Below are 40,626 nucleotides of genomic sequence, written 5' to 3' on the forward strand. Positions count from 1 at the left end.
CCGCCGGGCAGATTCCAGCCCTTTAGGGACGGTATGGGGAAGGGATCGCCTGTCGGCGCACCCGGGGCGGGTCGCGGTAACCGCCGCACAACCGCGGCGGATCCGGCGGTAGGCGGGGGACGCCGCGGCGGCGATCGCCAGGTGTGTGGCGAGCTCCGGGATTTCGCCATCGTGCAGGGCGGCCACGGTGAGCCGCAGATGGTCGTTGTGCGGGTGGTCGGTGACCTCGAACGGGCCGCCGGGAGCGGCCTTGATACCGGCGGCGGCCAGGGAGATCATGGCGGCGTTCTCGTCGGCGACCGGCAGCCAGAGGTTGATGCCGTCGCCGCGGGCGATCCGGATGTCGTGCCGGGACAGGGCCTTTCGCAGTGCCTCGGCGCGGGTGCGATAGACGGTGCGGGCCCGGGCGACCGTCGCGCGGGCCGCATCATCGGTGAGCATGTGCAGCAGGACGCGCTGCAGCAGGCGGCTGGACCAGCCGGGGCCGAGCATGCGGCGTTCGATGACCGGGTCCAGCAGGTCGGGCGGACCGCCCGCCACTGCCAGGCGCAGGTCCGCGCCATGGGATTTGGAGTATGAGCGAATGTGCACGGTGCGGGCGGGCAGGCGCGCGCCCAGCGATCGGGCGGGGGAGTGCGCGATGCCGGCCGAGTGATCGTCCTCGATGATGAGCGGCCGGACCGCCGACACACCGGCGGCGTCGGCCAGCACATCGGTCAGCTCGCGGACGCGCTGGGCGGTGAGGGACGCGCCCGTGGGGTTCTGGGCCCGGGGTTGCAGCAGTAGGGCGGTGGGCGCGTGGGCGGCCACCGCGGCGGCGAGTTCGCTCGGGAGCAGCCCGGATTCGTCCATGCCGACCGGGACCGGGCGGGTGCCGAGGCGGGACAGCAGATCCAGGAACGGTGGGAAACAGGGGTTTTCGACGATCACCGCATCGCCCAGGCGGACGTGCACGGCCAGCAGGCGGTCCACCGCGTCCAGGGCCCCGTCGAGCACGGTGAAGCGGCCGGCGCGGGCGGGCCAGTCGGCGCGGACCGCCGCCTCCAGCTCGGGCAGCATGGCGTCGCCGAGGTAGGTGGCCGAGAGGTCGTCGATGGCCCCGTCGGCGCTGAGCACGCGCAACGCCGTGGTGAGGTCGGGCAGCAGGGCCGGATCGGGGACGCCACGCGACAGATCGATGCGGAAGTTGTTGTCGGAGTGCGAGTGCAGGCGCTGATAGCGCCCGGCCGGGGTCACCGTGACCGGCTGCCGGGGCGTTCCGACGAAGGTGCCCGCGCGACCGCGCGCCATGATGGCGCCCGCGGCGGCCAGGGCGCGCCAAGCCTGGTTGACGGTGGCGGGGGAGACCTTCAACTCGCGCGCGAGGTCGCGCACGGTGGGCAGCCGGGAGCCGGGCGGCAGCGCGCCGGAGCGAATGCGGCGGCTCACGGCCGCGGCGATACCGGCGGCGGTGCGGTCGTGGACGTGGTCGATCAGGTCCCCGGCGGGCACCGTCGGCACTGCCGCGGCCGATGCGGCGGCGGGGGCGTCCGGCGGGTCGAGTTCCGTTGTCACAAGCGCCATTCTGCGATGGACGCGACGGGGTGAACGAAGCCGCCCCGAGGATTTACGGTCACGAAACTGTTTCCGCGAAGTTGTAACACAACGGAAGTGGTTCAGGGTGGAGTATCACAAAGTATGGCAATCGTTCGAGCTGCACTGGTCCAGACGAACTGGACCGGCGACAAAGAGTCCATGATCAAGGCGCACGAGGAATACGCGCGCCAGGCGGCCGCGGCGGGCGCGCAGGTGATCTGCTTCCAGGAGCTGTTCTACGGGCCGTACTTCTGCCAAGTGCAGGACGCCAAGTTCTACGAGTACGCGGAGGCGGTGCCCGGGCCGACGGTGGAGCGGTTCCAGGCGCTGGCCCGCGAACTCGGCCTGGTGATGGTGCTGCCGGTGTACGAGCAGGAGCAGCCGGGGGTCCTGTACAACACCGCCGCGGTGCTCGACGCCGACGGCAGCTACCTCGGCAAGTACCGCAAACACCACATCCCGCAGGTGAAGGGGTTCTGGGAGAAGTTCTACTTCCGGCCCGGGAATCTCGGGTGGCCGGTGTTCGACACCGCGGTCGGCAAGGTCGGGGTGTACATCTGCTACGACCGGCATTTCCCGGAGGGCTGGCGGGCGCTGGGCCTGGCGGGGGCGGAGATCGTGTTCAATCCCTCGGCCACCTCGCGCGGGCTGTCGAGCTACCTGTGGAAGCTGGAGCAACCGGCCTCCGCGGTCGCCAACGAGTACTTCGTGGGCGCCATCAACCGGGTCGGCGTGGAGGACCTGGGCGACAACGACTTCTACGGCACCAGTTACTTCGCCGACCCCGAGGGCAAGTTCGTGGGCGAGGTCGCCTCCGACCAGAACCCGGAACTCGTTGTGCGCGACCTGGATATGGATCTGCTCAAGGTGGTGCGCGACCGCTGGGCCTTCTACCGTGATCGCCGGCCGGACGCCTACGGAGAGCTGGTGCAGCCGTGAGTCGCGTCTTTGTTCACGGCGGAACGGTGGTCTCGGCCACCGGTTCGCAATTGCTCGATGTGCTCATCGACGGTGAAACCATCGCCGCCGTCGTGCAACCGGGCTCCACGGCGCTCGGGGCGGACCTGGCGGCAAACGCCGACGTGGTCATCGATGCCACCGGCAAATACGTGATTCCCGGTGGCGTGGACGCGCATACGCACATGCAGCTGCCCTTCGGCGGCACCGAGGCGTCCGACACCTTCGAGACCGGAACGCGGGCGGCGGCCTGGGGCGGCACGACGACGATCGTGGACTTCGCCGTGCAGAAGCCGGGGGAGCGGGTGCAGGACAGCCTGGCGGCCTGGCATGCCAAGGCCGCGGGCAAGTGCGCGATCGACTACGGGTTCCATCAGATCGTCGGCGACGTCAATGCCGAATCCCTGAAGGGCATGGCGGAATTGGTGTCCGAGGGCGTCACCAGCTTCAAGCTGTTCATGGCCTACCCGGGCGTGTTCTACTCCGATGACGGGCAGATCCTGCGCGCCATGCAGACCGCCGGCGACCTGGGCGCGGTGCTCATGATGCACGCCGAGAACGGCATCGCCATCGATGTGCTCATCGAGCAGACCCTGCAGCGCGGCGACACCGCACCGTACTTCCACGGCACCTCTCGCCCTTGGCAATTGGAGGAGGAGGCCACCCACCGCGCCATTATGCTGGCGCAGGTCACCGGGGCCCCGCTGTACGTCGTGCACGTCTCCGCCAAACAGGCTCTCGAACAGATCGCGCAGGCACGCGGCAACGGCCAGAACGTCTTCGGTGAGACCTGCCCGCAATACCTGTACCTGTCGCTCGAAGAACAGCTGGGCGCACCGGGATTCGAGGGCGCCAAGTGGGTCTGCTCGACACCGCTGCGCGCGCGGTCGGAGGGTCACCAGGACGAGCTGTGGCGCTACATCCGCACCGGTGATGTCACCAGTGTCGCCACCGATCACTGCCCGTTCTGCATGAAGGATCAGAAAGAGCTGGGCATAGGGGATTTCAGCAAGATCCCCAATGGCATCGGCGGCGTCGAGCATCGCATGGACCTCATGTTCCAGGGCGTGAAGGACGGGCGCATCTCGCTGGAGAAGTGGGTGGAGGTCTGCTGCACCACGCCCGCGCGCATGTTCGGCATGTATCCGCGCAAGGGCGTCATCAGCCCGGGCGCGGACGCCGATGTGGTGATCTACGACCCCAACGGGCACACCAGCATCGGGCTGGGCAAGACCCACCACATGAACATGGACCACTCCGCCTACGAGGGCTTCGAGATCGACGGGCACGTGGACACGGTGCTCTCGCGCGGCCGCGTGATCGTCGACGCCGGGGCCTACCTGGGCAGCGCCGGTCACGGCGGTTTCGTCAAACGCGGACTGGCGCAGAACCTCATCTGATTCGACCCGACCAACGATCGGAGCGTGCCGCATGGACCTCGGTGTGGTGCTGCAATGCACGCCGCCCGCCTCGCGGGTGGTGGAACTGGCGAGAATCGCCGAGACGCACGGCTTCTCGCACGTGTGGACGTTCGACTCGCACCTGCTGTGGCAGGAGCCCTACGTCATCTACAGCCAAATCCTGGCCTCGACCCGGAAAGTCGTGGTCGGGCCCATGGTCACCAACCCGTCCACCCGCGACTGGACGGTGACCGCGTCGACCTTCGCCACGCTGAACGACATGTTCGGCAACCGCACCATCTGCGGTATCGGGCGCGGTGATTCGGCGGTCCGCACGCTGGGCGGCCGACCGGCCGATCTGGCCACCCTGCGCGAATCCATCGCAGTGATCCGCGAACTCGGCAACGGCCGCAGCGCGCACATCGGGGACACCACCATCCGGTTCCCGTGGGCACAGCACTCGCGGCTGCCGGTGTGGGTGGCCGGATACGGGCCGCGCGCACTGGATCTCACCGGCGAAGTAGCCGACGGGTTCATCCTGCAGCTCGCCGATCCCGATATCGCCGCCTGGACCATCGCGCGGGTGCGGTCCGCCGCCGAACGAGCCGGGCGCGACCCGCGGTCGGTGAGCATCTGCGTCGCCGCGCCCGCCTACATCACCGACGGCACGGTCGCGGGCCTGAAACACGCTCGCGAGCAGTGCCGCTGGTTCGGCGGCATGGTCGGCAACCACGTCGCCGATATCGTCGCCAAATACGGTGGCGACAGCGAGGTTCCGGCCGCGTTGACCGAATACATCGCGGGCCGCCAGGGTTACGACTACAACCAGCACGGGCGCGCCGGGAATACGCACGCCGACTTCGTGCCGGACGCCATCGTGGACCGGTTCTGCGTGATCGGCACCCCCGACGACCACCTGACCCGGCTGCGCGAACTCGAGGAACTGGGCGTCGACCAATTCGCCGTCTATCTCCAGCACGATGCCAAGACCTCCACCCTGGAGGCCTACGGCGAATCGGTGCTGCCGCGGCTGGCCCACCCCGTGACCGCGACGGAGACCAGCACGTGACGGGAATGCTCGATGAACTCGCACCCGATCCGGATGTAGCCGCCCCGTCATTCCGGCGTGCTTTTGGCCGGAATCCACGAATGGCGGGGCAAGATCCCGGCCAAAAGCGCGCCGGGATGACGATCGGGGCGAGTGGTTGGCGATTCGCGTTTCCGCTGCTCGCCTTCGTGTTGCTGATCGTGCTGTGGGAACTGGTGAAGGCGCTGGTACCGGCCAATGGCGTGAGCATCGGCGAGCAGCGCGTGCTGCCGCGCACCTCCGATGGCGCCATGCCGCACGCGTGGGCGGTGCTCACCGTGCTCGGGGAGGCCGACGGTAAGACCACGGTCGGGGCGACGCTGCTGCGCACCGGGGGATTCACCCTCGGGCTGTCTTTGCTCGCCCTCGCCGTGGGCACCGTCGTCGGCATTCTGCTCGCCATCGTCATGCAGCGCTTCGCGTGGGTCGAGCGCGGCCTGCTGCCGTATGTGATCGTCTCCCAGACGGTTCCGCTCATTGCGCTCGCGCCCCTGGTGGCGGGCTGGGGCGGCAAGTTCGTGATCGCCGGGCAGCCGTGGCGGCCGTGGATGAGCATTGTCGTCATCGCCGCGTACCTGGTGTTCTTCCCGGTCGCCATCGGCACGCTGCGCGGGCTGCAAGCACCGGCCAAGGCCTCGGTCGAACTGCTGCACAGCTGCGCGGCCGGATGGTGGGCGACGCTGCGGTTTCTGCGGTTGCCCGCCGCGGTGCCGCATATTCTGCCCGCGCTGCGGCTCGGGGCGGCGGCCGCGGTCATCGGCGCGGTGGTCGCCGAGATCTCCACCGGCACCGCGGGCGGGATCGGCCGGCAGATCATCGTGTTCTCGCAACAATCCACCGGCAATGCCGCACGGCTGTACGCGGCCGTGCTGGCCGCCGCACTGCTCGGGGTCGTGCTGACCGCGCTGGTGAGCGTGGCGGAACTGGCATTGCGCCGCTACAGCCGGCCCGGTCATACCTCAGGAGGTTCCCGTTGACCGTCGAGACATCCCTCGCGAAAGACACGGCGGCCGGGCCGGATTCGGTGCCCGCCGTCGAACTGCGCGACGTCGGCAAGATCTACGCCGCCGGTGCGGTCACCGCGCTCGAGGATGTGACGCTGTCGGTCGCGGCCGGTGAGTTCGTCTCCCTCATCGGCCCGTCCGGCTGCGGCAAATCCACGCTGCTGCGCATCATCGCCGACCTGGAGCAGACCACCTCGGGAACCGTTGTGGTGCACGGCAAGACAGCGCGACAGGCGCGGCTGGACCAGGACTACGGCATCGCCTTCCAGCAGGCCGGGCTGCTGGATTGGCGCACGGTGCGCGAGAATGTGGAGCTGCCACTGCAATTGCACGGCGTCGGCAAACGCGAGCGCCGCGCGCGCAGCGCCGAACTGCTCGAGATCACCGGGCTCACCGACTTCGCCCAGCGCTATCCGGCCGAGCTCTCCGGCGGGATGCAGCAGCGCGTGGCCATCGCCCGCGCGCTGGCCCGCAAACCACCGCTGCTACTGATGGACGAGCCGTTCGGCGCGCTCGACGAGATGACTCGTGAACGCATGCAGGGCGAACTGCTGCGGGTGGCCGAGGAGACCGGCGCCGCAGTGGTTTTCGTGACGCACTCCATTCCGGAGGCGGTGTTCCTCTCCGATCGCGTGGTGGTCATGTCCCCACGGCCCGGACGCATTACCGCCGTCCTGGGCACCGGCGGCTGGGATCGCGCCGCCGAAGAAGACGTGCGCTCCACCGAGGCATTCTTCTCCTCGGTCGCCGCCGTGCGCGCCGCCCTGCACGAGGGCCACGGCACCGCGGCGGATGCGGTGGCGGGACGGGACATCCGGTGACGACCATGCGCGCGAATGGGTTCAGCATGCTCAAAACCGCCGGGCCGCCGGTGCTTTTCGGGGTGACCATCCTGATGCTGTGGCAGGTGCTCACCGTCGCCGCCGGAGTGCCGTCCTTCCTGCTGCCCGCGCCGACCGCCATTGCCGACGCCTTCAGCGCCAACTTCGACGCGATCCTGAAGGCCGCCACCGCAACCGGGGCCAACGCCCTCATCGGTCTGCTCGCCGGAGCGGTTCTCGGCATCGCCGCCGCCATCCTGGCCGTGCGCTTCGCCGTGGTCGACGGCCTGCTCGGCGCGCTCGCCGCGGGCGCCGCCGCCGTCCCTATCGTCGCGCTCGCCCCGCTGCTCAACTCCATGTACTCGACCACCACCGATCTGCCGCGCCGCCTGGTCGCCGCGATCGTGGTGTTCTTCCCCGTATTCGTCAGCACCGCAAAGGGATTGCGGCAGGTCCCGCGCGTGCACGCCGACCTCATGACCGCCTACGCCGCCGGCGGCTGGCAGATCACCCGCACCGTCCGGCTGCCCGCCGCGCTGCCGCACTTGTTCACCGGCCTGCGCATCGCCGCGCCCGGTGCGGTCATCGCGGCCATCATCGCCGAATACTTCGGCGGCCTCCAGCACGGCCTGGGCAGCCGGATCACCTCCGCCGCAGCCAATACCGCCTATCCCCGCGCCTGGGCCTATGTCGTCGCCGCCATGGTGCTCGGCCTGGCTTTCCTCGCCGCCGTGTTGCTGCTCGAGCAGCTCACCCGCAGACCCCGCACCACCCTCTGGAGATCGAAATGAGAAGTACCACCCGCAGACAACGCATCCAGGCCTGGGCGCTCGCCGCCGCTCTGGGCCTGGCCGCGCTCACCGGCTGCAGCACCACCGAATCGAGCACCACCACCGACGGGCTCACCAAGGTCAAGCTGCAGTTGCAGTGGTTCAAACAAGGCCAGTTCGCCGGGTATCTGGCCGCAGTCGACCAGGGCTTCTACAAGAAGCACGGTCTCGACGTCGAAATCATCGACGGCGGAACCGATATCGTTCCGCAGACCGTGCTCGCCCAGGGGCAGGCCGATTACGCCATCGCCTGGGTGCCCAAGGCGCTCGCCTCCCGGGAAGCCGGTGCGGGCATCACCAATGTGGCCCAGATCTTCCAGCGTTCGGGCACCAAACAGGTGTCGTTCAAGGCGGCCGGCATCAACGGACCGGCCGACCTGCGCGGCAAGAAGGTCGGAAACTGGGGCTACGGCAATGAATTCGAGCTCTTCGCCGGAATGACCCGCGCCGGACTCGATCCCGCCAAGGATGTCACGCTGGTGCAGCAGCAGTTCGATATGAACGCCTTCCTCGCCCGCGATATCGACGCCGCCCAGGCCATGTCCTACAACGAGTACGCGCAACTGCTGGAAACCAAGAACCCGGCCACCGGAAAGCTGTACACGCCGGCGGATTTCACCACCATCGACTGGAACGACCAGGGCGTCGCCATGCTGCAGGACGCCATCTGGGCCAATAGCGAGAAGCTGAACGACAGCGGGTACGCCGATCAAACCGTCAAGTTCATCGCCGCCTCGCTCGAGGGCTGGGCGTTCTGCCGCGACAATGTGGAGAAGTGCCGCGATATCACCGTCGCCGCCGGATCCACGCTCGGCAACAGCCACCAGCAGTGGCAGATCACCGAGGTGAACAAGCTGATCTGGCCCTCGCCCAAGGGAATCGGGCTGATGGACGAGGCCGCGTGGGATCGGACCGTGTCCATTGCGAAGAACACCAAGAACCAAGAGGGCGCGACCGTGCTCACCAAGGATCCCGATGCGGCCGCCTACACCGTCGAATACGCCACCAAGGCCATCGACCTGCTGAAGTCCCAGGGTGTCGACGTCACCGGCAGTTCCTACACGGCGCAGCCGGTCACCCTCACCGAGGGCGGCAAATAGGCCCGATCGATCGTCGCTCGCGCCCGCTGCCCCGCACACCGATGTGGGGGCAGCGGGCGCCGCTGTTTCCGGGGTCTCGCGGTGCATTGACCGTATGTTCTAGAATTTGGCCATGCGGTCAGAAAGTGAGCCGGGCGGTCAGCAGCGCTCGTTCATCGAAGAGGCCCGCCGCCGCCAGATCATCGCGTCGGCCGTGGAGGTGATCTCCGAGGTCGGGTACGCCAATGCGTCCCTGGCCCGGATCGCCGAGCACGCGGGCATCTCCAAGGGGGTCATCTCCTACCACTTCCAGGGCAAGGACGATCTGATGACGCAGCTGGTGATCCAGCTGTACGTCTCCGCCGCCGAGGTGGTGGCGCCGGAGGTCATCGCCGCGGTGGGCGCGCGCAACCGCGTGCTGGCCTATATCGAATCGAACCTGGCGTTCATCGATGCGAACCGGCGGTATGTGGCCGCCCTCACCGAGGTGGTGCGCAATCTGCGCGACGCCGACGGACAGCTGCACTTCGCCTCGTCGGACGAGAGCGAGATCCTGGAGCCGCTCGTCGCGCTGCTGCGGGAAGGGCAGCTCGAGGGGGAGTTCGGCGAGTTCGATCCGGTGTTCATGGGCAAATCGATTCGCGACGCCATCGACGGGGCCGGCGCGCGCGTGGTCAGGGAAACGGATTTCGACCTGCGCGGCTATACCGCGCACACTGCCCGACTGTTCGATCTCGCCACCAGGAAGGCGGAAGAGTGATGACGACGTCCCTGAAAACCATTGCGGCACGGCGGGAAACTCCCGCGGGCCTGCCGCCCTTCGCGCTCGGTCCGGTGGCCGCCATCGCGGGCGTCGCCGCGGTGGCTCTGGCCGCGTCGCTCGGACGCTACGGCTTCTACGGTGACGAGCTCTACTTCCTCTCGGCCGGACGCCGGTTGTCCTTCGGGTATGCCGATCAGGGACCGCTGGTGCCCGCCATCGCGCGGCTCATGGACATCCTCGCACCGGGATCGCTGGTGGCCCTGCGTATTCCGGCGCTGCTGGTCACCGTCGCGGCCATTGTCATCAGCGCTCAGATCGCCCGGGAATTCGGTGGTTCGCGCGGCGCTCAGACCCTCAGCGCGGCCGCCTACGCCACCTCGACGTTCCTGCTGATCCAGGGAACGCAGTTGTCCACCAACACCATCGACACCGCGCTGTGGGTGCTGATCAGCTGGCTGCTCGTGCGCTGGGTGCGCACCCGTCGCGACGGTCTGCTGTTCTGGGCGGCCTTGGTGACCGCGCTCGATATGCAGGTGAAGTGGCTGATCCCGTTCTTCTGGATCGCCGTCGGCATTGCCGCGCTGATCTACGGACCGCGTGAGCTGCTGCGCCGCCCGCTGCTGTGGGCCGGTGCCGCAGTGGTTTTCGTGTGCACGCTGCCGACGCTGCTGTGGCAGGCGGCGCACGGCTGGCCGCAACTGGGCATGGGGGCGCAGGTGTCGGCCGAACAGGACACCATGGGCGGGCGGCTCACCTTCCTGCCGCTCGCGTTGCTCATGGCCGGAATCCTGGGCGGAGTGCTGCTGCTGTACGGCATCTGGGCGCTGCTGCGGTCGGACAGCCTGCGGCCGTATCGCTTTCTGGGCCTGGTGCCGCTGCTGCTCACCGTGGTGTTCCTGGTCGAGAACGGCCGCCCGTACTACCTCATCGGCTGCTTCCCGATGGTGATGGCCGCCGGGGCGGTGCAGTGGACCACCCGGGCGGCGCGGTGGCGCGGCTGGGTGGCGGGCGTGCTCGCCGTGTCCTCGGCGGTGCTGGTGGCGTATGTGCTGCCCTGGCAGCCCGAAAGCGATATCCCGCCCGCCCGCGAATCGGATTCGGCCATCAGCGTGTACGCCAAGTTCGGCTGGCCCGAACTGCGTGACGCGACGGCGGCCGCGTATCGGGCGCTACCGGAGCCGGAACGGTCGCGGGCCGTCGTCATCACCGATTCCTATTGGCAGGCATCCGCGTTGGACGGCGATCGTGTGAAGTACGGTCTGCCCGCGATCTACAGCCCCAACCGCGGCTTCGGCTACTTCGGCACCCCGCCCGATACCGCCACCACGGTGCTCTGGGTCGGCGGCGACGGCAGTGAACCGCGCGCGCACTGCGCGACCGTCACCGAGGTGGGCCGCGTCGACGCTCGACTGGGCTTGCCCGGTGTGACCCGGGGCGTCACCATCTGGCGCTGCGACCACCCGCGCGACCCCTGGTCGCACGAGTGGCCATCCATGCTGCGCCTGGGCTGAGCTCGCTCAGCTCCGCACGGCGACAACGGAATCGAGCACCACGCCGGCGGCGGGCTGACCGTCGCCGGAGCCGTCGACGGTGCCGCCCGCGGCAATGTTCTGCAGCACGCTCATGCCCTGGGTGACCTTGCCGAACGGGGTGTAGTTCGGCGGCAGCTGCGAATCGCCGTACACCAGGAAGAACTGGCTGCCATTGCTGTTCGGCCCGGAATTGGCCATGGCGACCGTGCCCGCGGGATAGGTTGCGCCTTCCAGGTTCTCGTCGTTGAACCGGTAGCCCGGGCCGCCGGTTCCGGTGCCGGTCGGGTCACCGCACTGCAGGACGCGAATGCCCTCGGTGGTCAGCCGGTGGCAGCGGGTCTGGTTGAAATACCGCTGCTCGGACAGGAATACGAAGGAATTGACGGTGCGCGGGGCCTTCGCCGCATCGAGCTGGATGGTGATGGTGCCGCAGTTGGTGGCCAGATCGGCGGTGTACCCGGCCGACTGGTCGATGGTCATGGCCGGCTCGAACAGCCAGGTCCCGCCGGTCGGCTGGGCCTCGGCCGGATCGCTGCAGCCCGGTACATGATTGGCCGGCAGCGGCGCGGGGGCGGCGTCGGCGCGCCCGGAGATCACCAGCACCAGAGTGGCCGCGGCGGCGATGACCCCGATGCGTCGTAGCGTGCTGCGGCCGATCCGAATTCGGCGGGGCCGCCGGGCCTGGTCGCTGTCGGGATGCCGCTGCTGCGGTTCGATGCTCACCGGATGGTCTCCTTCGAGTGGATTGGGTGCCGGTCTGTGCGGACCGGACGCCGGACAATGCCGCGCGCGGAATCATTCCATCTCCGCCGCGCGCATGGGGCCGGATGGGTGGTTCCGGGCGAAGAGTCCGGATTGCGCGGCACGCCGGGATCACTCCCACCACCTGGGAATTCACTGCTAACGTCGGCGGATATGAAGGTAGAACTGCGGCACAATCCGTCGTCGACCGTCGCCCGCTGCTTTCTGGCCGGGGGCGAGCCCATGCGGGTGGAGCACGGGGCCATGATCGCGCACTCCGCGGGAGTCTCACTGGCGGCCAAGGCCGAAGGCGGCATCATCGCCGGTTTGAAAAGGTCGGTGCTGGCGGGGGAGTCGTTCTTCGTGTCCACGTTCACCGCGCCCCCGCAGGGCGGCTGGGTCGACGTCGCGCCGGCCCTGCCCGGCGACATGCTCGCCCTCACCGTGGCCCCGGACCGCCCGTACTTCATCAGCCGCGGCGGCTGGATCGCCAACTCGCACGGCGTCGCCGTCGAAGCCAAATGGGGCGGCTTCGCCAACCTCTTCGGCGGCGAGGGCGGTTTCGGCCTGCGCGCCGACGGCCAAGGCGAGGTGGTCCTCGGCGTCTTCGGCGCCATCGACGTCATCGACCTGCAACCCGGCGAACCGGTCACCATCGACACCGGCCACGTCGTCGCCTACGACCTCGCCATGAACTTCACCATCCGCCGCGCCGTCTCCGGCCGCTCACTCCAATCCCTCAAATCAGGCGAAGGTTTCGTCTTCGACTTCGTAGGCCCCGGCCGCGTCCTCCTGCAAACCCGCAACCCCGGCGCCTTCTCCGCCTGGGTCGGCCGTGCCACCTCGGCCAGCTAGCACTGTGACCCACGCCACAGTCCCACTCATCGAACATAACCGCAGCTGAACCCGGCCCTACTGTGAAATCTTGATCCGGCCGGGGAACTTTCCTCGCGAAAACCCCGGAGTTGGACATGTGAATAGATCATGCTTCACATGTTCGACATGCCGTTTCACAGATGAGGAGTCAAACGTGTCCGGATCCGCAGCGGATTTCCTTGCCGATGTCCTGACCAAACTGGTCCAGAACCTCTTCTCGGGAAGCTCCAAGTAACCCACCCCACCGGCGGCCCAACGAATCGCGCGGGTTTCGTTGGGCCGCTTGCATTTTCCTGGACGAGTCCAGCCGTGCTGGTTCGGGGATCAGCGGAGGAGGTCGGGGATGAGGAGGCGGGTGTCGGGGACGAAGGGCCAGGTGGGGTCTTCGAGGTGGGTGAGGAGTTGCTTGTCGGTCCACCACCAGCCGGCGGCGATCTCTTCGGGTTGGTGATGGATGGGGCCGTCGTAGCGGACCTCGTAGGCGAAGAGGTGGCAGCGCATGGGGCGGTCTTGCCAGGTGCCGTCCCAGGAGGCGGTGACGAGGGGGACGGGGTGGTCGTCGGGGGCGATGCCGAGTTCTTCGGAGAGTTCGCGGAGGGCGGCTGCGGCGGGGTCCTCGCCGGGGGAGAGGACGCCGCCGGCCAGGCAGTCGTGCATGCCGGCGAAGACGGCCTTGGTGTCGGTGCGTTTGTGGACGTAGATGCGGGAGCCGTCGCGGGAGCGGACCAGGACGCCGGCGCTGGCGTGCCAGAGGCCCTCGGCGTAGACGACGGCGCGGTCCTGCGCGCCGATCTCGCGGCCCTCGGCGTCGTAGAGCGCGATCATCTCGGCCATGCGGGCTCCCTTCTGCGGCACGGCTGCCGGGTGGTTCCTCAGCACCTTATCGATCACGCGCGAGGGGGTCGGCGACGGGCGTAGCCTCTTCATGCACAACCGTTTTCGGCGGACGCGTGATCTCCGCGCCGGCGGGGGACGGGAGAACCGTCGGAGAGGACGAAGACGTGCCGCTGCCGCAGACGTTGGCCAGGTTCAACAGGGTCGTCACCAATCCCGTGCTGGGTGTGATGGCCCGGGTCGCGCCGGGATTCGGCATTGTGGTCCATCGGGGGCGCAAGTCGGGGCGGGTATATCGGTCGCCGGTGCTGGTGTTCGCGCGCGACGACGGGTACCGGGTGGCGCTGACCTACGGGCCGGAGGTGGACTGGCTGAAGAACATTCGGGCGGCGGGGGCCTTCGAGTTCGAGACGCGCGGGCGCACGCTGATGCTGGTGGATCCGGTGGTGCGGCGGGACGCGTCGGCGTCCTGGGCGCCGCCGCTGGTGCGGCAGGCGCTGGTGGCGATCTCGGCGGAGTACTACGTGCAGGCGCGGCCCGCGTAGGACCTCAGCGCGGCTTCAGGCGGATGACCACGCCGCCCTGCTGCCAGGTCTGATAGATATCGGCCTTGTTGGGGCTGCCGTCGGGATTGAAGCCGATGCCGTTGAACTTGGCATTGGTGGCATTGTCGCGGGCGATGACCTCGTAGAGCCGCATGACCGATTCATTGTCGGTGGCCACCTCGCCGTCGGCGGTGCGGCGCGGACCGCCCATGGACAGCTGCACCGGATTGTCCTTGCGGATATTGCGCACCCACGGCAGCGACCGGGTGCCGACCAGGATCTCGTCGCCGTGCCGGGTGTAGGCGACCGGGACGTCGTAGACCTTGCCGGACTTGCGGCCGGTGACGTGAATGACGAGCAGCCGCTTGCCGACCACGCTGGAGATGCCCGGCACGCGCAGCAGGGTGCGCATGGTGGCATTGACGTAGCGCTGATACTGCGGAATCGGCTGCGGGCCGCTGGTGGACGGCGTGCCGTACGGATTGGCGTCGGGGGTTTGCTCGGACATGCCGGTCTCCTTCACGGAAAGCGTTGTACGGCAGGGGCATACCGGACCGAGTATAGGCTGGTGACCAGGGCCGGGCGGCGACCACGGGAGGGTCGGCCACGGTTCCGGAGGCGTGTGGTCGCGCGGGTGCGGCAGTGTTTCGCAGACCGGTCGGTTCTGGCGGGCGCTGTAGATTCGCTGGTGACCGCACGAAGCCCCGTCGTTCAGGAGCATGCTGGTGACCGATGTCGAGGATCGCCCGGCGCAGCCGAACCCGTCCGGGCGACATGCAGCAGCGGAAGAGCGCCCACCCATGGCGTGGTGGAGCGTGGCAGCCATCGCGTCCCCGGCTGCCGCGGTGTTGCTGTACTCGGCGACCCGCTACGGGTACTTCGGCGATGAACTGTATTTCCTCGCGGCCGGCCGGCGGCTCGCCTTCGGGTACGCCGATCAGGGACCGGTGCTGCCGCTGCTCGCACGGCTGATGGACACCCTCGCGCCCGGATCCTATTTCGCGATAAGGCTGCCCGCGGTCATCCTTACAGTGCTCGCAATCGTCTTGTGCGCCATGCTCGTCCGCGAATTCGGCGGCGGCCGCTGGGCGCAAGCGCTGGCGGCGCTGGCATACGCCACCTCACCGTTCCTGCTGTTGCAGGGCACCATGCTCACCACCAATTCGGTCGACACCGCGCTGTGGGTGATCATCACCTGGCTCGTGGTGCGCTGGGTGCACACCCGCGACGACCGCCTCCTCCTGCTCGCCGCCCTCGTCACCGCGGTGGACATGCAGGTGAAATGGCTGATCCCGTTCTTCTGGCTCGCGGTCGCGGCGAGCAGCCTGGCCTTCGGCCCGCGCGAGCTGGTGCGCCGGCCGCTGTTGTGGATCGGCGGTGCGATCGTGGTGGTGACCATGGTGCCCGCCCTCGTCTGGCAGGCGAACAATGGCTGGCCGCAACTGGAAATGGGCCGGGTGATCGGCGAACAGCAAGGGGTGCTGGGCGGAAGGTTGCTGTTCATACCCATGTCGATCAGCCTGGCCGGACTGCTGGGCGCGCTGCTGCTGCTGTGGGGTCTGTGGGCCCTGCTCATGTGGGAATCCTTGCGGCCCTATCGATTTCTCGGTGTGACCCTGATCCTGCTGTACGCGGCGTTCCTCATTACCGGCGGACGCATCTACTACACCACCGGCATGTACGCGGTCATGATCGCCGCCGGCGCGGTCGCCCTCGTGACGACCGCCGAGCGCACCGCCGCCATCGGACGGGCGGCGCTGATCTCGGTGACGGCCCTACTGGGCGCGATCTCGACCATCTTCGTGCTGTACGCCATGCCGTGGAAGTCGCCCGAGGACATCGAGCCCCCTGCGGATCTCGGCCAGGCCGCCATCAATATCGGCACCTACGGCTCCTTCGGCTGGCCCGAACTCACCGCCGCGGTCGAGCAGGCGTACCGGGCGCTGCCGCCGGACCAGCAGGCGCACACGGTGATCATCACCGACACCTATTGGCAGTCCGCCGCTCTGGACCAGCTCGGCCGTGACGAGCTGCCGCCGATCTACAGCCCCAGCCGCGGCTTCGGCTACTTCGGGACCCCGCCCGACGACGCCACGACCGTGCTCTACGTGGGCGAGGACGACGAGCCCGAGCTGGCCACCCAGTTCGAGCGCGTCGAGCCGATCGGCGAGGTCGACACCCGCCTAGGCTTCCCCGGCAACACCCAGGACGTCACCATCTGGAAGTGCACGGGCCGGAAACAGCCGTGGTCGCAGGTATGGCCGCAGTGGATGCACCTGTAGTCGCCAAGGGAGTGGCACGGCCGCGGCGACCGGCCGTGCCACCCTTCCCGTTCCCCCGGGTCAGTGGGCGAACGATCCCGCGGGCGCCAGTGGAACCACCAGGCTCGACGGCCACACCGAGTTTCGCTGAATCTGCTGCGACGTGCCCAGCAAACGGGGCAGATCCGTCGGAATGGGCATGGTGGACGGGAATGTCCCGCTGGTGATCCGCAGCCGCAGCGAATGTCCGGGCTGCAGGGTGTAGAAGGTCGGGCGCAGCTTGATATCCATCTGCACCACCTCACCCGGGGTCAGCAGCCGCTCGTTCTCCTTCACCACGATGTGCTCGGGCCCGTAGACGGTCCCGTCTCCCGTGCGCCAGGTCTTGTCCTCGTTCAGCGTGCGCTGGCTCGCCAATTGCGAACCGCCCGTAATGTTCACGGCCGTGCCGTCGGGCGCCACATCGTCGAGCCACACCTGGAAGGCGGCGTCGGTGCCCGTGGAGGAGGCGTACAGGCTGACATTGGCCGGACCCGCCACCACGGTCGGCTCGCTCACCGGATCCATCGTGTACCGCAGCCCGGCGGTCGGGTCCTGCACCCATTCGGTGCACGGGTTGTAGGCATTGAACACGCGGAAGACGAAGTCCGGCAGGCCCGCCGTGTACTGGCCCAGGCTCTGCCGGTTGCACAGGTTGTCGATTCCGGTGTAGTCGAGACGATCCGACGCGTCGGCCACCGCCGGCTCGTCCGCGACCAGGCGATCGCCGTCGAACCAGCGCTGCGTGACGCTCGCCTGCTCGAACGGGTAGCGGGCGGTATCGGCCGCGATATTGTTGGCGTCGATGACATGCAGCGGGGTGTCGGTCTCGTCGATGCCGTTGGGAATGTCCTTGAGCCAGCGGTCGAACCACGCCACGATGATCTGATCGGTATCCAGGCGCGAACCCGGTCCGACACCCAGGCCCACGTGATACCAAGGGCCCATGAGCAATTGGTAGCGGCCGTCGGCCCGCTGATCGGCGGCCATCGGCGCGAACTGGTCACGGCCCGCGGCCAGATTCTGCAATTGCGAGTAATTGCGCAGCGGCCCTTCCTGATACAGATCCCAGAACCCGCCGACCTGGTACATGGCAATGCCCTTGTCGACCAGATTGCTCAGATCGGTTTCGAAACGCCGCTCCTGCCACCAGTCGCCGTCATAGGCGAGCGGCCCGCCCGCATAGGCCTCCAGCAGCAGTTTGATCGTACTGTCCTGGGAGACAATCGCCTTCAGATGGTCGATCAGAGCAGCCAGGAACGTCTGCGGTGACACCACCGCGGTCATGAACGGCCCGATCAGGCTCAGATACGGCACCATCACCGAGATCGCGGTGAGCAGAATAGGGCTCATCAGCCCGTCGTGGCCGAGCACCTCGTTGAAGATATTGTTCGGCATCGCCATGGGCACAATGGCTTTGAGCGGCGAATCCGGCCCGACGGCCTGCGCGGTGCGGAAGGCGCTCAAGGCCGGGAACGAATACCCGTACATGCCGACCTTGCCATTGGATCCGGGCAGCTTCGCCGCCCAATCCACCAGCTGCACACCGTCCTGGCCGTCCTGCCGCGACGCCGGATTCCACGCGCCGGTGGACCCGCCGGTGCCGCGCACATCCGCGATCACCTCGATATAGCCGCGCCGCACCAGCATGTCCTGCGCACTGGTGGCCTGGTTGATCACGCGTCGCACATCGCGCAACTGATCGGGCAGCGGAATGCGGAAGGTGTCGATGACGCTGGTGATGGCCGCCGTGAGCGCGCTGGTGACCGCGCCGTAGGTGGTGAAGTTGACGACCACCGGAAACTCCCCGGCCGCGCGCTGCCCGGTCGCCGGATCGGTCGGATAGCGCACCTCGGCCTGCAACTGGGTGCCATCCGAGAGCGGAACCACATGTCCCAGTTCATAACCCACGCCGTACTGCTCGGGCGTGGGCTGATACCCGGCGGGCAATCCGAAATTCGCGGGCGCCGTCGGCACCGGTCCGGCGGCGGGCACGGCGGCGACCGGCGTGGTGCTCGAGACGGTCACCGCCAGCGCGGACAGTCCCGCCACGGTGAGGGCGGCGAGCCGGGCGCGGCGCGGCCTGGTCTTGCTAGTCAACGAAATAACCTCTGCGGATGCTCGGGAGGCCGCGCGGACGGACACCCGTCGCCGACCTCATCGTCGGAATTCAGCACACCGCACAGCCGGTATGCCGCGCTACCGGCAGTAACCAAGACTGCGCGGTTTCGGATTGTGCAGTGGACCAATGCGGCGCCGGATGTGAAACACCGCCGACCGGGCACTGGTGGCGGTGGCTACTCGCGGAATGCCGCCACCAGTTCCCGGTCGAGGAAAATGGGCGAATTACGGGGCGAAGGAGGCCGATTCGAGGCGGCGGGCGATGCGGGCCGCCGAGAGCGTCATGGCGTCGGTGGGGCGGTGCGGGTCCAGGCCGGTGAGCTCGTGGACGCGGGCCAGCCGGTAGGTGACCGTATTGCGGTGGATGTTCAGCAGGCGGGCCGTCGCCAGCTGGTTGAAGCCGGTGTCCACGAAGACCTCCAGGGTCTCGGCCAGCAGCGGCTGCGGGTCCAGGGGCGCGAGGACGGCGGCGAGACCGGCGCGGGCGGAACCGCCCGCGGCGACGGTGTACTCGAACATGAGGTCGCTGCGGCGGCACACCATGTGCGGGCGGTCCAGGCAGCGGCCCAGCTCGGCCAAGATGCGGGCCTCGGTGAAGACCCCCGGAACCAGGGTGCGGGTCGGGGCCACGGTGACGCCGACCCAGAACGGGGCGGGTTGTGCAGACTGCCCAGCGGGTTGCGCGGGCAGGCGGGTGGCGAGGGCGGCCGCGGTGGCGGTGCCGTCGTCGCCGGGCTGCAGGGGGAGCAGGGCCGTCCAGCCGCCGCTGTCCAGGCGCAGGAAGACGCCGGGAATGGCCTCGATGCGGTGCCGCAGCTCGCTGGTCTCCGCACCGCGGGCCGCGCCGAAACGGAAGACCGCGACCAGGAAGGCATCGGGGACCGCGATGGCCGGTTCATCGGCCCATTCGATCGGGTCGCGGCCGGTGAGCAGGGCGTCGGCAATGGCGCGGCGGCGTTCCAGCAGCTCCCAGCGCGGATCGTGCACGCGCCGCACCACCGCGGTGGCGATGCGGGTCTGCATCATCGTGATGTAGTGCAGCATCTGCAGCGCGGAATCGCTGAGCAGTTCGCGTTCGTCGCCGGTGGCGACGGCGCGGATCTCGTTCCAGATGAATTCCGCGCCGATGCTGTAGCGGCCGAGCACCTCTTCCAGGGGTTCGCCGTCGCGGACCCGGCCGAGCGCGATCTCCACCACCTCGCGGGTGTCCTCCTCGGCGGGCAGGACGCCGCTGCGCAGATAGTCGAAGAACAGGTCGATATTGAGCTTCACGCCGCGCTCGAAACCGCCCGCCACCAGCGTGTGCGGCAGGTTGCGGTACGGCGGCACCGCGGCCGGTATCTCGTCCCGGACCGCGACCGCGCGCCGATACAGCTCCTCGAGCACTCGGTCCCGGATTCGCGCTTGCATGACTCTCCTACTACCCGTACAGCGAATCGATAGTAGCCGCGTAGGCGGTAGCTATTGGTTTGCGCCTCAGTTTTCCGGTGGCCGTGAGGCAGTCGCTGCCCGGGGTCCACACCTCCGGCAGCACCGCGAACTTCTTGATCTGTTCCACCCGGGAGAGCTTGGAATTCGCGGCATCGACGCCCTCTTGCAGGGCCTTCAGCACAATCGGGTCCGCGGCCAGGGCGGCAATGCTCCGGTCCGATAGCTGATGGCGCTCGGCGAAGGCGGCGACCAGATCCGGATCGAGCAGGATGAGCGCGGTGTTGTACGGGCGGTTGTCGCCGATGGCCACCACCGTGCCCGCCAGCGGCGTGTTCTCGGTGACGGTGTTCTCGATATTGGTGGGCGACATGTTCTTGCCGGCCGCGTTGATGATGAGTTCCTTCTTGCGATCCACGATCTTCAGGAACCCGTCGGCGTCGATCTCGCCGATATCGCCGGTGTGCAGCCAGCCGTCGGCGTCGATGGTCTCGGCGGTCTTCTCCGGGGCATTGCGGTAGCCGCGCATGACCATCTTGCCGCGTACCAGGACCTCGCCGTCGTCGGCAATGCTGATCTCGGAACCGGGCAGCGGCTTGCCGACCGTGCCGATCTTGATGCGCGGGTGGCGGGACAGGGTCGCGCCGGCCGTGCACTCGGTCATGCCGTAGCCCTCGCACAGCGGCAGGCCCAGGCCGAGGAAGAACTCGTGGGTGTCGTGCGGGATGGGTGCCGAGCCGGTGACGGCAACGCGGACCTTGTCCAGGCCCAGGCGTTCGCGGATGGTGGCCAGCACCAGGCGGTCGGCCAGCTTGAACCGGGCCTGTTCCAGCAAGTTCGGGGTGCGCCCGTCGGATTCGGCGCGGGCGCGGGCGCGGCCGGTGCGAATGGCCCAATCCATCAGGCGGCGCTTGACCGGGCTGGGTTCGGCGGCGAAGCGCTCCTCCAGGGCGGCCTTGACCTTCACCCAGACCCGCGGGACGCCCAGGAAGACCGAGGGATGGACCTCGGTGAGCGCCTCGGCGACCTGCTTGAGATCGGGGACCGTGGTGATCTGGCCGCCGGTCAGCATGGACAGGTAGTGCGCGAACCAGCGGTTGGCGGCGTGCGCGTCGGGCAGGTAGGAGACGACCTTGTCCTCGGGTCCGCCACCGCCGAATTCCTCGATGACCTGGGCGTTTTCGAGGAAGTTGGTGTGGGTGAGCTCGACGCCCTTGGGCGGGCCGGTGGTGCCGGAGGTGTAGACGATGGTGAGCAGGTTCCCGGGATCGACCGCGCGCCAGGCGCTCTCGAAATCGAAATCACCGGCGGGCAGGGCCTCGACGTCGGCGAGGGGAACGGTGCCCTCGGGGGCGTCGTCCACGCAGATCACGTGTTCGACCGTATTGCCCTGGGCGGCGGCCTTTTCCACGGCCTCGAGAATCTGCGGCGCGAACTGGCGTTCGCAGATCACCGCCTTGTTGCCCGCATTGCCGAACTGGTAGGCCAGCAGATCCACCGGATTGGTGTTGTACACCGAGAACGGGGTGGCGCCGGTGTGCAGGACGGCGGTGTCGCAGAGGTGGAATTCGGGCCGATTGGTCATCATGAGCGCGACGGTGTCGCCCGGGCCGATGCCCAGCGCCGCCAGGCCGGAGGCGATCGAGCGCACGCGCTCGCCGTATTCGCGCCAGGTGATCGCCACCGCGCCACCGAGGGTGCGCAGCGCCACCTGGTCGGGATAGCGCGCGACATTCGATTGGAATGCCTCGATCAGCGTGCGCGGGCCGGCCCCCGCGGGATTCGATGAACTCACGACCTACCTCTGTGATCAAACGTTCGAGGGCGTGGCGGCCCTCACAGTGCCATCCAGCACACCGCACAAAGGCTTGTCCGGTCCAGAGGCAATGGACAAGATCTACGCTGATCGACTTGTGCTCATTGCACAAACCGCTGGTGCGCGGCCCCGGTTGGCGGCGGGAGCGGCGTGCGCTGGTCGGGTGAACGGTCCCCGGCGGCGTGGCGGCGGCTCGCTGACGCGCGTGTGTCGCGAATGATCTTGTTGCACAATCTGATTCGGGTCCCGCGGCCGATCATTCCGTCGTATCGTGTTAGCACACGAACAGGACCGCCGGAGCCCGACCGGGCCGTCCGATCGGGTGGTGTGCGGCTGTGTGAGGAGCCAGCGGTGATCACCCCTACTACCAACGGAGTTCTGGACTACATCAACGCCGAGGAAGTCGAATACGTCGACATCCGCTTCTGCGATGTCCCCGGCGTCCAGCAGCACTTCTCGATTCCCGCCAAGATGTTCGGCGAAGACCTGGTCGAGAACGGTATCGCGTTCGACGGCTCGTCCGTGCGCGGCTTCCAGGCCATCCACGAATCCGACATGCTGCTGCTGCCGGACCTGCGCACCGCGCAACTGGATTCGTTCCGCGCCGCCAAGACGCTCAATATCAACTGCTTCGTGGCCGACCCGCACACCCGCGTCGCCTACAGTCGCGACCCCCGCAATGTGGCCCGCAAGGCCGAAGAGTATCTCCGCTCCACCGGCATCGCCGACACCGCCTACTTCGGCCCCGAAGCCGAGTTCTACATTTTCGACAGCGTCCGCTACGACACCGCCATGAACGGCGCCTTCTACGAGGTCGACTCCTCCTCCGCCGACTGGAACACCGGCGCCAAGACCAATGCCGACGGCACCCCCAACCGCGGCTACAAGGTCCGCCCCAAAGGCGGCTACTTCCCCGTCGCCCCCTACGACGCCGACGTCGACCTGCGCGACCAAATGTGCACCAACCTCCAGCACGCCGGCTTCGAACTGGAAAAAGGCCACCACGAGGTGGGCACCGCGGGCCAAGCCGAAATCAACTACCGCTACAACACCCTGCTGGCCGCCGCCGACGACCTCCAGCTCTACAAATACATCATCAAGAACACCGCCTGGGCCGCCGGCAAAACCGTCACCTTCATGCCCAAACCCCTCTTCGGCGACAACGGCTCCGGCATGCACGTCCACCAATCCCTCTGGAAGGACGGCTCCCCGCTGTTCTACGACGAGGCCGGCTACGCGGGCTTATCCGACCTGGCCCGCCACTACATAGGCGGCCTACTCCACCACGCCCCCTCCCTCCTCGCCTTCACCAACCCCACGGTGAACTCCTACAAACGCCTGGTCCCCGGCTTCGAAGCCCCCGTGAATCTCGTCTATTCCCAACGCAATCGCTCCGCAGCCGTACGCATCCCCGTAACCGGCACCAGCGCGAGCGCTAAGCGCCTCGAATTCCGCTGCCCCGATTCCTCCGGCAACCCCTACCTCTCCTTCGCCGCCATGATGATGGCCGGCCTCGACGGCATCACCAACAAAATCGAACCCGCCCTCCCGATCGACAAAGACCTCTACGAACTGACCCCCGAGGAATCCGCCGAAGTAATCCAAACCCCACCCAGCCTCGACGCCGTAATCGACCGCCTGGAATCCGACCACGAATACCTCACGGCCGGCGGCGTCTTCACCGAAGACCTCATCGAAACCTGGATCCGCCTCAAGCGCTACACCGAAATAGCAGAAATCAACGTCCGCCCCCACCCCTACGAATTCGACCTCTACTTCGACGTCTGACCAACCGCGGTCGACTCAGAAGATCGCGACCGGGGCGACCGGGGTTCCGGTCGCGCCGACGAAGGGTTCGGGCATGGCGGAGAGGAGGAATTCGTAGCGGGACTGTTCGGCGCAGGCGGTGGACAGGGGTTCGAGGTTCCAGTTCTGGCCTTGGAGCATGCCCATTTCGACGAGGTGGAGGGCGTGGACGGCGAGCCAGGCGTTGGGGATTTCGGGTGGGAAGATTTCGAAGGTGAGGGTGTCGGTGGCCACGGCGGCGGTGTCGCGGGCGTGGAACCATTCGGGGGTGCGGATGGACAGGCCGGGGGAGGGCATGGCGTAGGCGGTGCGGTCGCCGGACAGGTACAGCCGCATGTGGCCGGTGCGGATGAGGACTATGTCGCCGGCGCGGACTCGGGTGCCGGCCAGTTCCTCGGCGGCTTCCAGGTCTTCGGGGACGACGGCGTGATCGACGGGGAGGCGGTCGACGCCGCGGGCGCGGGCCACATCCAGGAGTACGCCGCGGGAGACGATGTGCGGGATTGCGGAGATGGCGCTGAAGGCCGCGCCGCCGTGTGCGGTGATGCTGTCGGCGGGACGGCCGTTGTAGATGTGGCCGGAGTGCGAGACGTGCGGCAGGGCATCCCAGTGCGTGGCGGCCTGCAAGGCCATGGTCACCACGTCATCGCTGGTGGCGACCGTGTCCGGGCCGAACAGCTGCCAGTTGATCGCGACCATGCTGTGCAGGGGATTCACGCGCCCGGGAATCAAGCCTGTCTGCACGCCCTGCTGAGTCAGCGGCAAGGCCAGCGGAACCCGGCGTCCGGTGCGCACGGTGGCCGCCGCGGCCCGCGCCACCTCATCGGTGATCAGGTTCAATGTCCCGAGCTCGTCCTCCGAACCCCAACGCCCCCAGTTGTTCACACGCTTCGCGATCGCCAGGAATTCCGCGGGAAAACTCATGGCTTCTCTTTACCTGACGCGTAATCGACTTGCAGCACGACAGCGAAGAACCTTGAGGCATGACGGATTACACGAACACCGCGCAGCGCTACATCGACAGCTGGAACGAGCAGGACGCGGACAAGCGCAAAGCCCTGATCGACGAGTTGTACACCGCGGACGCGGCATTCACCGATCCGCTGGCGGAGATCCGCGGCACCGAGGCCATCGACGCCATGGTCGCCGGCGCCCAGCAGCAGTTCGCGGGTCTGGAATTCAGCCTCGGACCGGTGGACGGTCATCACGACACCGCGCGCTTCACTTGGTATCTCGGCGCCCCCGGCGCAACCGAACCCCTGGTGATCGGATTTGACGTGATCACCCTCACCGGCGGCCGGATCGCCCAGGTGCTCGGCTTCCTCGACAAGGTGCCCGCCTGACCCGAGCCGCGACAGTGGCGCCGGCACGATCCGTGCCGGCGCCATTTCGCGTTCCCGCCGGACGGAATTCATCCGCCACACCTGGCGTTGGCGCATACGCGCAATCCACCACGCGGAGGCCGGTGGCGGATGCGCCCGCGCGCGTGTGATGGAATCCTGTTGCGGGGAGAGACTATTGAGTAGCGAGAGGATGAGTGGACGACGGTGGCTCGGTTCGGGGGGTCGAACGGTCATGCCGCGCCGCGCCAAACTATGACGTTGCCCTCACTACCCGCGCGTAAAACCCGGTGCGCCATACGATCCGGGCCTGAAATCTGCGGGAAGGCGAAGTAGCCATGGACCGAAACGCGTTCGTCGAAGTGATGAACGAGGCGAGCGGGATGCTGGAAGCGGGACTCGCCACCGAGGCGCTGGCCCGGCTCACGGCCTTCGACAATGCGCTGCTCACACCGCCGGATCCCAAGGACTACGGCTGGATCATCTCCTACCGCTTCCGATCCGCCTTCGCGGCAGGCGATTACGAACAGGCCCTGCACCTGGCCGAACACGGTCCGGCCCGCTATCCCGCCGACATCCCGCCCGGCACCCTCGCCACCATGTACTCCATGGCCGTCGAGGCCGCCACCCAACTCGGCCGCGCCGAAACCGCCGTCATCATGGCCGACCGCTGCATCGAATTGCGCCGCAGCCACGGCGAACCCGGTGAAGTGCTGATGGCCGCCATGACCGCCTGCACTCTGCTCGGCGATATCGAACGGCACGATCTGGCGAGCCGGTACGCGGAACTGCTGGTGGCCGAGGGAGCGGGATTCGACGAGTACCGCTCCTACGGTTACTACGCCGTCTGCGCGGCCATCGAACACGGCGTCGGCGGACACCTCATCGACACCCTGCGCGCCGGCCGCGAATGGCTCAGCCGCCAGGAGAACGAATTCGCCCGCGAGGCACTCGATTACCTGCAGAAATCACCGGCCATGAGCGACCCGCTCGCGGGCCACGGCCCGCTGGGAGGGCCCGGGCCGCTGGCAGGGTCGGGACCGCTCGAAGGCTCCGGACCGTTCGCGGGGTCGGGACCGCTGGCAGGGTCGGGACCGCTCGAAGGCTCGGGACCGTTCGCGGGGTCGGGACCGTTCGCGGGATCGGGTCGGCTCGGTGGACCGGGTCCGCTCGCGGGAACTGGTCCGGTGGGAGGTCCAGAGTCGCTAGCCGGAACAGGTCCGGTCGGACGACCGGGTCCGCTGGCAGGAAGTGGTCCGGCCGGAGGGTCGGGACCGCTGGCAGGTCAGGGTCCGCTGGCAGGTCAGGGTCCGGTCGGGGGACCGGGCCCGTTGCCGGGTCGCGATCCGCTATCGGCGCCCGGCCCATTCGGCGGACCGACCCCGCACCCGACGCCCGATCCGCTGCTCTCGCCCGGACCGCCACCGGCGCCAGGCCCGCTCTCCGCGCCCGAACCGCTACCGGGCCTGGGCCCGCTCGCCGACCTCGGCGCCGGTGCGCCCGCCGGCGCCGCGACCCAGTACCTGCCGATTCCCGGCGCCGCGCCGCACACCGGCCCGAAGCAGCCCCCCGCTGAACAATGCTCGGGCGGCGAAGCCGCCGACGCCCTCCTGGAAGCCCAGCGCCCCGCCCTGGCCGCCTCCGCCTACCGCGCCCTCATCGCCGCGGCCATGGAAACCGGCAAGCCCGACCCGCTGATCATGGGCAAATCCGTTCTCGGCCTGCTCATGTCGCTCATCTTCGACAACCGCGTCAGCGAGGCGCACGCCGTCTGGGTCGACGAACAGGCCCCCACCTACCTGGGCGTCTGGTCCCTGGAAAACGGCCAGACCTCCGTCCACGACGGCATCGCCTACAACTTGGTCGCCGCTTTCCTGCACTCGCTGTCCACCGGCGACCGCAATGCCAGCAATCACGCCGTCGACACCCTCATGGGCCGCAGCGTCGACTGGGCCTTCACCAACAACCCCCAGGTCGTCCCCGCCATGCTCAACACCTGGCGCCGGCACCTGCACGAAATCCACGAGGGCGAACCGGCTCCCGAATACCGCTGGCAGCTCGGCCAGGCCGAGGAACGCTGGGGCGCGCCCCTCCCCGAATCCGGCCTCTACTGGATGCGCCCCTACCGCTGGGTCGTCGACTGGGTCTGATCGCTAGGCTTCGGGTTATGGCAACGGAGATCTGGCATAACCCGAAGTGCTCCAAGAGTCGCACTGCCAAGACGGTTCTCGACGAATCCGGCACCGACTACATCGAACGCCGCTACCTCGACAACCCGCCCACCGCCGCCGAAATCCGCGACGTACTGGCCAAACTGGCCCTGGAACCCTGGGACATCACCCGCACGGCCGAACCCGAGGCCAAAGAACTGGGCATCGCCGAGTGGGGAAAGACCGCCGCCGACCGTGACCGCTGGATCGAAGCCCTGGCCGCCCACCCGCGCCTGATCCAACGCCCCATCATCATCACCGCCGACGGCCGAGCCATGGTGGCGCGCGACGCCGAAACCCTCGACACCCTGCGCTGATCCGAGTTCTCGCACTGCGCTCACCGATTCAAACGCGTATCCCGAGACCTGGTGGTATTTGCTCACGCAATTCGAAACACCGGGAATCCCGGTGCGATCTCGGCCAATTCGGCGTCACTCGCATTCTTGGTGACGCCCTCGAAGAACTTGCCGACCTCCCACCCCCAGCGCTCCAGGTAGGCGCGCAGCACCGGGATCTTGTCCGCATCCGCCAGCTCGGCCGCGGTGAAGGATTCGGCCCTCCGGCCCAGTCGCAGCTCGCCGGACCCGGCCACCCGAAGATTCCGCACCCACTGCGTGTGACCGCGCGGCGCGACCAGGTACCGCGCGCCGTCCGCGGTGGTGAGCACATTGACCATGGTGGTCCGCCATTCGCCACTCTTGCGTCCGCGCACCGCCAGCAGCCGGGACCCGGCCACGCTGATCCCGAGCTTGGGCAGCAGATTGAAGATGCGGTTCATGACCGGATCCAGACCGGAGGGGCCGATGTAGCGGTCGGCGGCGGAGTTGGCGTTCATGGTGGCGTCCTTTGCAAGCTCTTCGAGAGCGGTGCTCTCTGATGTGATCAGTGTGCATGGCCGCTGCACTCACTGTCAAGAGCAGTGCTCTCGAAAAGTTTCACCGCTCCAAAACGTGGCATACTGTCTCCATGAACGCCCCTCGCACCGCCCGCGAACGAGCCCGAGCCGAGATCACCCGCGAAATCACCGATGCGGCCCGCCGTCAGCTCGCGGATTCGGGCGCGCCCGCGCTCTCCCTGCGCGCCATCGCGCGCGAACTGGGCATGGTCTCGTCCGCGCTGTACCGCTATTTCCCCAGCCGCGACGATCTGCTCACGGCGCTGATCATCGAGGCCTATAACGCCATCGGCGACGAGGTCACCGTTGCCGTGGGCACCGCGGACAACCCGCGCGCCCAATGGCGAGCCGCCGCGGCTGCGGTGCGGCACTGGGCGATCGTGCACCCCCACGAATACGCACTGCTCTATGGTTCACCCGTTCCCGGCTACCAGGCCCCGCAAACGACCATCGAACCGGCGTCCCGAGTCCCGCTCGGCTTGCTCGGTATCGTGCACCGCGCCTGGGAGAGCGGCGCTCTCGCCGAAGCGCAGGGTTCCGTGCACCCCGACCTGGCGGCCCAATCCGCCGATATCGCACGGCAATTCGCCCCCGGCCTGCCCGACGCCGTGGTGGTCCGCATGGTCGTCGCCTGGACCCAGCTCTTCGGCGCGGTGAGCTTCGAGGTCTTCGGTCAGCTCAACGGCACCATGGATCCGGCCGGCCCGTTCTTCGACTTCGCCGTGGACGCCATGGCCGACCTCATGGGCCTGCCGGCCTGATCTCCTCGGCCAGGTCGAGAAACATCGACACGACGGGATTCTCCTCGCCGCTGCGGAATACGAGATGCTGAGCCTCGGCGAGCACCGTGCGGGCGCGCGCCACCAGCGCCGGCCCCGCGGGAGTGGGCGCCCACCCCCGACGCCACCGTCAACGCCTTCTTCGCCGCCTTCGGCGCGCGGGACCTGGATGCTCTGCTGGCGCTGATCGCCGAGCACGCCACCTGGACCATCCCCGGCGATCCGGCCATCGTCCCGTGGGCCGGGCAGCGTGACCGGAATGCGCTGGCGGACGGCTTCTTCCGCCCGCTCTTCGAGGCCGCCTCGTACCGCATCTTCGAGGATTCGCTGATCCTCGCCCGCGTCTACACCGGCGACCCGTCCCTGGGCCTGGCTGCCTGACCTGCGGAGTTCACACCGGAAACGGCGGCGTCCCGACTCCGGTGATCCGCAGATTCCCCCAGGGGTCGCGCTCCTGCAAGGCCCCCGAGGCCGGAGCGCCGCCGGGGAGGGTGAGGAACACCTGTCCGCGACCCGGACCGGGCAGGTCCACGCCATCCGCCGCGGCCACCCGGCCGTACCAATGGAATTTGCCGTCGATGGGGTCGAGGTGACCGTTCAAGGTGACGGTCACCGGCACCTCGGCGCCGGGGGCGTCCAGCACCGCCGGGCCCGAATACTCGTGCGCTGGTTCGGGTTCGGGGAAGTCGATCCATTCGTCATAGCCCCGGCGCCGACGCCCCCGCTGCCACCTCACAGCAGCCCCCGGCGCTTCCAGATGCGTTTGCCGATCGGCCCGATGAGACCCTGCTTGTCCAGGAACGCACCGAGATTCGCGGCCCCGAGCCCCAAAGCGCGTTTGGCGTGCGGATTCTCGTGCGCCATCCGGCGGGCGGCCCGGCCGTCGGCGATTCCGGCGCGCGCGTACATGTGCCAATTGGTGAGCAGATGCACGAACAGGGGAGCGGCGACCGCGACACACAGCCGCGTATAGGCGATCTCGGTCCTCGACATGGTCGGCACCCGCCGCGCCAGCGCATCCCGTGCGAAGCCGATGTGCCGCGCCTCCTCGGTGACATGAATCCGCATGGCGCGCGCCACCAGCGGCTGCAGTTCCGGATCGTCGAGGGTGCGCCGCTGAAGTGCGTCGAAGATCTCCTCGCCCACCAGCGCGCCCACCCACACCATGGAGCCGCGCAGGAACAGCTGCAAGGCGCTGATCGTCAGGCGCTCATAGCGATTCGGCCAATACGGCTTGGCCTCGATGCGGTCGATGAGCTTGCCGAACATCATCATGTGCCGGCATTCGTCGCCCATCTCGGTGAGCGTGTAGTGCGAATACCCGGAGCGCGGATCATTGGCCATGAGCTCGCGCAGCAACAGCCGGTTGAGCAGGTTCTCGAACCAGATGCCCACCGACAGCACATTCGCGAGCTCCTGCCGGGACAGCTCCCGCCGCTGCTCGTGGGTCATCGCTTCCCACAGCGGGGTCCCGTACAGCGAGACCACCTCCGGCGGCAGGAAGAATTTGTCCGGATCCAGCGGTGCGTCCCAGTCCAGATCGACCACCGGGTCGTAGGACTTCTTCACCGATCCGATCAGCAAACGCCGCGCGAAGACGTCCGATGCGGCCCGCTCGCCCATGACAACGCCCTTGTCGGCCATGGCAGCTCCTGACTCAAGTTACTGATACAAGCTGTTACACTCAGATTAGTGGTACATGATGTATCGGTCAATGGGCGGGTGAGTATCGTGAGGCGAATGACCGCATCCAGCGCACGCAAGCCGACCGCGACCGCCGACGGTCGCAGCACCCGCTGGAGCGGTCACAAGGCCCGCCGCCGCGCCGAAATGCTCGACGCCGCCCTGGCCGTCATCGAGGAGAACGGCACCGAGATCTCGGTGCAGCAGATCGCCGACCGCCTGCGGGTCCCGCGCCCGGTGGTCTACCGCCACTTCGACGGCCGCGCCGATCTGGATCAGGCCATCCGCCGCCACATCCTGGATTCCCTGCTGGCCGAACTGCTTCCGGCCCTGCGGCCGGACGGCACCGTCCGCGATGCGGTGCGCGGCGCCGTCGGCACCTATGTCGGCTGGGTGGAACGCCACCCCAACCTGCACCGCTTCCTGGCCGCCGGGGAACCGCAGGGCGAGTCCGCCGCGGTCCTGGCCGGAGCCCGCGATCGGATCGGCGGTCAGCTCGCCGACCTGTTCGCCGACACCCTGGCCCGCTTCGGCCTGGACCGGAATCGCGCCCGCCCCATGGCCTTCGGCATGGTCGGGTTCGTCGACGGCGTGGTCAACAACTGGCGTGCCGAATCCGCGCTCACCAGTGAGCAAGTCGAAGGCATTCTCACCGAATCCGTGCTGGCCCTGCTGGAGGGCAATGCCCGCAGCCTGGATGTGCCGCTGGATCGCGACACCGTCATCTCCGAGCTGCTCTCGCGCACGGAGGCGCTTCGCTCATAATTTTGCCGTAATAGAAAATTTACCTCGGCGGCAAGTTTCTGTACCCTGGATGGCATGGGTGAAATCGGTCTGCGCGAGCGCAAGAAACGGGAAACCCGGCTCGCGCTGAGCCTCGCGACCATCCGGCTCAGCGTCGAACGCGGCTGGGACAACGTGACGGTGGAGGACATCGCCGCCGCGGCCAATGTCTCCGTGCGAACCTTCCGCAACTACTTCTCCAGCAAGGCCGAAGCCGTCGCCTCGCGGCATCTCGAGCGCATGGAGCAAATGGCGGAGGAACTTCTGCAACGGCCGGAATCCGAACCGCTGTGGGAGGCGGTGATCGCCGCGGTCCTGGACCGGTTCGCGCTCGGGCAGCAGCGCGACGACCGCCCCGAAGGCCGCGAGTGGGCCGATGGCATCCAGCTCATGCTCGGCCAACCCGCCGTGCAGTCCGCCGTGCTCGAGGCGAATGCCGTCGCCGAGCGCACCCTGGCCGCGGCGGTGGCCGCGCGCACCGGCACCGACGCCGGACGCGATCTGTATCCGAATCTCGCGGCCGCCGCGATCGGAGCGGCCTGCTCCGCCGCCATCGACCACAGCCTGCGCGCGCATCCGCCGCAGCCGGTGCTGCCGCTGCTGCGCGAAGCACTCGAACAACTGGCCGCGGGCCTGCCGGTCCCGCCGCCTAAAACCACTGTCCTTCAGGAGAAGTCATGACCTTCGATGTGATCATCGCCGGAGCGGGGCCGGTCGGCCTGATGCTGGCCGGTGAACTCCGCCTCGCGGGGGCGGGCGCCCTGGTCCTGGACCGGCTGCCCGAACCCAGCGGCGAGGCCAAAGCCAATGGCCTGGTCGGCCAGGTGGTGCCGATGATGGATCGCCGCGGTCTCTACGAGCGCCTCGGCGGCCCGCCCGGCCCGCCGCAGCCCAACTCCTCCTATTTCATGTTCGCCGCGCTCCCACTGGATTTGAGCCTGCTCGAGCACAGTCCCATCCACACCCTGGCGGTGCCGCAGCCGCGCCAAGTGGAGGTGCTGCGCGATCGCGCTGTGGAGCTGGGCGCCGAGATTCGCTGGGGCACCGAACTGCTCGGCTTCGAACAGGATGAAGACGGTGTGACCGTCGAGGTTTCGGATGCCGAAGGAGTGCACCGCCTACGCGCCCGATATCTGGTCGGCGCGGAGGGCGCGCACAGCGTGACCCGCAAGATGTCCGGAATCGACTTCCCGGGAATGCATTACGACCGCACCCTCACTCGCATCGCGAACGCGAGCGTGCCATCCGAATGGGTGGAGGCCGCGACCGGAATGCTGCACGTCCCCGGCTACGGCGATATCCGCCCGTTCCTGCCGCTGCGCACCGAGCGCGGCGGTTTCGCCTGGGCGCCCTTCCCCGGCCGTGCGCCACTGCTCAGCACCATCGAATGGGATCAACCCGAACCGGCCGAGCCGATGAGCCTCGACGAGATGGCGGCGAGCATCGCCCGGGTCCTCGGCGTCCCGGTGCCCCTCGAACCGCCCGCCGGTGACGGCCCACATGCCTTGCGGCGCATGGCAGGCGGCCACACCCGCGTCGCCGAGCGATTCCGCGACAGGCGGATCTTCCTCGCCGGCGACGCCGCCCACGTCTTCGCCACCGGCGGCGGTCCGGGGCTCAATCTGGGCTTGCAGGACGCCATCAACCTCGGCTGGAAACTCGCCGCCGAGATCAAGGGCGAAGCCCCCGCCGGACTCCTGGACAGCTACGACACCGAACGGGGCCAGGCGGCTCGCCGCACCCTGCGCTCGGCCCGGACCCAGGCGGCGCTGCAAGCTCCGGGCTCGGACGTCACCGCTCTGCGGGAGGTCTTCGCCGAACTGCTGGCCGACGAACCGGCGGTCCAGCGCATCGCCGACCTGCTCGCGGGCTCCGATATCCGTTACGACATGGGCGATCCCGACGCACACCCGCTCGTCGGGCGGGTCGCACCCGACCTGGAGCTCGACATCGACGGCAGCACCGTCCGAATTGCCGAATTGACCAGAGCGGCAAGACCTTTGCTCGTGGACCTGACCGAAGGCGGCGTGGTGTCGGCGGCGGTGCCGGAATGGGGTGACCGGGTGGACGTCATCGCGGGCCGCGCGACGCCGCCGGTGCGCGGTGTCAGCGCGCTCTTGCTGCGACCCGACACCTACGTGGCCTGGATGTCCACCGCACCGGATCCCAGCGCCGGTGACCTCGCGTCGCTGCGCGCTGCGCTCGGCCGCTGGCTCGGTACCCCGGTGGCGGCCACCCCGTATGTGAGATGACCAGCGGCGGAGCGTAATTCGCTTGCCATCCGGCCGGATAACTGGAAATGTCTGTCAGTGAAGCGATTCGTTCTCGGGGGAGGAAATCGATGAGATCTCGGACTTTCGCAGGCTTGGCGGCCATCGCGGGGATGTCTTGTGCCGCAGCGATTGTGCTCGCGCCCTCGGCCGCCGCGGCCTTCTACGTCGCGCCCGGCGTCTGGTGTGAGGGCACGACTTGCACCAATGACAACGACGAGGCCTATCTGATCTCCGCGCAGATCAGTTGCAGCACCATGAACACCCTCACCGGTGTCTGGTCGACCGATTACGTCACCGGCAGCGAGTGGGCCGAACCCCATACCAGCGTGAACCTGGCACTGTCGTGCGCACCCGGCGACCTGGAGGGGAGCTGGAGTATCACCGGCGCGGCGCCGCGCTCCCAGGTGCCCACCGGATCAGCGGGCTGATCCAGCCCGCGCGCTGGTCGGCCCGAAGCCGGAGTCCGGGCCGATCAGCGATTGTCTTCAGCCGCGCTCGGCGAGCGCACGGTAGCTGGCGTTCCACATCCATTCCACCGGTCCGCGCTCGAAGCGCCGCAGCCAGAAGTGGGCGAAGACCATCATGAGCGCGGAGACCAGCACGTACACCCCGACGGTGAACGGCACCCGCGCCTGGGCGGACACCAATCCGGTCAGACCCAGACCCCAGCCGTAGCAGATCGCGCCCGCCACCAGGTTCTGCAGGATGTAGCAGCTCAGCGCCATCCGGCCGACCTCGGAGAACCGCCGTGCCACCAGGCCCGGAGCGGGACGGCGGGTGTAGAACTCGGCGACCAGCGCCAGGATGCCCAGCGCGACGAACGGCGCGGTGCCGTAGCGGGTGAACAGGATCAGGTCGCCGCCGCCCGCGACGCCGAGCGCCATGTCCAGCGGTGCGGCGATGCCGAGGCCGATGATCATGAGCCGCTTGCGGATTCGCGCGCCCTCGGCCTCGAACACCCCGGCCCGGAACAGCCGCGCGCCGAGCAGGAACAGTGCGATGGACATCGGGAAGATGAACACCGCCTCCAGCCGGAACATGGCCGCGTGGTCCAGCCGGAACACCACCAGATCCCAGAACGAGCCGTCCGCATAGGGATTCGGGTCGAGCGCCTCGGGTTGCGGCCGCTCCGACGGCGACCGGGAATCGAAGGCCATGCCGACCGCGATGAGCGTGAGCACGGCGGTGTGGATGCTCGCCGCGACGATCAGCCAGCGCCGCTGCGCCTTCGGGCCGGTGGCCAGGACGAACGCCACCACCAGACCGGTGAGGGCGTAACCCATCAGGACATCGAATTCGGCGACCAGCAGGAAGTTCAGGAAGCCGTCGAGGAACAGCAGCCCCGCCCGCCACGGGTACTTGCCCGGCCACGGTCGTCCGCCGCGCACCGCCGAGCGCTGCTGAATGGCCAGCCCGATGCCGAACATAATGGTGAGCAGCCCCAGGAACTTGCCCTGCGCCAGCTGCTGCAGCACCCGTTCGGCCCACAGCCACGCACCGGTCGGCTCGTTCTCCTGCGAGATGTAGCCGAGCAGCCCCTCATAGTTGGTGAAGATCCAGATATTGGTGCCCAGCGTGCCCAGAATCGCGATGCCGCGCAGCACGTCCAGCGCGGGCAGCCGGCCCGAACGGGGCGCGGCGGGAACGGGATTCGGGTCGGCGGTGACTGTGCGGGCCGGGCGCGCGTGCCGCGGCGAGGGTACCGGTTCGACCATGCGTGCAATTGTGCCGTCGGGCCAGGTCAGCGCGGATCGCCCGGGAGAACGATCACGCCTACGCCGCACGAATGACCCGGCGTCCACGCCACGGATGACCCGCTCGCGCCCGATTCCCAGCGTCGTCGCCTAGGCTCGGACTTATGCAGCGCATCATCGGAATCGAGGTCGAGTACGGCATTTCGACGCCTTCGGAGCCGTCGGCCAACCCGATTCTCACGTCCACCCAGGCGGTGCTCGCCTACGCCGCGGCCGAAGGCGTGCCGCGCGCCAAGCGCACCCGCTGGGACTACGAGGTGGAGTCTCCGCTGCGCGACGCGCGCGGTTTCGATCTGGGGCGGCTCAACGGGCCCGCGCCGGTCATCGATGCCGACGAGGTCGGCGCGGCGAACATGATCCTCACCAATGGGGCCCGCCTCTACGTCGACCACGCCCACCCGGAGTATTCCGCGCCCGAGGTCACCGACCCCCTGGATGCGGTCATCTGGGACAAAGCGGGCGAGCGTGTGATGGAGGCCGCCGCCCGCTACGCCTCCAGCGTGCCCGGCGCCCCGCGCATGCAGCTGTACAAGAACAACACCGACGGCAAGGGCGCCTCCTACGGCACCCATGAGAACTACCTCATGAGCCGCGAGACCCCGTTCAACCAGATCATCCTGGGCCTGACCCCGTTCTTCGTCTCCCGCCAGGTGGTGTGCGGCTCCGGCCGGGTGGGCCTGGGCCAGTCCGGTGATCAGCCCGGTTTCCAGCTGTCCCAGCGCGCCGACTACATCGAGGTCGAGGTCGGCCTGGAGACCACGCTCAAGCGCGGCATCATCAACACCCGCGACGAACCGCACGCCGACGCCGACAAATACCGCCGCCTGCACGTCATCATCGGCGACGCCAACCTCTCGGAATGGTCCACCTACCTGAAGGTCGGCACCACCGCCCTGGTCCTGGACCTGATCGAGGCCGGCGAGGACCTCTCGGATCTGCAACTGGCCCGCCCGGTCACCGCCGTGCACACCATCAGCCACGATCCCAGCCTGCGCGCCACCGTCGCCCTGGCCGACGGCCGCGAGCTGACCGGCCTTGCCCTGCAACGCATCTACCTCGACCGCGTCGAGAAGTTCATGGACCGCACCGGCGGCAACAACGACGCCCGGGTGCAGGACATCATCGAAAAGTGGGCGCACGTCCTGGATCTGCTCGAGCGCGATCCCATGGAGACCGCGGACCTGCTCGACTGGACCGCGAAACTCCGTCTGCTGGAAGGCATGCGCAACCGTGAGGGCCTGAACTGGGCCGCGCCCAAGCTGCACCTCATGGACCTGCAGTACTCCGACGTGCGCCTCGACAAGGGCCTCTACAACCGCCTCGTGGCCCGCGGCTCCATGCAGCGCCTGGTCACCGAGCAGCAGGTCGTGGACGCAATGACCAACCCGCCCACCGACACTCGCGCCTACTTCCGTGGCGAATGTCTCCGCCGCTTCGGCGCGGACATCGCCGCCGCCAGCTGGGATTCGGTGATCTTCGACCTGGGCGGGGACTCCCTGGTCCGCATCCCGACCCTGGAGCCGCGCCGCGGCACCAAGCAGCATGTCGGCAAACTTCTGGACGGCGTGGATACCGCCGCCGACCTGGTGCAACAGCTCACGCGCTGAGCGGAATCAATCGGCCTGCCGCGGAGAATTCCACGGTTCCGGAGCCGGGCCGCCAACCCGATTTCGAGGTTTGGCGGCCCGCTCCAAGGTCATTCTCCGGGTGTCCCGGGGAGTTTGCGCCCGGGAGCTTCCGAGAGGTAGCGGGCAGGGCACATTGCGGTTAATCCGGCATGTTGTCCCCGCCGCTGGGTAGTGTTGGGGGACGGGCATCGGACTTTCTCCGGTGCTCGCCGATGATCACAGAGGAGGTCGGCTGCTATGGCACAAGAGCAGACCAAGCGCGCCGGTGGTGGCGACGAGGACGAGGGCCCCGTCGGTGACGGTGCCGCGGGGCAGGAGCGGCGCGAGAAACTGGCCGAGGAAACCGACGACCTGCTCGACGAGATCGACGACGTTCTGGAGGAGAACGCGGAGGACTTCGTGCGCGCCTACGTTCAGAAGGGCGGCCAGTGACCCAAGGTGATCCCCTGCGGCTCCAAACGGGGTTCGCCCTCTCCTCCTTCTCCGAGTACCTGCGGATGTACGCCCCGGAACTGTTGCCCGCCAACAGTTTCCGGTCCGACGGCGGCCATCCGGTGAGTGCCGCCCCGGCGGACATCGCCCCGCACGGCACCACCATCGTCGCGGTGTCCTACCGCGGCGGCGTGCTGATCGCGGGCGACCGCCGGGCAACTCAGGGCAACCTGCTGGCCAGCCGCGATATCGAGAAGGTGTACATCACCGACACCTTCTCCGCGGCCGGCATCGCGGGCACCGCGGGCATGGCGATCGAGATGATCCGCCTGTTCGCGGTGGAGCTGGAGTACTACGAGAAGATCGAGGGCGTCCCCCTCACCTTCGACGGCAAGGCCAACAAACTCTCCAAAATGGTGCGCGACCACCTGCCCGCGGCCCTGCAGGGCCTGGCGGTGGTGCCGCTGCTGGTCGGCTACGACCCGGACCAGCAGGACCCGGACAAGGCCGGCCGCATCATCTCCTACGACGTGGTCGGCGGTCGCAGCGAAGAGCGCTTCGGCTACACCGCGGTCGGTTCCGGTTCGCTGTTCGCCAAGTCTTCGCTCAAGAAGACCTACGCCCGCGGCATCGATCAGGACAAGGCATTGCGCATCGCCATCGAGTCGCTGTTCGACGCGGCCGACGACGACACCGCCACCGGTGGTCCCGACACCATGCGCAACATCTACCCGACGGCGATCGTCATCGACTCCGAGGGCGCGGAGGAGGTCTCCGACGAGCGTCTGAAGGAGATCACGCGGGCGATGGTGGACGAGCGTGCCGCGGCGGCCGCGGAAGGGATCGGTGAAGCATGACACTGCCGTACTACGCGTCGGCCGAACAGATCATGCGCGACAAGACCGAACTTGCGCGCAAGGGCATCGCACGGGGCCGCAGTGTCATCGTTCTGGTGTACGACAAGGGTGTGGTGTTCGTGGCCGAGAACCCCTCGGCCACCCTCCACAAGGTGAGTGAGTTGTACGACCGTGTCGGTTTCGCCGCGGTCGGCAAGTACAACGAGTTCGAGAGCCTGCGCCGCGGCGGCATCCTGCAGGCGGATCTGCGCGGGTACCAGTTCGACCGGCGGGATGTGACCGGCCGGTTCCTGGCCAACCTGTACGCGCAGAGCCTCGGTTCCATCTTCACCGACCAGCTCAAGCCGTTCGAGGTGGAGATCTGCGTCGCCGAGGTGGGCTATCCGGAGCAGGCGTCGAACTCGGTGCTGTACCGCATCAATTTCGACGGATCCATTGTCGACGAACGCGAATTCGTGGTGATGGGCGGCAACACCGACCCCATCGTCACCGCGCTCAAGGGCACCTACAAGGCGGGCATGGACCTGCATTCCGCCATCACGGTGGCGGTCGGTGCGCTGCAGAAGGCCACCCCGGAGGGCGGCAGCGACAAGGACAAGCGCACCATCGGCGTCTCCTCCCTCGAGGTGGCGACGCTGGAGCAGGCCCGCCCGCGTCGCGCCTTCCGCCGCATCAGCGGTTCGGCCCTGCAACAACTGATCACCGGTAAACCCTCCACCGCCAAAGCCGCGGCGGAAGAGGACAAGCCGGGCGCGGGAGATCCGTCCTAGCGCTGGGAAATTCGCAAAATGCCGGGCCGCGAGCCAAATGGTTCGCGGCCCGGCATTTTCTCTGTCCGCGCGCATGTTTTCGCATTGCACTCGGCGGGGGCGAGTGTTTGCACTCGGATGAGCAGAGTGCAAAGGGGGCTTGGTTTTTGGCAGGTGACAGGGCCTGCGACGTTGCATCTCGTGCTAAATCGTTGTGAATACGTTTGCATCGGCTGTCCGACACCGCCCTTATGCGGCTTCCGACCGCTGTAATGTCGATGGTGTGCAGCGACGAATCATGGGGATCGAAACCGAATTCGGGGTGACGTGCACCTTCCACGGTCACCGTCGGTTGAGTCCTGACGAGGTGGCCCGGTACTTGTTCCGCCGGGTGGTTTCCTGGGGCCGTAGTTCCAACGTGTTCCTCCGCAACGGCGCCCGGCTCTACCTCGATGTCGGTTCGCATCCGGAGTACGCGACGGCCGAGTGCGACAGCTTGGTGCAGCTGGTCACTCATGACCGCGCCGGTGAACGGGTCCTGGAGGATCTGCTCATCGACGCCGAACAGCGTCTCGCCGAGGAAGGCATCGGCGGCGACATCTACCTGTTCAAGAACAACACCGACTCGGCGGGCAACTCCTACGGATGCCACGAGAACTTCCTGGTCGTGCGGGCCGGCGAGTTCTCCCGCATCTCGGACGTGCTGCTGCCGTTCCTGGTGACCCGCCAGCTCATCTGCGGCGCCGGCAAGGTGCTGCAGACGCCCAAGGCGGCCACGTTCTGCCTGTCGCAGCGGGCCGAGCACATCTGGGAGGGCGTCTCCTCGGCGACCACGCGGTCGCGGCCGATCATCAATACCCGCGATGAGCCGCACGCCGATGCCGAGAAGTACCGCCGCCTGCATGTGATCGTCGGCGATTCGAATATGGCCGAGCCGACCACCATGCTCAAGGTGGGCACCGCCTCGCTGGTGCTGGAGATGATCGAGGCGGGCGTCGCGTTCCGAGACTTCGCCCTGGACAATCCGATTCGCGCCATCCGCGAGGTCTCGCACGATCTCACCGGCCGCCGTCCGGTGCGGCTGGCGGGCGGGCGGCAGGCCAGCGCCCTCGACATCCAGCGCGAGTACTACGCCCGCGCCGTCGAGCACCTGCGCAACCGCGATCGCGATCCGCAGGTGGACGCGGTGGTGGATCTGTGGGGCCGCACGCTCGACGCGGTCGAGGCGCAGGATTTCGCCAAGGTGGACACCGAGATCGACTGGGTGATCAAGCGCAAGCTGTTCCAGCGCTATCAGGACCGCTACAGCATGGAGCTGTCCGATCCCAAGATCGCCCAGCTGGATCTGGCCTATCACGACATCAAGCGCGGCCGCGGCGTGTTCGACCTGCTGCAGCGCAAGGGTCTGGCCAAGCGGGTCACCGAGGACGAGGCGGTCGACGCCGCGGTCACCACGCCGCCGCAGACCACGCGCGCCAAGCTACGCGGTGATTTCATTACCGCCGCTCAGGAGGCGGGCCGCGACTTCACCGTCGACTGGGTGCACCTCAAGCTGAACGATCAGGCCCAGCGCACGGTGCTCTGCAAGGACCCGTTCCGCTCGGTCGACGAGCGGGTGGACCGGCTCATCGCGTCGATGTAGGAATCCCACCTCTCGGGGGGCTCTCGGGGGGGTGGGCCCCCCACCCCGGCGGGATTGGGGGGGGGGGGGGGGGGCGGCCGCGAGGG

The 40,626-nt window shown here is 68.1% G+C and carries 39 protein-coding genes; 27 read left to right on the forward strand and 12 right to left on the reverse strand.

Annotation, left to right across the window (positions count from 1 at the left end):
- A partial coding sequence (locus ACFVIV_RS33860) for an aminotransferase class I/II-fold pyridoxal phosphate-dependent enzyme (RefSeq protein WP_379203509.1) occupies positions 1-1,554 on the reverse strand: 1,554 nt, incomplete at its 3' end.
- 123 nt (positions 1,555-1,677) lie between these two features.
- On the opposite strand from ACFVIV_RS33860, the gene ACFVIV_RS33865 reads away from it, so the two are divergent.
- The 9 genes from ACFVIV_RS33865 (at position 1,678) to ACFVIV_RS33905 (ending at position 11,027) form a co-directional block, all read left to right on the forward strand.
- A complete protein-coding gene (locus ACFVIV_RS33865) occupies positions 1,678-2,514 on the forward strand; it encodes a nitrilase-related carbon-nitrogen hydrolase (RefSeq protein WP_379203511.1) in 837 nt (278 codons plus the stop codon).
- Entirely contained in the window at positions 2,511-3,932 is a 1,422-nt protein-coding gene (gene hydA, locus ACFVIV_RS33870) for a dihydropyrimidinase (protein WP_379203513.1), read from the forward strand. The genes ACFVIV_RS33865 and hydA overlap by 4 nt, the downstream gene beginning before the upstream one ends.
- Before the next feature lie 31 nt (positions 3,933-3,963).
- Positions 3,964-5,001, forward strand: a complete 1,038-nt coding sequence (locus tag ACFVIV_RS33875) for a TIGR03842 family LLM class F420-dependent oxidoreductase (protein ID WP_379203515.1) — start codon at positions 3,964-3,966, stop codon at positions 4,999-5,001.
- Positions 5,002-5,117: 116 nt separating this feature from the next.
- Positions 5,118-5,996, forward strand: coding sequence for an ABC transporter permease (locus tag ACFVIV_RS33880; RefSeq protein WP_379203517.1), 879 nt, complete (start codon positions 5,118-5,120; stop codon positions 5,994-5,996).
- Positions 5,993-6,844 carry an ABC transporter ATP-binding protein gene (locus ACFVIV_RS33885; RefSeq protein ID WP_379203519.1) on the forward strand — a complete coding sequence of 284 codons (852 nt, stop codon included), beginning with the start codon at positions 5,993-5,995 and terminating at the stop codon, positions 6,842-6,844. Before ACFVIV_RS33880 ends, ACFVIV_RS33885 begins: the two co-directional genes overlap by 4 nt.
- Before the next feature lie 5 nt (positions 6,845-6,849).
- On the forward strand, positions 6,850-7,635 hold the full coding sequence (locus tag ACFVIV_RS33890) for an ABC transporter permease (protein ID WP_379203520.1): 786 nt from the start codon (positions 6,850-6,852) through the stop codon (positions 7,633-7,635).
- Positions 7,632-8,774 carry an ABC transporter substrate-binding protein gene (locus ACFVIV_RS33895; protein WP_379203522.1) on the forward strand — a complete coding sequence of 381 codons (1,143 nt, stop codon included), beginning with the start codon at positions 7,632-7,634 and terminating at the stop codon, positions 8,772-8,774. Before ACFVIV_RS33890 ends, ACFVIV_RS33895 begins: the two co-directional genes overlap by 4 nt.
- A 112-nt stretch (positions 8,775-8,886) precedes the next feature.
- Complete coding sequence (locus ACFVIV_RS33900; RefSeq protein WP_379203524.1) at positions 8,887-9,513, forward strand: TetR/AcrR family transcriptional regulator; 627 nt, start codon at positions 8,887-8,889, stop codon at positions 9,511-9,513.
- On the forward strand, positions 9,513-11,027 hold the full coding sequence (locus ACFVIV_RS33905) for a glycosyltransferase family 39 protein (RefSeq protein ID WP_379203526.1): 1,515 nt from the start codon (positions 9,513-9,515) through the stop codon (positions 11,025-11,027). Before ACFVIV_RS33900 ends, ACFVIV_RS33905 begins: the two co-directional genes overlap by 1 nt.
- Positions 11,028-11,033: 6 nt before the next feature.
- Here the strand turns inward: ACFVIV_RS33905 and ACFVIV_RS33910 are convergent, their stop codons facing one another.
- Positions 11,034-11,771, reverse strand: coding sequence for a peptidylprolyl isomerase (locus ACFVIV_RS33910; protein WP_379203528.1), 738 nt, complete (start codon positions 11,769-11,771; stop codon positions 11,034-11,036).
- A 192-nt stretch (positions 11,772-11,963) separates the two neighbouring features.
- Between ACFVIV_RS33910 and ACFVIV_RS33915 the strand changes: the two genes are divergently transcribed.
- Positions 11,964-12,644 (forward strand): TIGR00266 family protein, encoded by a 681-nt coding sequence (locus ACFVIV_RS33915; protein WP_379203530.1) that lies wholly within the window; start codon positions 11,964-11,966, stop codon positions 12,642-12,644.
- A gap of 345 nt (positions 12,645-12,989) precedes the next feature.
- Here the strand turns inward: ACFVIV_RS33915 and ACFVIV_RS33920 are convergent, their stop codons facing one another.
- Positions 12,990-13,499, reverse strand: coding sequence for an NUDIX domain-containing protein (locus ACFVIV_RS33920; RefSeq protein WP_379203532.1), 510 nt, complete (start codon positions 13,497-13,499; stop codon positions 12,990-12,992).
- A 167-nt stretch (positions 13,500-13,666) separates the two neighbouring features.
- Between ACFVIV_RS33920 and ACFVIV_RS33925 the strand changes: the two genes are divergently transcribed.
- Entirely contained in the window at positions 13,667-14,044 is a 378-nt protein-coding gene (locus tag ACFVIV_RS33925) for a nitroreductase family deazaflavin-dependent oxidoreductase (RefSeq protein WP_379203534.1), read from the forward strand.
- A 4-nt stretch (positions 14,045-14,048) separates the two neighbouring features.
- Here the strand turns inward: ACFVIV_RS33925 and ACFVIV_RS33930 are convergent, their stop codons facing one another.
- The gene (locus ACFVIV_RS33930) at positions 14,049-14,552 is read right to left on the reverse strand and encodes a nitroreductase/quinone reductase family protein (protein WP_379203536.1); all 504 of its coding nucleotides are present in this window, start codon (positions 14,550-14,552) and stop codon (positions 14,049-14,051) included.
- A 211-nt stretch (positions 14,553-14,763) separates the two neighbouring features.
- On the opposite strand from ACFVIV_RS33930, the gene ACFVIV_RS33935 reads away from it, so the two are divergent.
- Positions 14,764-16,326 (forward strand): glycosyltransferase family 39 protein, encoded by a 1,563-nt coding sequence (locus ACFVIV_RS33935; RefSeq protein WP_379203538.1) that lies wholly within the window; start codon positions 14,764-14,766, stop codon positions 16,324-16,326.
- A gap of 60 nt (positions 16,327-16,386) precedes the next feature.
- Here the strand turns inward: ACFVIV_RS33935 and ACFVIV_RS33940 are convergent, their stop codons facing one another.
- The 3 genes from ACFVIV_RS33940 to ACFVIV_RS33950 all read right to left on the reverse strand — a co-directional run bounded on the left by ACFVIV_RS33940 (position 16,387) and on the right by ACFVIV_RS33950 (position 21,688).
- The gene (locus ACFVIV_RS33940; protein WP_379203540.1) at positions 16,387-18,444 is read right to left on the reverse strand and encodes a CocE/NonD family hydrolase; all 2,058 of its coding nucleotides are present in this window, start codon (positions 18,442-18,444) and stop codon (positions 16,387-16,389) included.
- A gap of 246 nt (positions 18,445-18,690) precedes the next feature.
- Positions 18,691-19,875 carry a PucR family transcriptional regulator gene (locus ACFVIV_RS33945; RefSeq protein ID WP_379203542.1) on the reverse strand — a complete coding sequence of 395 codons (1,185 nt, stop codon included), beginning with the start codon at positions 19,873-19,875 and terminating at the stop codon, positions 18,691-18,693.
- A gap of 10 nt (positions 19,876-19,885) precedes the next feature.
- Positions 19,886-21,688, reverse strand: a complete 1,803-nt coding sequence (locus tag ACFVIV_RS33950; RefSeq protein WP_379203544.1) for an AMP-dependent synthetase/ligase — start codon at positions 21,686-21,688, stop codon at positions 19,886-19,888.
- 372 nt (positions 21,689-22,060) lie between these two features.
- On the opposite strand from ACFVIV_RS33950, the gene glnA reads away from it, so the two are divergent.
- Positions 22,061-23,497 (forward strand): type I glutamate--ammonia ligase, encoded by a 1,437-nt coding sequence (gene glnA / locus ACFVIV_RS33955; protein WP_379203546.1) that lies wholly within the window; start codon positions 22,061-22,063, stop codon positions 23,495-23,497.
- A gap of 15 nt (positions 23,498-23,512) precedes the next feature.
- On the opposite strand, the gene ACFVIV_RS33960 is transcribed toward glnA, so the two are convergent.
- A complete protein-coding gene (locus tag ACFVIV_RS33960) occupies positions 23,513-24,439 on the reverse strand; it encodes a cyclase family protein (protein WP_379203548.1) in 927 nt (308 codons plus the stop codon).
- Between the two features lie 59 nt (positions 24,440-24,498).
- Between ACFVIV_RS33960 and ACFVIV_RS33965 the strand changes: the two genes are divergently transcribed.
- From ACFVIV_RS33965 to ACFVIV_RS33975, 3 genes are all read left to right on the forward strand, one after another.
- Positions 24,499-24,858 carry a nuclear transport factor 2 family protein gene (locus ACFVIV_RS33965; RefSeq protein WP_379203550.1) on the forward strand — a complete coding sequence of 120 codons (360 nt, stop codon included), beginning with the start codon at positions 24,499-24,501 and terminating at the stop codon, positions 24,856-24,858.
- Between the two features lie 335 nt (positions 24,859-25,193).
- Entirely contained in the window at positions 25,194-27,005 is a 1,812-nt protein-coding gene (locus ACFVIV_RS33970; RefSeq protein ID WP_379203552.1) for a hypothetical protein, read from the forward strand.
- A 17-nt stretch (positions 27,006-27,022) separates the two neighbouring features.
- Entirely contained in the window at positions 27,023-27,382 is a 360-nt protein-coding gene (locus ACFVIV_RS33975; protein ID WP_379203554.1) for an arsenate reductase family protein, read from the forward strand.
- A gap of 62 nt (positions 27,383-27,444) precedes the next feature.
- Here the strand turns inward: ACFVIV_RS33975 and ACFVIV_RS33980 are convergent, their stop codons facing one another.
- Entirely contained in the window at positions 27,445-27,900 is a 456-nt protein-coding gene (locus ACFVIV_RS33980; protein WP_379203556.1) for a nitroreductase/quinone reductase family protein, read from the reverse strand.
- Positions 27,901-28,031: 131 nt separating this feature from the next.
- On the opposite strand from ACFVIV_RS33980, the gene ACFVIV_RS33985 reads away from it, so the two are divergent.
- Both ACFVIV_RS33985 and ACFVIV_RS33990 read left to right on the forward strand, forming a co-directional pair.
- Positions 28,032-28,721: a TetR/AcrR family transcriptional regulator gene (locus tag ACFVIV_RS33985; RefSeq protein WP_379203558.1), complete on the forward strand. Its 690-nt coding sequence runs from the start codon at positions 28,032-28,034 to the stop codon at positions 28,719-28,721.
- A gap of 57 nt (positions 28,722-28,778) precedes the next feature.
- Positions 28,779-29,120, forward strand: a complete 342-nt coding sequence (locus ACFVIV_RS33990; protein ID WP_379203637.1) for a nuclear transport factor 2 family protein — start codon at positions 28,779-28,781, stop codon at positions 29,118-29,120.
- A 10-nt stretch (positions 29,121-29,130) separates the two neighbouring features.
- On the opposite strand, the gene ACFVIV_RS33995 is transcribed toward ACFVIV_RS33990, so the two are convergent.
- Both ACFVIV_RS33995 and ACFVIV_RS34000 read right to left on the reverse strand, forming a co-directional pair.
- Entirely contained in the window at positions 29,131-29,475 is a 345-nt protein-coding gene (locus tag ACFVIV_RS33995) for a DUF4873 domain-containing protein (protein WP_379203560.1), read from the reverse strand.
- Complete coding sequence (locus ACFVIV_RS34000) at positions 29,472-30,383, reverse strand: diiron oxygenase (protein ID WP_379203561.1); 912 nt, start codon at positions 30,381-30,383, stop codon at positions 29,472-29,474. Before ACFVIV_RS34000 ends, ACFVIV_RS33995 begins: the two co-directional genes overlap by 4 nt.
- A gap of 96 nt (positions 30,384-30,479) precedes the next feature.
- On the opposite strand from ACFVIV_RS34000, the gene ACFVIV_RS34005 reads away from it, so the two are divergent.
- The 4 genes from ACFVIV_RS34005 (at position 30,480) to ACFVIV_RS34020 (ending at position 33,906) form a co-directional block, all read left to right on the forward strand.
- Positions 30,480-31,187, forward strand: a complete 708-nt coding sequence (locus ACFVIV_RS34005; RefSeq protein ID WP_379203562.1) for a TetR/AcrR family transcriptional regulator — start codon at positions 30,480-30,482, stop codon at positions 31,185-31,187.
- Between the two features lie 54 nt (positions 31,188-31,241).
- Positions 31,242-31,886: a TetR/AcrR family transcriptional regulator gene (locus ACFVIV_RS34010; RefSeq protein ID WP_379203563.1), complete on the forward strand. Its 645-nt coding sequence runs from the start codon at positions 31,242-31,244 to the stop codon at positions 31,884-31,886.
- Positions 31,883-33,457, forward strand: coding sequence for an FAD-dependent monooxygenase (locus tag ACFVIV_RS34015; RefSeq protein ID WP_379203565.1), 1,575 nt, complete (start codon positions 31,883-31,885; stop codon positions 33,455-33,457). Before ACFVIV_RS34010 ends, ACFVIV_RS34015 begins: the two co-directional genes overlap by 4 nt.
- Before the next feature lie 89 nt (positions 33,458-33,546).
- Positions 33,547-33,906: a hypothetical protein gene (locus tag ACFVIV_RS34020; protein WP_379203567.1), complete on the forward strand. Its 360-nt coding sequence runs from the start codon at positions 33,547-33,549 to the stop codon at positions 33,904-33,906.
- 57 nt (positions 33,907-33,963) lie between these two features.
- Here ACFVIV_RS34020 and ACFVIV_RS34025 read toward each other — a convergent pair whose 3' ends face one another.
- A complete protein-coding gene (locus ACFVIV_RS34025; RefSeq protein WP_379203569.1) occupies positions 33,964-35,193 on the reverse strand; it encodes a DUF418 domain-containing protein in 1,230 nt (409 codons plus the stop codon).
- A gap of 143 nt (positions 35,194-35,336) precedes the next feature.
- Between ACFVIV_RS34025 and dop the strand changes: the two genes are divergently transcribed.
- The 5 genes from dop to pafA all read left to right on the forward strand — a co-directional run bounded on the left by dop (position 35,337) and on the right by pafA (position 40,540).
- The gene (gene dop, locus ACFVIV_RS34030) at positions 35,337-36,839 is read left to right on the forward strand and encodes a depupylase/deamidase Dop (RefSeq protein ID WP_379203571.1); all 1,503 of its coding nucleotides are present in this window, start codon (positions 35,337-35,339) and stop codon (positions 36,837-36,839) included.
- A gap of 258 nt (positions 36,840-37,097) precedes the next feature.
- A complete protein-coding gene (locus tag ACFVIV_RS34035) occupies positions 37,098-37,292 on the forward strand; it encodes a ubiquitin-like protein Pup (protein WP_067536347.1) in 195 nt (64 codons plus the stop codon).
- Positions 37,289-38,149, forward strand: coding sequence for a proteasome subunit beta (prcB, locus tag ACFVIV_RS34040; protein ID WP_379203573.1), 861 nt, complete (start codon positions 37,289-37,291; stop codon positions 38,147-38,149). Before ACFVIV_RS34035 ends, prcB begins: the two co-directional genes overlap by 4 nt.
- Complete coding sequence (prcA, locus tag ACFVIV_RS34045) at positions 38,146-38,919, forward strand: proteasome subunit alpha (RefSeq protein ID WP_379203575.1); 774 nt, start codon at positions 38,146-38,148, stop codon at positions 38,917-38,919. The genes prcB and prcA overlap by 4 nt, the downstream gene beginning before the upstream one ends.
- A gap of 262 nt (positions 38,920-39,181) precedes the next feature.
- A complete protein-coding gene (gene pafA, locus ACFVIV_RS34050; RefSeq protein WP_218021039.1) occupies positions 39,182-40,540 on the forward strand; it encodes a Pup--protein ligase in 1,359 nt (452 codons plus the stop codon).
- Positions 40,541-40,626: the final 86 nt, after the last annotated feature.

Origin of the sequence: Nocardia sp. NPDC127526 (assembly GCF_042672265.1) — a bacterium.
Taxonomy (GTDB): domain Bacteria; phylum Actinomycetota; class Actinomycetes; order Mycobacteriales; family Mycobacteriaceae; genus Nocardia.

Excerpts from the sequence above, each read along its gene's own strand:
- ACFVIV_RS33935 (WP_379203538.1), top strand. The coding sequence starts at position 14,764 with ATGCTGGTGACCGATGTCGAGGATCGCCCGGCGCAGCCGAACCCGTCC.
- ACFVIV_RS34015 (WP_379203565.1), top strand. The coding sequence starts at position 31,883 with ATGACCTTCGATGTGATCATCGCCGGAGCGGGGCCGGTCGGCCTGATG.
- prcA (WP_379203575.1), top strand. The coding sequence starts at position 38,146 with ATGACACTGCCGTACTACGCGTCGGCCGAACAGATCATGCGCGACAAG.
- ACFVIV_RS33965 (WP_379203550.1), top strand. The coding sequence starts at position 24,499 with ATGACGGATTACACGAACACCGCGCAGCGCTACATCGACAGCTGGAAC.
- ACFVIV_RS33970 (WP_379203552.1), top strand. The coding sequence starts at position 25,194 with ATGGACCGAAACGCGTTCGTCGAAGTGATGAACGAGGCGAGCGGGATG.
- ACFVIV_RS33960 (WP_379203548.1), bottom strand. The coding sequence starts at position 24,439 with ATGAGTTTTCCCGCGGAATTCCTGGCGATCGCGAAGCGTGTGAACAAC.
- ACFVIV_RS33980 (WP_379203556.1), bottom strand. The coding sequence starts at position 27,900 with ATGAACGCCAACTCCGCCGCCGACCGCTACATCGGCCCCTCCGGTCTG.
- ACFVIV_RS34010 (WP_379203563.1), top strand. The coding sequence starts at position 31,242 with ATGGGTGAAATCGGTCTGCGCGAGCGCAAGAAACGGGAAACCCGGCTC.
- ACFVIV_RS33895 (WP_379203522.1), top strand. The coding sequence starts at position 7,632 with ATGAGAAGTACCACCCGCAGACAACGCATCCAGGCCTGGGCGCTCGCC.
- ACFVIV_RS33890 (WP_379203520.1), top strand. The coding sequence starts at position 6,850 with ATGCGCGCGAATGGGTTCAGCATGCTCAAAACCGCCGGGCCGCCGGTG.
- ACFVIV_RS34035 (WP_067536347.1), top strand. The coding sequence starts at position 37,098 with ATGGCACAAGAGCAGACCAAGCGCGCCGGTGGTGGCGACGAGGACGAG.
- ACFVIV_RS33945 (WP_379203542.1), bottom strand. The coding sequence starts at position 19,875 with ATGCAAGCGCGAATCCGGGACCGAGTGCTCGAGGAGCTGTATCGGCGC.
- ACFVIV_RS33920 (WP_379203532.1), bottom strand. The coding sequence starts at position 13,499 with ATGGCCGAGATGATCGCGCTCTACGACGCCGAGGGCCGCGAGATCGGC.
- ACFVIV_RS34025 (WP_379203569.1), bottom strand. The coding sequence starts at position 35,193 with ATGGTCGAACCGGTACCCTCGCCGCGGCACGCGCGCCCGGCCCGCACA.
- ACFVIV_RS34020 (WP_379203567.1), top strand. The coding sequence starts at position 33,547 with ATGAGATCTCGGACTTTCGCAGGCTTGGCGGCCATCGCGGGGATGTCT.
- ACFVIV_RS33975 (WP_379203554.1), top strand. The coding sequence starts at position 27,023 with ATGGCAACGGAGATCTGGCATAACCCGAAGTGCTCCAAGAGTCGCACT.
- dop (WP_379203571.1), top strand. The coding sequence starts at position 35,337 with ATGCAGCGCATCATCGGAATCGAGGTCGAGTACGGCATTTCGACGCCT.
- ACFVIV_RS33875 (WP_379203515.1), top strand. The coding sequence starts at position 3,964 with ATGGACCTCGGTGTGGTGCTGCAATGCACGCCGCCCGCCTCGCGGGTG.
- ACFVIV_RS33880 (WP_379203517.1), top strand. The coding sequence starts at position 5,118 with ATGACGATCGGGGCGAGTGGTTGGCGATTCGCGTTTCCGCTGCTCGCC.
- ACFVIV_RS33905 (WP_379203526.1), top strand. The coding sequence starts at position 9,513 with ATGACGACGTCCCTGAAAACCATTGCGGCACGGCGGGAAACTCCCGCG.
- ACFVIV_RS34005 (WP_379203562.1), top strand. The coding sequence starts at position 30,480 with ATGACCGCATCCAGCGCACGCAAGCCGACCGCGACCGCCGACGGTCGC.
- ACFVIV_RS33915 (WP_379203530.1), top strand. The coding sequence starts at position 11,964 with ATGAAGGTAGAACTGCGGCACAATCCGTCGTCGACCGTCGCCCGCTGC.
- ACFVIV_RS33865 (WP_379203511.1), top strand. The coding sequence starts at position 1,678 with ATGGCAATCGTTCGAGCTGCACTGGTCCAGACGAACTGGACCGGCGAC.
- ACFVIV_RS34000 (WP_379203561.1), bottom strand. The coding sequence starts at position 30,383 with ATGGCCGACAAGGGCGTTGTCATGGGCGAGCGGGCCGCATCGGACGTC.
- ACFVIV_RS33930 (WP_379203536.1), bottom strand. The coding sequence starts at position 14,552 with ATGTCCGAGCAAACCCCCGACGCCAATCCGTACGGCACGCCGTCCACC.
- ACFVIV_RS33985 (WP_379203558.1), top strand. The coding sequence starts at position 28,032 with ATGAACGCCCCTCGCACCGCCCGCGAACGAGCCCGAGCCGAGATCACC.
- ACFVIV_RS33900 (WP_379203524.1), top strand. The coding sequence starts at position 8,887 with ATGCGGTCAGAAAGTGAGCCGGGCGGTCAGCAGCGCTCGTTCATCGAA.